General features: G+C 42.5%; 45 protein-coding genes. 31 read left to right on the top strand and 14 right to left on the bottom strand.

The features are described from left to right. Positions 1-324: 324 nt before the first annotated feature. From V7K73_RS25910 to V7K73_RS25870, 9 genes are all read left to right on the top strand, one after another. Positions 325-780 carry a helix-turn-helix domain-containing protein gene (locus V7K73_RS25910; protein ID WP_334884346.1) on the top strand — a complete coding sequence of 152 codons (456 nt, stop codon included), beginning with the start codon at positions 325-327 and terminating at the stop codon, positions 778-780. A 92-nt stretch (positions 781-872) separates the two neighbouring features. Beyond that, entirely contained in the window at positions 873-1,154 is a 282-nt protein-coding gene (locus tag V7K73_RS25905) for a hypothetical protein (protein WP_334884344.1), read from the top strand. Beyond that, complete coding sequence (locus tag V7K73_RS25900; protein ID WP_334884342.1) at positions 1,151-1,375, top strand: hypothetical protein; 225 nt, start codon at positions 1,151-1,153, stop codon at positions 1,373-1,375. The genes V7K73_RS25905 and V7K73_RS25900 overlap by 4 nt, the downstream gene beginning before the upstream one ends. Before the next feature lie 132 nt (positions 1,376-1,507). Next, positions 1,508-2,554 carry a zinc-dependent dehydrogenase gene (locus V7K73_RS25895; protein WP_334884340.1) on the top strand — a complete coding sequence of 349 codons (1,047 nt, stop codon included), beginning with the start codon at positions 1,508-1,510 and terminating at the stop codon, positions 2,552-2,554. Positions 2,555-2,623: 69 nt separating this feature from the next. Beyond that, a complete protein-coding gene (locus V7K73_RS25890; RefSeq protein ID WP_334884338.1) occupies positions 2,624-3,910 on the top strand; it encodes an inorganic phosphate transporter in 1,287 nt (428 codons plus the stop codon). 1,275 nt (positions 3,911-5,185) lie between these two features. Continuing rightward, positions 5,186-7,651: an EamA family transporter gene (locus V7K73_RS25885; protein ID WP_334884336.1), complete on the top strand. Its 2,466-nt coding sequence runs from the start codon at positions 5,186-5,188 to the stop codon at positions 7,649-7,651. Next, positions 7,652-7,837: a hypothetical protein gene (locus tag V7K73_RS25880; protein ID WP_334884334.1), complete on the top strand. Its 186-nt coding sequence runs from the start codon at positions 7,652-7,654 to the stop codon at positions 7,835-7,837. Positions 7,838-9,456: 1,619 nt separating this feature from the next. Then, the gene (gene hetR / locus V7K73_RS25875) at positions 9,457-10,356 is read left to right on the top strand and encodes a heterocyst differentiation master regulator HetR (protein ID WP_334884332.1); all 900 of its coding nucleotides are present in this window, start codon (positions 9,457-9,459) and stop codon (positions 10,354-10,356) included. Between the two features lie 29 nt (positions 10,357-10,385). After that, positions 10,386-10,598: a hypothetical protein gene (locus V7K73_RS25870; RefSeq protein WP_334884330.1), complete on the top strand. Its 213-nt coding sequence runs from the start codon at positions 10,386-10,388 to the stop codon at positions 10,596-10,598. 487 nt (positions 10,599-11,085) lie between these two features. Here the strand turns inward: V7K73_RS25870 and V7K73_RS25865 are convergent, their stop codons facing one another. Next, positions 11,086-11,775 (bottom strand): hypothetical protein, encoded by a 690-nt coding sequence (locus V7K73_RS25865; RefSeq protein WP_334884328.1) that lies wholly within the window; start codon positions 11,773-11,775, stop codon positions 11,086-11,088. A gap of 465 nt (positions 11,776-12,240) precedes the next feature. Between V7K73_RS25865 and rpsD the strand changes: the two genes are divergently transcribed. Then, positions 12,241-12,849, top strand: a complete 609-nt coding sequence (rpsD, locus tag V7K73_RS25860) for a 30S ribosomal protein S4 (RefSeq protein WP_334858756.1) — start codon at positions 12,241-12,243, stop codon at positions 12,847-12,849. Positions 12,850-12,929: 80 nt separating this feature from the next. Here the strand turns inward: rpsD and moaA are convergent, their stop codons facing one another. After that, positions 12,930-13,916, bottom strand: a complete 987-nt coding sequence (gene moaA, locus V7K73_RS25855) for a GTP 3',8-cyclase MoaA (protein WP_334884326.1) — start codon at positions 13,914-13,916, stop codon at positions 12,930-12,932. 162 nt (positions 13,917-14,078) lie between these two features. Between moaA and V7K73_RS25850 the strand changes: the two genes are divergently transcribed. Then, positions 14,079-15,110, top strand: coding sequence for a hypothetical protein (locus V7K73_RS25850; protein ID WP_334884324.1), 1,032 nt, complete (start codon positions 14,079-14,081; stop codon positions 15,108-15,110). A 454-nt stretch (positions 15,111-15,564) separates the two neighbouring features. On the opposite strand, the gene V7K73_RS25845 is transcribed toward V7K73_RS25850, so the two are convergent. The 3 genes from V7K73_RS25845 to V7K73_RS25835 all read right to left on the bottom strand — a co-directional run bounded on the left by V7K73_RS25845 (position 15,565) and on the right by V7K73_RS25835 (position 17,291). Next, positions 15,565-15,900 (bottom strand): XisI protein, encoded by a 336-nt coding sequence (locus tag V7K73_RS25845; protein WP_334884322.1) that lies wholly within the window; start codon positions 15,898-15,900, stop codon positions 15,565-15,567. Next, complete coding sequence (locus V7K73_RS25840; RefSeq protein ID WP_334884320.1) at positions 15,888-16,301, bottom strand: element excision factor XisH family protein; 414 nt, start codon at positions 16,299-16,301, stop codon at positions 15,888-15,890. Before V7K73_RS25840 ends, V7K73_RS25845 begins: the two co-directional genes overlap by 13 nt. A gap of 162 nt (positions 16,302-16,463) precedes the next feature. Continuing rightward, positions 16,464-17,291: a carbohydrate ABC transporter permease gene (locus tag V7K73_RS25835; protein ID WP_334884319.1), complete on the bottom strand. Its 828-nt coding sequence runs from the start codon at positions 17,289-17,291 to the stop codon at positions 16,464-16,466. Between the two features lie 177 nt (positions 17,292-17,468). Between V7K73_RS25835 and V7K73_RS25830 the strand changes: the two genes are divergently transcribed. The 5 genes from V7K73_RS25830 (at position 17,469) to folE (ending at position 22,448) form a co-directional block, all read left to right on the top strand. Beyond that, complete coding sequence (locus tag V7K73_RS25830) at positions 17,469-18,167, top strand: aldehyde oxygenase (deformylating) (RefSeq protein ID WP_334884317.1); 699 nt, start codon at positions 17,469-17,471, stop codon at positions 18,165-18,167. A 124-nt stretch (positions 18,168-18,291) separates the two neighbouring features. After that, positions 18,292-19,311, top strand: coding sequence for a long-chain acyl-[acyl-carrier-protein] reductase (locus tag V7K73_RS25825; RefSeq protein WP_334884315.1), 1,020 nt, complete (start codon positions 18,292-18,294; stop codon positions 19,309-19,311). Between the two features lie 262 nt (positions 19,312-19,573). Further along, entirely contained in the window at positions 19,574-20,554 is a 981-nt protein-coding gene (locus V7K73_RS25820) for an acetyl-CoA carboxylase carboxyltransferase subunit alpha (RefSeq protein WP_334884312.1), read from the top strand. A 355-nt stretch (positions 20,555-20,909) separates the two neighbouring features. Then, a complete protein-coding gene (locus tag V7K73_RS25815; protein ID WP_334884311.1) occupies positions 20,910-21,635 on the top strand; it encodes an SDR family oxidoreductase in 726 nt (241 codons plus the stop codon). A gap of 108 nt (positions 21,636-21,743) precedes the next feature. Further along, entirely contained in the window at positions 21,744-22,448 is a 705-nt protein-coding gene (folE, locus tag V7K73_RS25810; RefSeq protein WP_334884309.1) for a GTP cyclohydrolase I FolE, read from the top strand. Between the two features lie 126 nt (positions 22,449-22,574). On the opposite strand, the gene V7K73_RS25805 is transcribed toward folE, so the two are convergent. After that, complete coding sequence (locus V7K73_RS25805) at positions 22,575-23,207, bottom strand: phosphoribosylanthranilate isomerase (RefSeq protein ID WP_334884307.1); 633 nt, start codon at positions 23,205-23,207, stop codon at positions 22,575-22,577. A 111-nt stretch (positions 23,208-23,318) separates the two neighbouring features. Here V7K73_RS25805 and psaK point away from each other — a divergent pair, with 111 nt between their 5' ends. Next, complete coding sequence (psaK, locus tag V7K73_RS25800) at positions 23,319-23,573, top strand: photosystem I reaction center subunit PsaK (protein WP_334884305.1); 255 nt, start codon at positions 23,319-23,321, stop codon at positions 23,571-23,573. Positions 23,574-24,046: 473 nt separating this feature from the next. Here psaK and V7K73_RS25795 read toward each other — a convergent pair whose 3' ends face one another. Then, the gene (locus V7K73_RS25795) at positions 24,047-24,211 is read right to left on the bottom strand and encodes a hypothetical protein (RefSeq protein ID WP_334884303.1); all 165 of its coding nucleotides are present in this window, start codon (positions 24,209-24,211) and stop codon (positions 24,047-24,049) included. 136 nt (positions 24,212-24,347) lie between these two features. Between V7K73_RS25795 and V7K73_RS25790 the strand changes: the two genes are divergently transcribed. Next, positions 24,348-25,544, top strand: a complete 1,197-nt coding sequence (locus tag V7K73_RS25790; RefSeq protein WP_334884301.1) for a site-2 protease family protein — start codon at positions 24,348-24,350, stop codon at positions 25,542-25,544. Between the two features lie 339 nt (positions 25,545-25,883). Here V7K73_RS25790 and V7K73_RS25785 read toward each other — a convergent pair whose 3' ends face one another. Continuing rightward, positions 25,884-26,123, bottom strand: coding sequence for a hypothetical protein (locus tag V7K73_RS25785; RefSeq protein ID WP_334884299.1), 240 nt, complete (start codon positions 26,121-26,123; stop codon positions 25,884-25,886). Between the two features lie 219 nt (positions 26,124-26,342). On the opposite strand from V7K73_RS25785, the gene V7K73_RS25780 reads away from it, so the two are divergent. Further along, positions 26,343-26,867, top strand: coding sequence for an IMS domain-containing protein (locus V7K73_RS25780; RefSeq protein ID WP_334884297.1), 525 nt, complete (start codon positions 26,343-26,345; stop codon positions 26,865-26,867). Here the strand turns inward: V7K73_RS25780 and V7K73_RS25775 are convergent. Further along, the gene (locus V7K73_RS25775; protein WP_334884295.1) at positions 26,791-27,081 is read right to left on the bottom strand and encodes a hypothetical protein; all 291 of its coding nucleotides are present in this window, start codon (positions 27,079-27,081) and stop codon (positions 26,791-26,793) included. The two genes, V7K73_RS25780 and V7K73_RS25775, sit on opposite strands and share 77 nt — an antisense overlap. A 298-nt stretch (positions 27,082-27,379) precedes the next feature. Between V7K73_RS25775 and der the strand changes: the two genes are divergently transcribed. The 8 genes from der (at position 27,380) to V7K73_RS25735 (ending at position 38,015) form a co-directional block, all read left to right on the top strand. Then, a complete protein-coding gene (der, locus tag V7K73_RS25770; protein ID WP_334884293.1) occupies positions 27,380-28,750 on the top strand; it encodes a ribosome biogenesis GTPase Der in 1,371 nt (456 codons plus the stop codon). A gap of 580 nt (positions 28,751-29,330) precedes the next feature. After that, the gene (locus V7K73_RS25765; protein WP_334884291.1) at positions 29,331-30,248 is read left to right on the top strand and encodes an energy-coupling factor transporter transmembrane component T family protein; all 918 of its coding nucleotides are present in this window, start codon (positions 29,331-29,333) and stop codon (positions 30,246-30,248) included. Positions 30,249-30,372: 124 nt separating this feature from the next. Then, positions 30,373-31,875 (top strand): anthranilate synthase component I, encoded by a 1,503-nt coding sequence (locus V7K73_RS25760; RefSeq protein ID WP_334884289.1) that lies wholly within the window; start codon positions 30,373-30,375, stop codon positions 31,873-31,875. 486 nt (positions 31,876-32,361) lie between these two features. Further along, positions 32,362-32,640: a transcriptional coactivator PipX gene (gene pipX / locus V7K73_RS25755; RefSeq protein WP_334884287.1), complete on the top strand. Its 279-nt coding sequence runs from the start codon at positions 32,362-32,364 to the stop codon at positions 32,638-32,640. Then, on the top strand, positions 32,637-33,305 hold the full coding sequence (locus V7K73_RS25750; protein WP_334884286.1) for a YggS family pyridoxal phosphate-dependent enzyme: 669 nt from the start codon (positions 32,637-32,639) through the stop codon (positions 33,303-33,305). Before pipX ends, V7K73_RS25750 begins: the two co-directional genes overlap by 4 nt. A gap of 383 nt (positions 33,306-33,688) precedes the next feature. Further along, positions 33,689-34,291 carry a cell division protein SepF gene (locus tag V7K73_RS25745; RefSeq protein WP_334884284.1) on the top strand — a complete coding sequence of 201 codons (603 nt, stop codon included), beginning with the start codon at positions 33,689-33,691 and terminating at the stop codon, positions 34,289-34,291. A gap of 106 nt (positions 34,292-34,397) precedes the next feature. After that, a complete protein-coding gene (proC, locus tag V7K73_RS25740; RefSeq protein WP_334884350.1) occupies positions 34,398-35,216 on the top strand; it encodes a pyrroline-5-carboxylate reductase in 819 nt (272 codons plus the stop codon). Between the two features lie 120 nt (positions 35,217-35,336). Further along, complete coding sequence (locus V7K73_RS25735; protein ID WP_334884282.1) at positions 35,337-38,015, top strand: DEAD/DEAH box helicase; 2,679 nt, start codon at positions 35,337-35,339, stop codon at positions 38,013-38,015. Between the two features lie 205 nt (positions 38,016-38,220). On the opposite strand, the gene V7K73_RS25730 is transcribed toward V7K73_RS25735, so the two are convergent. After that, positions 38,221-38,601: a hypothetical protein gene (locus V7K73_RS25730; protein ID WP_334884280.1), complete on the bottom strand. Its 381-nt coding sequence runs from the start codon at positions 38,599-38,601 to the stop codon at positions 38,221-38,223. 538 nt (positions 38,602-39,139) lie between these two features. Between V7K73_RS25730 and V7K73_RS25725 the strand changes: the two genes are divergently transcribed. Continuing rightward, positions 39,140-41,122 (top strand): heavy metal translocating P-type ATPase, encoded by a 1,983-nt coding sequence (locus tag V7K73_RS25725; RefSeq protein ID WP_334884278.1) that lies wholly within the window; start codon positions 39,140-39,142, stop codon positions 41,120-41,122. 992 nt (positions 41,123-42,114) lie between these two features. Here V7K73_RS25725 and V7K73_RS25720 read toward each other — a convergent pair. Beyond that, entirely contained in the window at positions 42,115-43,224 is a 1,110-nt protein-coding gene (locus V7K73_RS25720; protein ID WP_334884277.1) for an aromatic ring-hydroxylating dioxygenase subunit alpha, read from the bottom strand. Between the two features lie 441 nt (positions 43,225-43,665). Here V7K73_RS25720 and V7K73_RS25715 point away from each other — a divergent pair, with 441 nt between their 5' ends. Next, on the top strand, positions 43,666-44,100 hold the full coding sequence (locus V7K73_RS25715) for a heavy metal-responsive transcriptional regulator (RefSeq protein ID WP_334884276.1): 435 nt from the start codon (positions 43,666-43,668) through the stop codon (positions 44,098-44,100). Positions 44,101-44,301: 201 nt separating this feature from the next. On the opposite strand, the gene V7K73_RS25710 is transcribed toward V7K73_RS25715, so the two are convergent. The 3 genes from V7K73_RS25710 to V7K73_RS25700 all read right to left on the bottom strand — a co-directional run bounded on the left by V7K73_RS25710 (position 44,302) and on the right by V7K73_RS25700 (position 47,195). After that, entirely contained in the window at positions 44,302-44,529 is a 228-nt protein-coding gene (locus tag V7K73_RS25710) for a hypothetical protein (protein WP_334884274.1), read from the bottom strand. 19 nt (positions 44,530-44,548) lie between these two features. After that, a complete protein-coding gene (locus tag V7K73_RS25705) occupies positions 44,549-46,852 on the bottom strand; it encodes a heavy metal translocating P-type ATPase (RefSeq protein ID WP_334884272.1) in 2,304 nt (767 codons plus the stop codon). 145 nt (positions 46,853-46,997) lie between these two features. Then, entirely contained in the window at positions 46,998-47,195 is a 198-nt protein-coding gene (locus V7K73_RS25700) for a heavy-metal-associated domain-containing protein (protein WP_229484947.1), read from the bottom strand. 389 nt (positions 47,196-47,584) lie between these two features. Here V7K73_RS25700 and V7K73_RS25695 point away from each other — a divergent pair, with 389 nt between their 5' ends. Both V7K73_RS25695 and V7K73_RS25690 read left to right on the top strand, forming a co-directional pair. Continuing rightward, positions 47,585-48,520 carry an RtcB family protein gene (locus tag V7K73_RS25695; protein ID WP_334884269.1) on the top strand — a complete coding sequence of 312 codons (936 nt, stop codon included), beginning with the start codon at positions 47,585-47,587 and terminating at the stop codon, positions 48,518-48,520. A gap of 11 nt (positions 48,521-48,531) precedes the next feature. Then, positions 48,532-49,047, top strand: coding sequence for an RtcB family protein (locus V7K73_RS25690; RefSeq protein ID WP_334884348.1), 516 nt, complete (start codon positions 48,532-48,534; stop codon positions 49,045-49,047). The last annotated feature ends 297 nt before the right edge of the window (positions 49,048-49,344 follow it).

Genomic DNA, 49,344 nt, shown 5'->3' with positions numbered 1-49,344 from the left:
GAGAACCGTAGTTTTTGCCCTCACCCTAAATCCCTCTCCCAAGTCTGGGAGAGGGACTTTGAAAACGTCACATTTTAGAATGAAATAGCCCTGATCCAACTTGAGTCTTGCTAAGTACACTAAAAACCAAAACTTGATCTGTTAATATTTCATTCAGCTTGGCTTTTCAAAAATAAAATATATAGACAAAAGTGGGTATATTACCCCACCACAAGATTAGATAAATTATTTTTTACCCCTGCAATACAAACAGGTACTTGATTTTTATTTCGTTTATTGCGTTTGTGTAATATAATTAAAATAAAATAGCAAGCTAATCCTCCTATGAATACCTTCTTGTATAACCAAAATCTGCCTACTGATTCGAGTGTGATTACAGAAGGCGAAGCTGAGGCTATAAAGCAACTTGAAAGCATACTTAATCAGGAAAATAGTCAACTGAAATTAGTCGCCGCAAACGACGAAAAAATGACTATTCCTGATTCTGTCCGTCGTGTATTACGTCAAGTAGTGCAAGCAATGGCATTAGGTAAAAATGTATCTATAGTTACATATAACCCAGAACTGACAACACAACAAGCGGCTGATTTGTTGAATGTATCACGTCCTTATCTGATTAAATTATTAGAGCAGGGTGAGCTTCCTTACATTCTGGTAGGAACTCATAGACGGATGAAATTTGAGGATTTAATCAAATATAAACAGGAAAGGGATACGAAACGTAGACAATTGCTAGATGAATTAATAGCTGAAAGCCAAGAGTTAGGATTTTATGAGTAGCGTGTTCTCATTATTTACTGAGTATTATGTATCGTGCTGTGCTAGATTCTTGTGTACTGTTCCCTATGTACTTGCGAGATACGCTATTGTGTATGTCTGAGGCTAGGTTATATGTACCACATTGGTCGCAAGAAATACTTGATGGCGCAACTCGTAATCTAGTAAATACAAGTAGACTCACAACTACCCAAGCTATGAGGCTGGAAGCGAGAATTAAAGATGCCTTTCCCACAGCACTAATCGTAGTTTCTGATAGTATTGTTCAATTAATGACAAATCACCCTAACGATCGCCATGTTTTGGCTGCTGCTGTGGTAGCTAAGGCTAATATAATTGTCACCTCAAATCTGAAGATTTTCCAGATCAGGATTTGACACCTTGGCAAATCAAAGCCAAATCTCCTGATGAGTTTTTAACTGAATTATATAATCTCTATCCGCAACAAGTGATTGGCGTATTACAACGACAGTCTCAAAGTCTCAAAAAGTCACCCATGAGTTTTTTTGAACTTTTAGAATTACTCATAGGACTTACGCAAAATTATGGAAAAACGAACCGCAAAGGACGCAAAGGACACGAAGTAATAAGAGTTTGAGGAGTTTTTGCGTAAGTCCTAACTCAGTAGAGAAGCACCAAGATTTACAAGCAATATTAAATCCCAAACTTGATAACCTAATCTGAACCACTAAATGTTACATCTAGTATCATTGAATGGGGAAAAACCAAGGTGAAAGCACAGGTATTTAGAGGCGTTAATCAACTCTCTTACGAAGATATCCCAGTTCCAACCCTAGAACCAGATGAAGTGCTGGTACAGGTGCGGGTTGTGGGGTTGTGTCAGTCAGATATTAAAAAAATTCGTTATCCACTTTATGAACCGCCGCGCATTTTTGGACATGAAACTGCCGGCACGATCGCAGCACTAGGCAATAATGTCAAAGGTTGGCAAGTTGGACAACGGGTAGCAGTGATGCACCACATCCCCTGTATGCGTTGCGCCTACTGCCTAAATGATAATTTTTCCATGTGCGATGTCTACAAAAACATCTCCACAACCGCAGGCTTTAACGCCAGTGGCGGCGGTTTTGCCGATTATGTCAAGGTTCCCGGACATATTGTCCAAAATGGCGGGCTAATTCCGATCCCGGATAATATCAGTTTTGAAGAAGCGAGTTTTGTAGAACCAACTAACTGCTGCTTGAAAGCTGTGAAAAAAGCCCAAATTGCCCCAGGACAAACTGTGTTAGTTACTGGTGCTGGGCCTATTGGGTTAATGTTTATCATGTTGGTGAAGTATTTTGGAGCAAAAGCGATCGCTACCGATTTACTACCCTCTAGAATTGAAAAAGCCTTGAGTGTCGGTGCAGAGGCGGCTTTTGATGCTCGCGATCCCGATTTACCAGCAAAAATTTCTGCGCTAACTGGTGGACTGGGTGTTGATATTACCCTGCTGGCTGTTCCTAGCGAGAAAGCTTTCTTTCAAGCACTTGATAGTACCCGCAAAGGTGGCAAAATATTATTTTTCGCGGAATTCCCCGATGAGGTGGAAATTCCGATTAATCCCAATATCCTCTACCGTCGAGAAATTGACTTGATAGGGAGTTATAGCTCATCTTATCGGCTTCAGAGTCTATCAGCGGATATTGTATTTAATCAGCGAATTGACGTACAAGCGTTGATTAGCGATCGCTATCCATTAAAAGATTTATCAGCAGCTGTGGAAGTTGCGATCGCACCCACACCGGATACTTATAAAATCTTAATTTATCCATAAAAGGGGGATGAGGGGGAATTATTCAAGTCTCCCCCTGCTCCCTCATCTCCCCCTGCTAACCCAAACAAAATGCTTATTACCCTAGTTGCAGTCGCCCTACTAGCCTTCTACGTCGCCTGGAATCTCGGAGCAAATGATGTTGCTAACGCGATGGGAACTTCTGTAGGTTCCAAAGCCGTTACCCTCAAACAAGCATTAATAATTGCTGGGATATTAGAGTTTACGGGTGCTGTGTTGTTTGGACATGAGGTAACGGAAACTCTCGCAACGAAAATTGCCAATCCCGCTTTATTCGCTGCTACACCCCAAATATTCGTTGTTGGGATGGTAACGGTGCTAATTTCTTGTGGTGTGTGGTTGCAAATTGCCACATCACGCGGTTTACCTGTATCCTCAAGTCATGCGGTTGTTGGTGCGATCGCTGGATTTAGTTGGGTAGCTTTAGGAGTAGGTGCAATTGATTGGTCATCAATAGGCTTGATTACTATTGGCTGGGTTTTAACGCCATTAATTAGTGGTGCGATCGCTGCTTTATTCTACAGTCAAATCAAGCACTGGATTTTAGATCAACCCAATCAGCTAGTGCAGTTACAAGAATGGATTCCCTGGTTGACTACTCTACTGCTAGGTGTATTTGGCGTAATTGTATTACCATCACTAACTCAACCGCTAACCAATTTTGTAATTGAGCTTGGTTTCAACATCCCCGCTCACGACATCCCACTGTTAACCGGTGCAGTAGCAGCAGTTGGACTCACAATCATTAGTTGGCGACAATTGGCAGATTTAGGGGAAATCGAGGAAAAATTTCCACCCCAGACTCAGGAATTACCATCAATCCAAAATCCTGTAGAAAGATTATTCGCCCGCTTCCAACTACTAAGTGCTTGCTTTGTCGCCTTTGCTCATGGTTCTAATGATGTGGGAAATGCGATCGCTCCTTTAGCTGCGATCGTCTACATCAATCGCACTGGTAGCGTACCTACAGATAGTATCACCATCCCCATTTGGATTTTAATCCTTGGTGGTGCTGGTATTGTTGGTGGTTTAGCTGTCTGGGGTAAAAAAGTCATCGCCACTATTGGCGAAAACATTATTGCCTTGCAACCTAGTAGTGGATTTTGTGCCGAACTTGCTACTGCTACCACCATCCTCATCGCCTCCCGATTAGGTTTACCAGTCTCCACCTCTCACGCTCTCGTCGGCGGTGTAGTTGGTATTGGACTAGTGCAAAATATCAAGTCGATTAAGTTTCAAACACTAAAAGGCATTGCCGCCGCATGGCTAATTACAATCCCCCTGAGTGCTGTCCTTAGCGCTGCCATCTTTAGCATCGCCCGGATTTTATTTCTCTAAGAATTATTAAGTAGATAAGTAGGTAGGCAAGATAAAACCAAACTATGTAATGAAAAGTAAAATCTCTGTATTTGGCTCGTAGTTGCGCTTTAGCGCTAAAGCGCAACTACGAGCAAGTGATGATTATTTGCGCCCATTTACTTAGTCGTAATTAAATAATTCGTAATTCGTAATAGAGCCTCCGGCACGCTGCGCGAACGTAATTCGTAATTCGTAAATTTTGTTTTGTAATGAAGAGTGCTGTTGTGGGGACGGTTTCCGACTCGCATTACAACGTGCGATTTAACCCCAATCGCATTACTTGCTTTTTTATTTAACCGGGGGACTTCAACCCACGGACATCTGTTAAGTATAAGAGCAAACCTCACCCTGCCTGCGCCTTCCCTCTCTTTAATAAGGAGAGGGATTGAGGGTGAGGTTTTATATTTAATTTGACCCACTTACTTAATATTTTCCTAACTTTTTGCTCTATTGCATCTACTCAAAGCAGAACCTCGACTGCAACAACGCCAAAAAAGGGGAGCATCCCGTCAGGTGCAAAAACCTTGATAGTCCTCATCTTCTAACCCCGAATCCCAAATGATGGGATTCGGGAAACTAGAATTATGTCTCCCCTCTCCCATATACGGGAGAGGGGCTGGGGGTGAGGGAAAATATTTAAGCCAAAATTGGGATGCTGCCCAAAAAAGCCTATTTTTGCAGAACTGCTGCTCATTCATTAGAATGTTGTGCAGGGGATAGCGTAACTTTGAATTTCCACAAAAAGATAATTCAATCTCAATTTAGAGATATAAACTGTCACACAAGTTACATTCCACACGAATTTACAGTTAATTTCGCAAGTCAGACAATTTTGTGGCAATAACGCACCCATCTGCAAGTCTTTGACAATTACTATTGGTAGCAAAACAACAAATATTTATTTGCAGCGAGATTTATTTAAAAGTAAAAATCTCATTAGCAAATAGTTGATCTAAATTAAACTGACCAAAACAAAAAAGGTTCGAGTTCAAGCGGCTTACAGCCATACGGACAATTCAAAATCTAAAATCGAATCACAAAATACTTGTCAATGCTCAAGAAAATACTGTGTATCAAGCAGTAGGACAAATTTAATGTTTTGCCAAGTTGTGTTCAGTATGACAGAATTACGTTGAAATGCGGAAGTGCTGTTAAAATTTTTAATTTATCTGACAAAATACAAGAATTAGTATGAGCGCCAATAAAGTGTACCAGAAGCAGCTTTATCGTCAAGGTGTTAGAGGTTAGAAGCTAATGGGGCGATTCGAGAAGCAACCAGAAAACCCGAGAGTCAGAGGCGAGCTATCCAGAGCAGCAGAAAATGCTCTTTGGGCTGTAGTTGAAGACTTAGAAAATCTTCAGCAGAGTGTCCTCAGAGGATTGCAGGAAGACGTAAAGCGGCTTCAGTCAGAAAAAAATCGGTTATCTGATGACATTCAAAGCTTGCTACAAGAAAAAGAGCATTTACAACAAGTGCGCCAAATTACTGAGCAGCAAGTGTTAATTCGGCAACTGGCAGAAGTTCTGGCAAAGCATATATCTTCACAACTGCAATCCTCTTTAGCAACTTTAGCTAACCAAACCGTAGAGGGCAAGTCTTACGATCAAGCTGCGCTTAAGTCGGCTGAAGTAAGCAGCAATGTAGTAGGTGAAATTAATGAAAAAGTCGAACACATGTTTGACAGCTTGGATGATACCGTTACTGTTACCTTTAACTCGCTGCAACAGGAACTGAAGAACTATCAAAGTAATCTTTCCCAACAGTTGTCACGGATGTACAGCCAGCAGCAGCAAGGGGAAACGATTTTGGCGGAGTTTGTTAATCGCCTGCATGGAGAACTAGAAAAAACTATAGAAGTTGCTTCACGCAAACCAGCAACAGCAGGTACACCTACTGTTTTACAATTTACCGAGCCAGAAAAAAATAGTTCTTTTGAGACATCCCCGCCACAGGTTGGCGAAGCAGTAAAAAATTCCCCTGAGCCAATTTCCCCCATTGCTAATAAATTTTCACCAAAGGACACGACATCAGAGCCGACTGTTGTTAAAGAAAACGGCGCAAACCCAATTTCTGCCCCTAGCAAAGACTTGTCCCAAAGGGAAACAACATCACAGCAGCCGGTTCTTAGAGAAAACGTCGCTAACATAATTTCTATCACCACTAAAGACTCGTCCCAAAAGGAAACGACATCAGAGCCGACTGTTGTTAGAGAAAACGGCGTAAACCCAATTTCTGTCCCCAACAAAGACTCTTCCCAAAAGGAAACGACATCAGAGCCGACTGTTGTTAGAGAAAACGGCGCAAACCCAATTTCTGTCCCCAACAAAGACTCCTCGCAAACGGAAACTAAATCAGAGCCAACCGTTGTTAAAGAAAACGCCGCCAACCTAATTTCTGTTCCCAGCCAAGACTTGTCCCTAACGGAAACTAAATCAGAGCCGAATCCTGCTGAACCAATTTCTGTCCTCAATAAAGACTTATCGGAAAACGAAACGACATCAGAACCCCCGACTGTATCTGTACCACAGCCGGAAGCAATACAACCTTCACGAAGGAGAAACGCTGCTGAATCCATTTCTCTCCTTCGCAGGAATGTGTCACAGAGCAAAGTTAAATCCCCGCCTTCTACTGCGGTAGAGCCGCAGCCAGAAGCAAAACCTCCACAACCCCGATCGCGCAATTCCTCTGGTGTATCGTCGCTCCAAATCGGTTTATTGTTGATTGTCTTATCCGCAGTGCTATCGTCGCTTTACAACGTAGCCATCAAGATAATTTTCCATGAAGGTTCCCAGATTTTTGGAGTATTAGAGGTAGAACGCTTGCTGCCGCCGACTTTGGGTAATACTTTCTTAATTTTGACCCTACGGTTTATGGTAGTAGTACCACTGCTGGTATTGTTATCTCCGATACTACACCCAACTTTATGGCAAGACTTAGAAAACTTGGCCGCTTCGGTTAGAGGAAATCCCACACCTGCTAATGCAGCTACCAAGCAGATTTTGCTGTTGTCAGTTGTGAGCGGCTGCTTTTTGTTTTTGTCTCAGGTTCTCATATACATTGCGATCGCTCAAGTCACAACTGGAATGGCGATCGCACTGTTCTTTATCTATCCGATGGTTAGTGGTTTATTGTCGTGGTTTCTGTTCCGCGATCGCCCTACCACATTTCGCATCAGTGCGATCGCCGCGATTTGCTGCGGTGAATTGTTGGTTTTGGGAGGTTCTCCCAGCCCAGGTATAGGTAATATTTCAATGGGAAGTAGCGCCGCCATTCTTTCCGGGGTTGCTTTTGCAGCCTATATAATTTTGACGCGGGTTTGTGCTAGCAAACTGCATCCCGTGACTTTTACTTTGATTAACTTCGCCACCATGTTGCTGTTGAGCTTTATCTGCTTGATGCTACCTTTACCAAGCGATTGGAACTTGGTAGTTGATCCCTCTAAGATGCTGGAACTGGTTTTAAGTGCATTTATTTTGGGTGTGTTGACTCTTGCGGGCTATTTGCTAAATAATGTTGGTATTAGTAAACTAGGTGGCTCGCGATCGGCACTCATCGGTGGTACCATCCCAGTTTTAACCGTGATTTTCGCTGGATTAATCATTCAAGAAAATTTGGATATTGTGCAAATTCTGGGAGTGTTGTTAGTAACCTTTGGCGCGGCTGCTTTCAGCTTTGAAACAATGCGAAATCAGGTTAAACCCTCTAGCCCCACCAATTAAATGACGATTTCAATCAGTTTAAGTGTGGTGGGAGGTAAAGTAGCTCCCATCACTCTGGGCATCAATCCTGACGCAAATACGCCTACATCTGTGACAAAACTTGATCCTCGGCTTCGTAAAAGTTGCCGGGGATCTCTGTTTTTACGAATAATTGACGACTGCTGTATAGGTGGAGATAACACTTAATACATGAGTCAGCAGTAATCAGAATAACTTGACTAGTAATATATTTTTAGAGATTTAGCCTGATACAGGTAGAGAAAACACGTATATATAAGCAGTATGAGTAGTACTGACTCAAGCAATTAAGCACGAGTGCCTTGCTCAAGCACGAGATTAGCAAGGAGTTAAGACCATTGCAGCCCGTTTTGGAACTAAGAGATCAAGAACTAGCAGAAGTATTTAGAGTAACCCGGTTTTTAAGCATGGTACACTCACTAAGTGGGCAAGAATAAATTAAACTATGTTAAGTAATGTAAAATTACTTAAATTAACTTTTAGTAGACCTTCAGACCTTAAAATAGGGCTAGAGGCGCTTACTAGAAACCTTTAATTATTCAGACCCACTTCCTTATTGTGTTTGGTGAGATGAAAGATTTATTTCTGTCAGTCTGTACTAGTGAATTTGGTCTGCGATCGCTCAGATACCTATAAAAAGAAGCTTATATCGTCGCTTGCTGCGGATTCTCTTCTTTTTATTTACATAATTCAACATCCGTCAAATATATAAAACAGGGAGTAAAAAATATACTTAAAAGTAGCCAATGAATTAGTTAAATCATAAAAAATTAAAATTATTTCATGAAAAAAATATCTAAATAATCATGAAATAAAATCCACTATGTTTTATTATATATTGGGCTAATAACTAATCATTCGGCTATTAGCATGATAAGCAAAGCCTAATAGCTATGCGATTAATTCAGACTCAATCAAGGGTTTCTGTGTAAAATTATCAACATAAAAAGATAATTATGAATTGAATTTAGGAGGAAAATAAAATATTATAGAACCTTGATTTAACAAAGATATAAAAGATTTAAATAAGCATTATTTATAAATTTTAAAACACATAAATTTATGACAAAATTAAAAAATAATGATATAATAAGGAGCGATATGTGAAAAAACAACAGGTATTTTGTAAATTGGAATTAATTGTACTTGATGTCTACTATCTTCCCTCAAGCCAACGGCTTAGACGGGTGAGACATCACATGAGGTTGTAAACAAGATGATAGTTTGCAACGAGCCGTGTGGCTCAACCTCTGAATGTTTCTACACCTGGTCAGCGATTTCTTTTTAGATCAGTCCCAATTATTTCTAGTCATTTGTGTGGTAAAAATAATTCGCTAAAGCTGAATAAAAACCATCTTTTTGGAGTAACAGATATCCCAGATGAACCGCGCCAACTAGTTTTTACTCCGAGTCGGCATAGTGCCATAATTAAGGTGTAAATAGCTTGACGTTGTTACTCTTGCAAGATGAGAAAGACCCCAGAGAACTTAAAAGCTTTGTAAATTACTTGCAACACAGTTGACTTTTGGGATTTAAACCGTCGTCAAGCTCGACTTGGTGATATCTCTAATTTTTTGGTTAGATAGTCCAGACAGTTATAGCAACCATAACTAAATCTGCCTGAATACCAGAAAATATGTGAAAATGGTAGTTTGGACTACCACGGATTTCATAGTTATCGCATACTAATATAGTCTGAAGTGAAAACATCGCCTTCAGCCAGGTGTATACTACCTATTTTCAATCCATTAAAAATTGTGTAAACGTGCTATTGAATTGTCTGTAATATGAGTAACGACATAGATCTGATCAAACGTCTTGACCCCAGTGCGATGGATCAGATCATGCTTTATCTGGCTTTTAGTGCCATGCGGACGAGTGGGCACAGGCATGGGGCATTTTTAGACGCAGCTGCAACAGCAGCAAAGTGTGCAATTTACATGACCTATCTAGAGCAGGGGCAAAACCTGCGGATGACAGGGCATTTGCACCACCTAGAGCCGAAACGGGTAAAAATTATTGTAGAAGAAGTCAGACAGGCGCTAACAGAAGGCAAACTGTTAAAGATGCTGGGTTCTCAAGAACCGCGCTATTTAATTCAATTGCCTTATGTCTGGCTAGAAAAGTATCCTTGGCAACCGGGGCGATCGCGCGTTCCTGGTACGAATCTGACAAGTGAAGAAAAAAGACAAATTGAGCAAAAACTGCCAAGTAATTTACCTGATGCCCAGTTAGTTAGCTCCTTTGAGTTTCTGGATTTGATTGAGTTTTTGCACAAGCGATCGCAAGAAGACTTGCCACCCGAACACCAAATGCCTTTGAGTGAAGCCTTGGGTGAGCATATCAAGCGCCGTCTGCTCTACTCAGGAACGGTAACACGCATTGATTCTCCTTGGGGAATGCCCTTCTATGCTCTTACCCGTCCTTTTTATGCCCCCGCAGACGATCAAGAACGCACTTACATCATGGTAGAAGATACCGCTCGGTATTTCCGCATGATGAAAAATTGGGCAGAACGGCGGCGCAATGCCATGCGCCTGCTAGAAGAACTTGATATCCTCCCAGAAAAAATGGAGCAAGCTATGGAAGAATTGGATGAAGTTATCCGTGCCTGGGCAGATAAATATCACCAAGATGGAGGTATTCCAGTAATTTTACAAACAGTTTTTGGTCAAAGAGAAGACTAGTACAATACGGCAAAAATCAAAAGTCAATCTTGAGCCAGTACGCCCTTGCAGTGCCGACTTCTTTGCTCTTAGCCTTAAGTCAGGGTAGCAACTGGCTCTCAACAGTCACCTATGCTTTAATTTTGGGCTTTCTGGCTGTAATAAAATCGTGGTTTATTTGGGTGTCTACTCTACTAGTAGCACTACGCCAAATTCAAAAAGCTTACTTTCTAAGCTTTTCACTGATTTTATCCGTTGCTTAAAAGTAGCGAGATACTTGGTATATTTACAGTGTAACACTGTACTAGTAATTTTAGTACGAAAGTCACCAAATCGCTTGTGACTTTTGTCTTGTAAGTGTTTACTTTGCTTGACATACCTTCTTATCTTAAAAGACCGAGGATTCCTTGACGCTTCATCGAAACTCGCTACTAAGTAGTCTTACATTCTCTCCACGTCCGAAAAGAAGTCTCCCAATGCTTTATGGCGAGTTAGCTTATTGTAGCAAAATCTCGGAAAAAGCCGTCCTTTATGACAGGGTTTTAGACCGATCTCTCTGATAATTTCCAAGCAGAGGGCAATTATGGTTTTATATAGATATTTTTGCTTCTGCAAGTTTATTTGTGGAACAGCTTATCCATCAATTTAAAATTGACAAATCAGTAGGGTGGATATTATAATATTCACCCTACTAATTAACCTGTATTTTCAGTCAATTACAAAGGATTGTAATTAATTCGCCCTACCGAGTTACCTTGGAAGAATCGGTTGCGTTGGAATAATCGGTTGTGTTGGAAGAAACGGTTGCGTTGGAACAACCTGTTGCGTTGGAACACTTGGTTGTGTTGGAAATGGGGTAGTCTCTAAACTTGGACTTGAACCGGCAGGTATTATAGTTGACGGTGTAGACGAAGATGAAGCACCGATAACACTATCATCAGCACTGATACAAGTATCTAACGCCTGTGTAGCGGGAAAGTCGATTTGACTACGCAAGCCAACCACACACTGCCCAAAGCGCACGGGTAACAAACTGCGTCCACAGTAATCTAGAACTGCCGGATTAACTGCTTCTTTGGTACTTAAGCTGACGCCAACTACACAGGTAGCTAACTCCTCAGGACGACGGGCCCTCGCACAAGAATAAAGCGCATCTGTCGCGGCAATTTGGGTTCCCTTCTCAATTTTTACCACGCAAGCAGCCAAATCCCTTGGACGCAGTGCTGCTGCACAACCAAGTGATGCCGCTCCTGCCGTTACACCCACTTTTAGGAGGCGACCCGCACAGACACTATAATCATTGTTGTAGGAAGCAGCGATCGCTGTATTGGGTAAGATCGTTGCCAAGCATCCAGTTATAGCCAAAACTGATACTGTTAAAATCCTGGAGGTGGAACTGGCTTGTTTGTTCTTACCTCTATTAACCGCTTTGTTGCTCATTAACGTTGCCATTCTCCAAACACCCAAAGTTATGCTAACTCAAATATCTTAAAAATCCTCTGTAATTAAAGAATTTCGACAGTAGCAAGGTATAGACATAATTAATTATGCCGGAAATTGTGTTAATATAACTGTTTGAAAGATAAGTAGGCAACGTAAAAAGTATTTCAGAGTAAGAATACTGCGTAAACCAATCTGATGATTGAGTAGCCTATGAAACTAAATAAACACAAAAAACTTATTGGCAGGAGTACGGCGTGACAGGCCGGAATTCAGGCTTGGCAGCTAGTGTGTCGGTATCGACTTAAAGCAACTGGCGAAAAAGTTGATGACTCTACATTGGTATGATACGTCATACCAAAGCAAGCAGCATCAAAGAACCAAGAATCCTCTGATTATTAATCATGGGAATGTCAAAATGGAATGTTTGGGTAAAGTTTAAACAGGATTAGATTAAGGAAACTCATGTCCCGATATAGAGGGCCACGCCTCAGAATTGTCCGCCGCTTGGGCGACTTACCAGGATTAACTCGTAAAAGCGCCAGACGCGCTTACCCACCTGGTATGCATGGTCAGAACCGCAAGAAGCGCTCTGAGTATGCTATCCGTTTAGAAGAAAAGCAAAAGCTCCGCTTCAACTACGGTTTGACTGAAAAGCAATTGCTGCGCTATGTGCGGAAAGCCAGACGTGTTACTGGTTCTACCGGACAAGTACTGCTGCAATTGCTAGAAATGCGCTTGGATAATACCGTTTTCCGCTTGGGTATAGCCCCGACTATCCCAGGAGCTCGTCAACTGGTAAATCACGGTCACGTAACTGTTAACGGTCGTGTGGTGAATATTGCTAGCTATCAATGCCGTCCTGGTGAAGTAATTGCAGTCAGGGATAGGGCCCAATCACGGAAGTTGGTGGAAGCTAACTTACAATATCCCGGTTTGGCAAACCTCCCCAGTCATTTGGAGTTTGACAAAAATAAGTTGGTTGGTAGAGTCAACAGCGTTATTGAGCGAGAATGGGTGGCACTACAAGTTAATGAACTACTTGTGGTGGAATACTACTCACGACAAGCTTAAACAGTTAGGAGTTAGGAGTTATGAGTTATGAGTTGAAAGACGATAATTCCTAACTCCTCACTTTTAACTCATAACTATTTTCATCCACCAATTTGCGACATGGTGCGGGTATATGTACCTGAAATGCCAGAATCGCGCCCTTTATAGTTAATTTCTGGTTTTATACCGAGTAAATGCCTTACCTGCTCTTGTAATTGAGCAGTGCTGACACCAGAACGCAAAGCAGTTTTTAAATCTATTTGACCAGTTTCGTTTAATAAACAGGGACGCAGCCAGCCATCAGCACTAAGGCGCATCCGGTTACAACGATCGCAAAAACATTCCGACATCTGACTAATAAATCCCAGTGTCCCCTTCGCACCAGGAATTTGAAAGACATCAGCAGGTCCTGCACCACAAACTTGTGATTCTGTCAAGCCCCAGCGATCGCGGATTTGTTGCCGTAACTCAACTGAAGATACCCAACCGCGATCGCCAAACAAATGCACATTACCAATCGGCATAAATTCAATAAATCGAACGTGCCACTGTTTGTCAATTGTCAGGGCAGCTAAATCTAGAACTTCGTGGTCATTAACGCCAGGAATCACCACTACATTCAGCTTCAGTGGGTCAAATCCGACCTGATGGGCAGCTTGAATCCCCTGCCAAACTTGTTGCCAACGAGAACGCCCCTGATTACCGATAATTTGATCAAAAATGTCGGGATCAAGAGAGTCCAGACTAATATTAATTCGTCGCAAACCTGCATTGTAGAGGTTTTGTGCCATCGGAGCCAGCAAAAAACCGTTGGTGGTCATTGAGAGGTCTTGAGTTTGGGGAAGAGTTGCGATCGCACTTATCAAATCCACCACACGCGGACGCAATAAGGGTTCACCTCCAGTCAAACGAAACCGATTAAAGCCGACTGGAATAAATACCTCTTTAATTAAAGTGAGTAGTTCCTCATCAGTCAATAGCTGTTGCTTGAGAATATAATCCAGTTCTACTCCCTCTGGCATACAGTATTGACAACGAAAATTGCAGCGATCAATTAAGCTTATGCGGAGGTAGTCTACCTGATTCATCGTTTTATTTTTATTGTCTCTGATAAATTAAAGACTTTACAAAGGTGGTTTACGCCTTCGTACTATATTTGTTGTAACTCAAGATACCGTACTCTCCCTTAAATGAGAGTCCACAGATTGTGGCATAATAAGCCGATCGCATCCACTCGTTAGTCATCAATCGTGCAAGACACCGACTCCATCAACGACCTTGCTGCTGCTTTACTACAGCCAGCAGATATCAGCTTTGAACTGCCCGATCCAGAAGATGAACAGATTCTAGAGTCAGATTTTCAACAGCAGCTAGAAGTAGCTTGGCAAGTATGCGATCGCTTTGATTTGCAAACTGAAATCTGGCGGGGGCGAATTTTACGGGCTATCCGCGACAGAGAAAAAGTCGGTGGTGACGGACGCGGTACTGGCTTTCTGCGATGGCTAAAAGAACGGGAAATCAGCAAAAGTCAAGCATACTCCTGGATTCAACTGGCGAATAGTGCCGATACACTGATCGAAGACGGTAAGCTTGATCCCGCAACTGTGAACAACTTTAGCAAACGAGCATTTGTTGAAACCTCCAAAGCAGTCCCCGAAGTGCAACAGATGGTGAGTGAAGCCGCCCAAAAAGGCGATCGCATCACCAGGCGCGAAGTCCGTCAACTCAGCGATGAATGGACAGCCATGTCCTCAGATTTATTACCCGAAGCAGTCAAAGAAAAAGCCGCAGATAACACCCTTCCTCCACGCTACATTGCCCCACTGGTGAAGGAAATGGAAAAACTGCCAGAATCGCACCAAAAGTTTATCCAGAAGGAAATAGCTGCTAACCCTGATGTCGATACCCTCAAACAGGTAACTACCGAAGCGCGTAATTTAGCCAAATATCTCAAAGGGGCGGCTCAAGTTCAGGCGCTGACGAAAGAAGATGTTGATATTGAAACAGCCTTAGAAGAAGCGCAAAGAGTCGGCTGTTTGAGCATTGCGGCTGATTTGGTAAATCAAGCGTCGCAGATTGAACAAACGATTGCTAAATTGTACATGACTTGGAAACGAATCAGTAATTTAGCAGATCGATTATATGTAGATACAGGTGCAAGTACACCCAACTTGCGATCGCTCCTCACTTGCTTGGAACCTCTGGGTGGTGAAATCATGGAATTGCAACTTAGTGGTACGACTGAACACACTATACGTCTGCAAATTCAGGAGACGAGTTAAGGAGTGGGGAGTTAGGAGTCAAGAATTATTCTCCCCCTGCTCCTTAACTCTTTTCCCTCACTGGGGATAAAGTTTGGGTTTGTGGATCGTTAACAGCTTCTGATGTTTTGAATATCTCAGCGACATTTGTAGGGATCATAACGATCGCAGCAGTAACAACAATTGCCTAGCCGTAGGCATCATGTATGACCGCGAAGTTACGAAAATTAAATCATTTATAATGTATGATTTTTATGAACAGAGCATTTCGAGTTTAATACAAATACAAAAATAGCAATTATTTATTTTGTTACCTAATATCCTAATAATTAGGTAGACCTAATTAAACATATAATAAACCTCACCCTCAATCCCTCTCCTTAGTAAGGAGAGGGAAGCCGGAGGTAGGGTGAGGTTTTATATTTAATTTGACCCACTTACTTAAAATATATTTTTTTTAGTATTATTCCATCCTTTAGTCGAGAGCAAATCCTGATAATTGACGCATTTTTGGAGTATGAAAACCAATCACAATATCTTGTTTATCTATACCCATTTCCATGAGTTCTAAAGCAATATCCGCCTCCGTTGTATTTTGTTGAATCCAAATTTTATTATTTTTGATATCTATGTGCATTATAGGCCCATAAATCCGCTTTTGATTGTTCCATCCAACGCTAATAATTTGATAATGGTCATGTTCTGTATCAAAAATTTGTTCCACTTCTACATCTCCGTAACTAGGCTTAAACTGGAGATATTTAGTTAACAATTGCCTAACTTTTGTCCGATATTCATTTAATTTATCCATTGTTCTATTCCCTCCGTTTCTACATTGTAAATAATCAGTTTTAATTTGTTTTCATTGACTACAGTTTGAATGAAAGACAAGTTAAAGAAATCATTATAAGTTACCAAGGGTACAGCTAAATACAAGGTTCTATTTGGTTCTTCAGCCCGCAACGCTGTGCGATAATTAATAAATTGTCCTAGCGCCATGTGAAATTCGGAAATTTTTGAGGCACTAACAAAATTTTTGATTTCAACTGCTATTTTTTCTCCTGCTTTTTCCGCAGCTATAAGTCGTTCTGCACCTAAATCAATCTGAATATCAACCCCACCACACCGAATATTGAGCGGATCATTTGTAACTACCCAACCCTCTTTCGATAGTCCAGACCTCACAATATTGTGGAATAAATCACGAGCCATAGTTTTACAGCGCAGTCACACTAACCGACTCTTGTGTTGCTTTTAATACTGCTCAACATTTCAATCTAAAGTTTGCTTAAATTATCCGTTTAACTACAAAGGAATACAATACTACAATATAAAATAGCGATCGCTTGTATAAAAGTGATTGCATTAGCGATACTAATTCTTAATTCCCGTCGTAGCTATACCTTGAATAAACTGACGCTGACCAATGAGAAATAATACCATGACTGGAACAGTCGCTATTGTCACTGCCGCCATCATCAACGGCCAATTATTCGTAAATTGCTCTTGAAACTCAGCTAACGCCAGTTGTACCGTCCTTAATTCTGGTCGTGTCGTAAACACCAAAGGTTTAAACAAATCATTCCATTCACCGATGAAGGTGAACAAAAACAGCGTCACCAACGCCGGACGGGCTAAAGGTAACATCACCCGCCACAAAATTTGCAGTCGGTTCGCCCCATCTATGGCTGCGGCTTCCTCTAACTCCACCGGAATTGTCTGGAAATACTGACGTAACAAGAAAATTCCAAACCCGTTGACAGCAGTGGGTAAAATCAGCGCCCAGTATGTATTTATCAGGTGTCCCCACTTCAAAACCAAAAAGATGGGAATCACCAATAACTGAAAGGGAATTACTAAAGTTGCTAAAACTACCAATAGCAGTGCTTGGCGGCCGCGAAACTTCAGCCGTGCTAAGGCGTAACCAGCCAAAGCAGAAGTGACAATCTGAAACGCCGTCACAGCGATCGCTACCAAGGTAGAATTAGCAAACGCCAGTAAAAATTTTCCCTGTTGCCATGCAACGCGGTAATTAGCTAAAGACCAGCTATTTTTAGACAAATTTTCCAGGCTGGTGGCCGTCGGTGCAAAGGAGGTGAGAAAGACCACAAACAGAGGTAGTAGAACGATAAATGCCCCTAGCAGTAAGAGTACTAGGCTGAAAAAATCGCCAGATTTCAGATTCGGGTTTGGTTTAGACATAACTTAAGCTACAAAGCATTTGTTTTGCTAATACTACATCTCCCTCAGCAACAGTTAATCTATAAACATAGTCTACTTGTTAAGTTAAATTAAACCACAGTGATTATTACCCTCAGTTCATGCGGTAAATTGAATCCTGGTGTCAAATAATCTTTCCTTTAGAGGAGTAAACATACCATGCAGCAAGTTACAGACGAATTTAAAGAATTAGATTTCAAGAGCGAAACATACAAAGATGCTTATAGCCGGATTAATGCGATCGTGATTGAAGGGGAACAAGAAGCCCATGAGAATTACATCACATTAGCGCAACTGCTGCCAGAATCTCATGATGAATTGATTCGCCTATCTAAGATGGAAAGTCGCCATAAGAAAGGATTTGAAGCTTGTGGGCGGAATTTGCAAGTAACCCCAGATTTGCAATTTGCTAAGGAATTTTTCTCTGGACTACACCAAAATTTCCAAACAGCCGCAGCAGATGGAAAAGTTGTTACTTGCTTATTGATTCAGTCTTTGATTATTGAATGTTTTGCGATCGCAGCATATAACATTTACATCCCCGTTGCCGACGATTTCGCCCGTAAAATTACTGAAGGAGTCGTCAAAGAAGAATATAGTCACCTCAACTTTGGAGAAGTTTGGTTGAAAGAACACTTTACAGAATCCAAAGCTGAACTTGAACTTGCAAATCGCCATAACCTACCCATAGTCTGGAAAATGCTCAACCAAGTAGAGGGTGATGCCCACACAATGGCAATGGAAAAAGATGCTTTAGTAGAAGACTTTATGATTCAGTACGGTGAAGCATTAAGTAACATCGGTTTTACAACACGCGATATTATGCGCTTGTCAGCCTACGGACTCATAGCCGCTTAAAAAAAGTTAGGAGTCAGGAATGATCAGTGAGAAATTATGAGTTGTACTCCTAACTCCTAACTCCCAACTCCTAACTCTACTAAATTCCACCCTTTCAAGACAGCATAAGCCTAATAATCACTACATGTTTGGTCTAATTGGACATCTGACTAGTTTAGAACACGCTCAATCGGTAGCTCAAGAATTGGGATACCCAGAATATGCCGATCAAGGGCTAGACTTTTGGTGTAGCGCCCCACCCCAAATTGTTGATAGCATTATTGTTACCAGCGTAACTGGGCAACAAATTGAAGGACGGTATGTAGAATCTTGCTTTTTGCCAGAGATGCTAGCTAGTCGCCGCATCAAAGCCGCAACACGCAAAATCCTCAACGCTATGGCCCATGCACAAAAGCACGGCATTAACATCACAGCTTTAGGCGGATTTTCTTCAATTATTTTTGAAAACTTTAAGTTAGAGCAGTTTAGCCAAGTCCGCAACATTAAACTAGAGTTTGAACGCTTCACCACCGGAAACACTCATACTGCCTACATTATTTGTAAGCAGGTGGAAGAAGCGTCTAAACAACTAGGAATTGATTTATCAAAAGCAACTGTTGCTATATGTGGAGCAACTGGGGATATTGGTAGTGCAGTTACACGCTGGCTAGATGCGAAAACAGATGTTCAAGAACTTCTGTTAATAGCCCGCGATCAAGAACGTCTTAAAGAGTTGCAAGGCGAACTGGGGCGGGGGAAAATCATGGGTTTGACAGAAGCACTACCCCTAGCTGATGTTGTAGTTTGGGTTGCTAGTATGCCCAGAGGCGTAGAAATTGAACCCGCCACTTTGAAACAACCCTGTTTGTTGATTGATGGTGGTTATCCAAAAAACTTAGCGACGAAAATTCAGCATCCTGGTGTACACGTCTTAAATGGTGGAATTGTAGAGCATTCCCTGGATATTGACTGGAAAATTATGAAAATCGTCAATATGGACGTTCCAGCCCGCCAGTTGTTTGCTTGTTTTGCCGAATCAATGCTGCTGGAATTTGAGAAGTTATACACGAACTTTTCATGGGGACGGAATCAGATTACCGTAGACAAAATGGAGCAGATTGGTCGGGTATCAGTAAAACATGGATTTAGACCACTGCTGGTTTAACTGTAAGAGTTAGGAGTTAGGAGTTAGTTAGGAGTTAGGAGTTAGGAGTTAGGAGTTAGTTAGGAGTTAGGAGTTAAAAGTTAAAAGTTAGAAGTTAAGAGTTAATAACTTTTATAAGTCCACAACTCATCACTCCTAACTCATCACTCCTAACTCCTCACTCCTAACTCCTCACTCCTAACTCCTCACTCCTAACTCCTAACTCCTCATCCCTCACCCCTCACTCTGAAAAACTTATAACTCGTAATTGATAACCCCTACGATGGCAACTACCGAGCGTAAACCGCTACTGTTAGATTTTGAAAAGCCCTTAGCAGAACTTGCAACCCGAATCGATCAAATTCGGCAACTTGCAGAAGAAAATGGCGTAGATGTTTCTGGTCAAATACGTCAACTAGAAGCACGCGCCATGCAACTGCGTGAGGAAATTTTCAGTAGTCTATCCCCGTCCCAGCGATTGCAAGTCGCTCGTCATCCGCGTCGCCCCAGTACTCTCGATTACATTCAAGCTATTAGTGATGAATGGATGGAATTGCATGGCGATCGCTGTGGTGGTGACGATCCGGCTTTAGTTGGTGGTGTCGGTCGTCTGAGTGGGCAACCTGTGGTGATGTTGGGTCATCAAAAAGGTCGTGATACCAAAGACAATATTGCCCGTAACTTTGGAATGCCTTACCCTGGCGGCTACCGCAAAGCAATGCGGTTGATGGAACACGCCAACAAGTTTAGTATGCCAATACTAACTTTTATCGACACACCAGGAGCTTGGTCTGGGGTAGAAGCAGAACACCAAGGTCAAGGAGAAGCGATCGCCTACAACTTGCGGGAAATGTTCTGCCTAGATGTACCAATTATCTGCACAGTTATTGGTGAAGGCGGTTCCGGTGGCGCACTCGGTATTGGTGTAGGCGATCGCCTACTCATGTTTGAACACTCAGTTTATACCGTCGCCACTCCCGAAGCCTGCGCCGCCATTCTCTGGAAAGATGCTGGTAAGGCTCCCCAAGCAGCCGTTGCTCTAAAAATTATTTCCCACGACCTGAAAAAGTTGGGAATTATCGACCAAATACTGCCTGAACCCACTGGTGGCGCTCATTCCGATCCTTTAAAAGCCGCTACCATTCTCAAGCAAGTGCTATTAGAAAATTTGGACGAACTCAATCGTCTAACCGCTCCAGAACGCCGTCAACTGCGCTATGAAAAATTCCGCAAAATTGGCGTTTTTACAGAAGTTGACCACTAACAGCGCTGCACAATCATTGATTAGCAGAGCCGCAATGCTATAATTGCCTATGTGCTTAAAGATTTTTAACAATCTAGCCATAGGCATTTGCATGTTTGGTAAATCTACTCAATTTGATTGAGTAGCTTTTGTGTTATTAAGTAATTTAATTTTGAGTGTACGGCGTGGCTTTCCTGGCGGTGATTTTTTGTCTTCACTAGTAAAACCCAAAATACGCGCACTATTGCACTGCATTATAGCAGTTACTTAATGAAACTCATCAGATTTTTAGATTCCTTTAATCTATCCAAACCGAGAAGTGTGGATAATTGGGTGGTAATAGGCTTTAAGAACTGGCAAAAAATTGGGAGACACCATGAGTGTTGAGCAAAAACGACGCGCCCTGATTACAGGGGCAAGTAGTGGAATTGGGAAAGCAACTGCTTTAGCCTTTGCCAAAGCAGGAATAGATGTCGCTTTAGTCAGCCGTTCTTTGGATAAATTGGAGGCGGTAAGAGAAGTAGTCGAGCAAACTGGAGTGGAAGCGAAAGCTTACGCTGTAGATTTAGCGCGGATCTTTGAAGTAAAAGAAAAGATCCAAGCGATCGCCCTTGACTTTGGTGATATAGACATTCTGGTAAACAATGCGGGACTTGCTTATACAAGCACCTTAACCGAAACCCCCCTAGAGGACTGGCAGCAGGTAATTGACTTAAATCTTACCAGCGTGTTTAGGTGCATTGTGGGGATTTTGCCTTCAATGCGCGATCGGGGTACAGGCACAATTATCAACGTCGCCTCAATTGCCGCCAAGCAGCCGTTTCCCGGTTGGGGAGCATACAGCGTCAGCAAAGCTGGTTTAATTGCCCTCTCTCAAACCCTGGCACAAGAAGAACGCATCCACGGCATTCGGGTCACAGCTATTTGTCCTGGCGCAGTCAATACCGAACTTTGGGACACAGAAAAAGTCCATGCTAACTTAGACCGTTCCAAAATGTTAACCCCGGAAATTGTCGCTCAGTCAATTCTCTACACAGTTCTCTTACCACAAGAGGCAGTTATTGATGAATTGACCCTGATGCCCAGCGCCGGCTCACTTTAATTGCGAAGTTAGGAGTTAGGAGTTAGGAATTAGAATTTTTAACTCATAAACTCATAACTCATAACTCATAATTCCTAACTAAATTCAAACCATAACCAAGACTTAATCATGACTATTGCTTCCAACGGTTCCAATTCCTCTCAATCGCCTTTGATTCCCGATTTGGCAGAAGCCATAACTCCTAGACCCGATCGCAACACCCACAACGGACGACAAGCCGATGTGTCCGCGCCAAAGGAGGAACATCTGGAGGAAATGAAGAACGCCGTGCGGACACTAATATTGGGAGTTGGCGAAGACCCCGAACGCGAAGGACTCCTCAAAACACCCAAGCGAGTGGCCGAGGCAATGCGATTTCTTACCAGTGGCTACACCCAATCCCTTGAAGAACTCGTTAACGATGCCATCTTTGATGAAGGGCATAGCGAGATGGTACTAGTTAGAGATATTAATTTCTTTAGTCTGTGCGAACACCACATGCTGCCATTTATGGGTAGAGCGCACGTTGCTTATATCCCCAACCAAAAAGTTGTGGGACTGAGTAAACTAGCCCGCATTGTTGAGATGTATTCCCGTCGCTTACAAGTACAAGAGAGACTAACCCGCCAAATTGCCGAAGCAATCCAGACTATTCTGGAACCTCAAGGGGTAGCCGTTGTGATGGAAGCTAGCCACATGTGTATGGTGATGCGGGGTGTCCAGAAACCAGGTTCTTGGACTGTCACTAGCGCAATGGTTGGTGCATTCCAAGAGGATCACAAAACCCGCGAAGAATTTTTTAGCTTAATTCGCCATCAAGCAGCATTCTTTTAAGGAATGGAGGAGATGAGGGAGATGAGGGAGATGACGGAGATGAGGGGAATAATAACTCTTTGTTTGCTTTCCCTTTCGTGATTTTCCGCTACTCCCTACTCCCGTTCGGCTAGGCTCAGGGCAAGCCTACTCCCTGCTCCCCAATTTCCCAAACAACTGGGCTACTTTATCTAAATTTTTGTCTCCAGGTGCGCGTTCTACACCACTAGATAAATCAACGCCACTGGGATTAACCTGACTTAAAGCTTCGATAATATTATCTGCTGTTAGTCCCCCAGCTAAAAACCAAGGGCAATTGGGGCTAAATTCCTCTAGCATTGTCCAATCTAAGGTTTTGCCTGTACCACCAAGTTGTTCGGGATGGTAAGCATCAAGTAGTAAAGTATCTACGTAGTTTATGTAATTAGCTGCTGTGTCAAGATGCTCAAGACTGCGAACTCTCAGTGCTTTAATAATTTCGATATTGGGTAAGACTTGACGTAATTGGTAGCAAAAATCTGGTAATTCATCTCCGTGTAACTGGACACCAGTCAAACCAGAATCAACAACTATCTGACTGATTTCGGGGATACTAGCGTTGGCAAAAACACCAATTGTGTCAATATGAGCCGGAAGTTCTGCTACTGCTGCCCGAATTTGGGATGTAGTCACGTAGCGAGGTGAGGTTGGCACACAAATAAATCCTAGTGCCGTTGCGCCCAGAGAGGCGATCGCTATAGACTGCTGTGGTTGAGTGATGCCGCAAATTTTAACGCGCATGAAAATCCAACAAATTTTAAACAATTATCAAGAAAGTCTAAACTATCCGAAAAACTTTTGTGCCTTGGTAATTTTATAATTTTGTAGGTCTACATTTTAGGAGACAAAAGCTTGATTTCATCTATTTTACTAGCAGCATCCGCAACTGTTCCCGCAACACCTGCGTGGAATCCTACAGTAGGCATCATCATCAGCATCAGCAGCTTAGTAATGGTTTTACTAAGTACTAGGATCGAAAAACCCCTAGTTGGCCCCAAGTTTCCCATCCTGCCGATTAGTATTCCAACATTCGTTGCAGCGATGGCTTTTGGTCATATTGTTGGCGTTGGTATCGTTTTAGGGCTGACTAACATCGGTCGTCTATAGTTTTGCGATGAGAGAGGCGTTACTTATAGCGGTTCAAATTTACATGCGGTACAACATTACATCACTAGGTCTAGGGGTACGGCAGTGCCGTACCCCTACGGGTGTACCTCCGGTAAACGAGAACCGTTATATAACGCCGCAATCAATATCAAAACTCCTAAAAACGATTTTGGTTCTTTCTCCAGCAAAATAACTCATCAGCATTAGCCAGTCAGCCTCCGTGTAGTCACTCTAACTGAGGGGGGAGGTACTAACCTTCCTCTTGAGAGACGATTCCAACTACTTCATCAGCGGAGGAATATGGCTTTAGAAACGGGATTAATCCCCTCTGTAAGGCTTATGTAAGTTAATTTATGCAGGAGAAAGAACCATGATGTCATCAAGGTCAAACCAATTCTCAATTCGCAATTCGCAATTCGCAATTAATGCCCCAGGATTTATCCGGTAGCTCTGAACCAAGCAAAGTTTAAAATTTATCTATCCATAAATGAATTTAGTTGCTCTGTACCATCAAGGAATAATTGGTCAATTTTTCCATCAAACACACTCAAGATGATGGGCAGGAGAGTAAGGAAGAAATAACCTATGCCCGATGCCCAATGCCCAATTCCCCACTTCAGAGCTTTGCTCACAGGCATTAATTGTCTATTCTAGAAATAAGAGCATTTCGTAACTCGGCACTATTGAATTGATGCTCGGAAATATATGTATAAATATATACCCAAATATTGCAGTATAAAAATTACTGGCGATATCTAGTTTTAGGACAATGTAATGCAAACAAATTGGAAAATTGGGTCTTTATTTGGAATTCCCCTGTTTTTAGACCCGTTATGGTTTGTAATTTTAGGGTTGGCAACTCTTAACTTTGGGGTAGCTTATCAGGAATGGGGGACTATTATAGCTTGGAGTGCTGGAATAGTTATGGCACTGTTGCTATTTGGTTCAGTGTTGCTACATGAGTTGGGTCACAGCTTGGTAGCCCGATCGCAAGGTATTAAAGTTAATTCAATCACCCTATTTCTGTTTGGCGGGATTGCTGCTATTGAAGAAGAATCTAAAACTCCTCTCAAAGCTTTTCAAGTAGCCATCGCTGGCCCTAGTGTGAGTATCATACTATTTTTCCTGCTCCGACTGGGAGCTATTGTGATACCCGATACTAGTCCCCTCAGTGTCATGGTTGGAGATTTAGCGAGAATTAACTTGGTAGTGGCTTTATTTAACCTGATTCCAGGCTTACCTCTAGATGGAGGGCAAGTGTTAAAAGCAGCACTATGGCAAATAACAGGTAATCGTTTTCAAGCCGTACACTGGGCTGCAAGGGCTGGGCAAATATTGGGTTATGGTGCGATCGCTTTAGGCTTTGTTGTAGATTTTATAACTAGAGAATTAGTACTTGGTTTGTGGATTGCGCTATTAGGTTGGTTTGCTGTCCGCAACGCCAGCAGTTATGACAACGTGACTACATTGCAAGAAAGCCTACTCAAAGTCGTGGCGGCTGATGCGATGACTCGTGACTTTCGGGTAATTGATGCCGATCAGACATTGCGATCGTTTGCCGATTTATACCTATTAGAAACCACTCCCTCACAGATTTATTTTGCTGCATCTGATGGACGTTACCGGGGTCTAGTTTCCATTGACGATTTTCGTTTAACCCAAAGGAGTGAATGGGAAACCCAAACCTTACATAGCATTGTGCATCCCCTGACAGAAATACCCACTGTTGCTGAAACAACAACGATAGCTGAGGTAATTAACAAGCTGGAAAATGAGCAGTTACCCCGAATTACCGTACTTTCTCCGGCTGGTGCTGTCGCTGGTGTAATTGACCGGGGAGATATTGTCAGGGCGTTGGGACAAAAGTTAAATTTGCGGGTAGCAGATGCTGAAATTAAACGGATCAAGGAAGAAGGAAGTTATTCGCCTGGGTTGCAACTAGCAGCACTAGCAAAGTCAATTACAAATTAAACGTCATATCCTTGTCATAGTTTTGCAATAGATTTGTCAAAACCGTATGTGATAGTTAATTTGGTATTTGGTTACAAAATGCTTTTTTTGGGTAAAAGGTAGGAAATCGTTCCTACCTTTTTTATTTTTTAAACTTGAGTTTGACTTAAGAAAATGTCCCAAAGCATCAGCAGGGAAAGTTTTGGAAGTGCGATCGTTTTCCCTAGCTCCCCGACTTCTCTAAGAAGTTGGGGATCTAAGTGATATGTAATGTATTGAAAAATGCGAGATTACATTCAGTATGACCTGACCACTGTTATTCAGGGTAGAATCCAATTCTTGCACCATTATTAAAAGGGGCTAAGTAGTAGTTTTTATTTGCGGGAATAGAGTAACTAGCGCCTTGATATCCATCAGATAGATTGTCGTCAAAAGATACAACAGGATTGCATAGAATGTACCTCCAAAATCGCCTCCAGATGTAAGTTGAGTTGTAAACAAAACATCCTTAAAGTTAGCGTTTGCCGAAGGCGGACAGGGTACGCCTTCGCTTCCATCGGGCGGGACGCCAACGCACCACGGCATGAGGCAAATAGTCATTGCTACATCTTGTATTCTGTAAAACTATTTATGTAATATTACGGCTATCAAGTCGCTTTTTAACCTTTCCCTACTTAAAGTTTCATCTTCATCTTCTGTTATATTTTGTACTTTTTATTTGCCTTTTAGGGGTTTGTTCGGTTAGGTAGGTGCAAGATGTGAGTTGGGTTAGTATGACCGTGGGGTGTCAAATCGAGAACATTAGAGGATCAGTGCAGAATGTCTAAACTTAAACGAAATCTTCTTGCGATCAGCCTGGTTTTGCTAAACGGAGGGGCAACCGCAGAAAAGGTGCAGTCTCAGACAGCCGTGGACGCTGTAACATCAAAGGAATTGACCGCGATCGCTGAGGCTGCCGTTACTTCCGAGACTGAGGTTAAGGTGACCGGAGATGTCGATGCTGCTCTTAAAAAGACGCCGTTAGCCCCACAGTATGAAGCAGCAGTTCAAAATAAACTCACAAAGAATAAAGACGTTCGCGCGTTTTTAGTCAATCGCGGCGAGGGCTACACGGGCGTAAACACAAAGTTGCAAGTGCAGAATGTCCAGGTCAACGGAAATACCGCGACCGTAGACGCCACTGAGCGCACTGAATACGGACTCCGAGATCCTGAGATGATCAAAGAGAACAAGAAGTACGAATACAATCTTCCACACCGCTTCACCTTTACGTTACAAAACGGTCAATGGATGTTGGCTTCAGACAAGGTGCTTCAAGGCCCGGATGCCGAACCTGACCCCTAACTACTACTAACATCAATGGCGGTTCTTCACCCATAAAGTTAATCTCACCCATACCAGTAGAAGGAATTTCAGCAGCTTTGATTGGACGGGCAAAGATTGTTTCAGGTGTGCCACTTAGTATATTAAATTGGGAAGAGTGAGCAAGGGTATAGTTAACAGCAGCTTGCTTAATCTCCTTTTCCGAAGCTGACGTTAGCGGACGTTTTTGAAACATAGTCAACCGATTGATTTCTTCAGGAGACAACTAATGAAGGCTAACTGATATATATGTTTTAATGCCACTAGTGAATTTCCTGAAAATAGTTACTGTCTTGCTCCATTTTTAAGAAAATAACAATCATCTCCAGCACTGTGCGCCTAAAACCCTTATGGCTATGTTTCAAAACTAGGCGTCACGGAACGGGGCATCGTAGACATCGCCTCCGATGATTGTGAAATTATTAAAACTTCCAGTTGAAAGCGAGTAAAATGTAAGTACGTGATATACTACGTCTCTCACTTACCCTGGTTTTATGGCACTGCCAATTGTTGCAATTATCGGACGCCCAAATGTGGGCAAATCCACCCTGGTTAATCGACTCGCCGGGGAACAAACGGCGATTGTCCATGATGAACCGGGAGTGACACGCGATCGCACTTATCTACCAGCTTTCTGGAATGGTCGTGAATTTTTAGTCGTAGACACTGGTGGTTTAGTTTTTAATGATGATACCGAATTTTTACCACTAATTCGCCAACAGGCAATGACAGCCCTTGCAGAAGCATGTGGCGCTATTTTTGTTGTAGATGGTCAAACAGGCCCCACATCGGCAGATTTAGAAATTGCCGAATGGATGCGCCAACAACCCGTACCTGTGCTACTAGCTGTAAATAAATGTGAATCCCCAGAACAAGGCTTAATCCAAGCTGCCGAATTTTGGGAATTAGGATTGGGCGAACCTTACCCCATCTCCGCGATTCATGGAAGTGGCACAGGAGAGTTACTCGACGAGTTAGTTAATCACATACCTGCTATTGAAGACATCCCAGATACTAATGAAATCAAGGTAGCAATTGTGGGACGCCCGAATGTGGGCAAATCGAGCTTACTCAATTCTTTTGTTGGGGAAGAGAGGGCAATTGTCAGCCCAATTTCTGGTACCACCCGCGATGCTATTGATACCGTCATTGAACGAGAGGGACAAACCTACCGTTTGATTGACACCGCCGGTATTCGCAAAAAGAAACACATAGAATACGGCACAGAATTCTTTAGTATTAATCGTGCTTTCAAAGCCATTCGCCGCGCTGATGTGGTTTTATTAGTAATAGATGCCGTAGATGGAGTCACTGAGCAAGATCAAAAATTAGCTGGACGGATTATCGAAGAAGGTCGAGCTTGCATCATCGTCGTTAATAAGTGGGATGCTGTCGAAAAAGACTCTTACACAATCTACGACTACGAAAAAACTCTGCAATCACGGTTACATTTTACCGAATGGGCAGAAACAATTTTTGTAAGTGCCTTGTCAGGACAACGGGTAGAAAAGATTCTCGAATTGGTGAAAACGGCGGCCGAATCACACAAACGCCGTGTCAGCACATCAGTTATTAACGAAGTCTTAACAGATGCTGTGAGTTGGCATTCACCGCCAGCATCTCGTGGTGGGCGTCAGGGCAAGATTTATTATGGTACACAAGTAAGTAGCCAACCACCAACGATCGCACTATTTGTCAACGATTCCAAGCGCTTCAACGACAACTACCGCCGCTACATTGAACGCCAATTCCGGCAACAGCTAGGATTTAAAGGCACGCCAATTATTTTATTATGGCGCAGCAAAAAAGTCCGTGATGCCGAAAGTGGTAATGTTAATAGAGCAACTCGCGTCAAAATAAGTTAGGAGTTAAAAGTTAAAAGTTAGGAGTTAGGAGTTAGGAGTTAGGAGTTAGGAGTTAAAAGTTAGGAGTTAAAAGTTAGGAGTTAGGAGTTAAAAGTTAAAAGTTAAAAGTTAGGAGTTATGAGTGAGGAGTGAGGAGTGAAAAGTTAAAAGTTAGGAGTTATGAGTTAAAGTCAAACTATATAAAATCAGACTGGGTGAGACAAGAAGCTTAAACCCCTTGTTCTATGCAACCTACCAGGTAATCCGTATAACTCCTAACTCCTCACTCATAACTCCTCACTCATAACTCCAAACTCCAAACTCCAAACTCCTAACTCCAAACTCCAAACTCCAAACTCCAAACTCCTAACTCCAAACTCCTAACTCCTAACTCCAAACTCCTAACTCCAAACTCCTAACTCCAAACTCCAAACTCCAAACTCCTAACTCCAAACTCCTAACTCCAAACTCCTAACTCCAAACTCCAAACTCCAAACTCCAAACTCCAAACTCCAAACTCCAAACTCCAAACTCCTAACTCCTAACTCCTAACTCCTAACTCCTAACTCCTAACTTTTAACTCCTCACTCCTAATTTTAAAATGGATTTATTGCGATCGCTGCCACTTGGACTTTATTTAGAACAACCCCAAACTTGGTTGCATAAAATCGATCCGCGAGTCAAGTTCGCCTGGTTGATGAGCTTTTTAACAAGCTATATTTTAGCTAACAACTTTTGGCGGGTGCTGCTGGTGGTACTATTAATTCTTGCGACCTTAATTGCCAGAATTCCCCGGCGAGTATGGCAGCAGCAAATGGGTTGGCTATTAATACTATCGTTTTTTGTCTTAGCGATCGGAGCCATCAGTCCTGATGGAATGGGTGTAAATTATCAGTCCCGCCTCCCAGCTAATGAACAAATATTAACCCAGCAAGCAAACTCCAATAATATTGTTCAAGAGCCAGCAAGTAATCACAAATACAGCTATGTGCTATTTCACAAAGGGCCAGTCAAAGTAACTCGCTATTCCTTGGATTTGGCTGTACGTCTGAGTACAATTATATTTACCGTAATTTACAGCACCAACCTGTATCTGCTGACAACCGCACCAGAAGAAATCACATCTGGCATAGAAAGCCTAATGCAACCCCTGCGACGCTTCAAGTGGCCTGTCACCGAAATTGCTTTAACTTTAACCTTATCGTTGCGTTTTATTCCCCTGGTTTTAGAAGAAGTGCAAAACTTATTTCGCTCAGTGATGACAAGGGCAATTAATTGGAAAAAGCTAGGATTGAAAGGAGGATTCAAAGTTTGGATGACAGTCGCAGAGAGACTGTTAGAAAATCTGCTCTTACGAGCCGATCAAATGGCGAATGCAATGATGGTGCGGGGTTTTACCAGTCCCAACGAGCATCGAGTGCAGTGGCACGATTTACGATTTAAGGGGCGTGACTGGCTTGCTATTGCGACTTTAATCTTATTCTGGGGAATACGGCTAGCTATAGGAACTGAGGTCTGATTTTGCACCGAGAAAGTGGTAATAGGTAATAGGTAATTGCATTTTGTCAGTGGTCAGTAGTCATAGTTATTTCTACTCACTGCTAAAAACTGTTAACTAATTATTGACAACGCTTTTAAACAGTATGATCAAGGCTTGGTATTGGCGATCGCTACCCTTAGAAAAGCGCACAGGTTCGGAAGTTTTTGCTACTCTGTTTCACCCCACCGCCGCACCGGGAATTGCTACCCTACTAGAAAGTCCCTACCCAACGCCAATCGATCATCCCCAACTCAGCCAATATTCTATCTGTGCAGGCGCTCCTCGCCTAGTCGATGGCATCCCCCAGATGTGGACACCAAAAGTAGGAGAAGTTTTTCCCTTCCTCGAAAAGCTGTTACAGCAAGGGGTAGAGAGAGATGAGAAAAATGAGGTAGTATTTTCTTCCCCTGCTTCCCATCTCCCCTTCACGGGCGGTTGGTTGGGTTGGCTAGGTTACGATGTAGCATGGGAAATTGAACAGTTACCAGCTCATAAAATTGATCCCCTACCATTTCCTATAGCTTTTTGGTATGAACAAGATTGTTTTGCTGTTTTGGATCACGCGCAACAAATTCTTTGGCTAGCCGCTAGTGATGCAAGTAAGCTCGATGAGTTCCAGCACAAATTAGAGAACAAAAAAGGGGAGTTAGGGGACAAAGTAGAATTTTCCCCCTCATCTCCCTCATCTCCCTCATCTCCTCAGTTTTTGACATCGCAAGCAGATTATGAAACAGCTGTAAACCAGGCGAAAAAATATATTCAAGCTGGAGACATCTTTCAGGCAAATCTTTCATTGCGATTTCAAGCGTCTACATCGGCTTCTGGTTGGGAAATTTATCAAGCCTTACAAAAAATCAATCCTTCTCCTTTTGCTAGCTATTGGCAAACGCCTTGGGGGGAAGTGATTAGTTGTTCGCCGGAACGGTTGGTAATGTTGCAAAATCGGCAAGCAGAAACCAGACCGATCGCTGGGACGCGATCGCGTGGTGTGACTCCAGAACAAGATATGCAACTGGCACAAGATTTACTTAGCAACACCAAAGAACGTGCAGAACACATCATGTTGGTGGATTTGGAACGCAATGATTTAGGGCGAGTTTGTGAATGGGGAACGGTTACAGTTGACGAATTGCTGACAATTGAGCGATATAGCCATGTCATGCATCTTGTCAGCAACATCAAAGGTACTTTAAAAGGCGAATACACTGCCATTGATTTGATTCGCGCCACGTTTCCAGGTGGCACAATCACAGGTTGTCCCAAAGTCCGTTGCATGGAAATTATCGAAGAACTAGAACCCGTGCGGCGCAGCTTGTTCTACGGTTCCTGTGGCTATCTAGATTGGCGTGGTCATTTAGATTTAAATATCCTAATCCGCACCCTGCTACTAGCCCCCGTGTCTCAAGAGGCAGGGGGGGCAGGGGGAGTAAATTCTTCTTCATTTCCTGACTCAAAACTCATCCCCCAGCACTCAACACTCAACATTGTCTGGGGACAAGTTGGCGCGGGAATTGTCGCAGACAGCGATCCTGAGAAAGAATGGTATGAATCTCTGCACAAAGCCCAGGCACAACTGGCAGCCCTGAAAATGCTAGATTATCAATAGAGAATTGCGAATTGCGAATTGCGAATTGCGAATTGCGAATTGGTTTAATTCTTCTCCCTCATCCCCCCATCCCCCACTTCCAAATTTTGTGCCATTCAGCCATACTTGTGGCAGTATGGAAAGAAGTTGAAAAGTTAGCTGTTGCCGTTGGGAATTTCAAAGGGTGTTTTCCCTTGCTACGCTAAACTTTTAATAAGAGGGTTAGGACTGTATTTATGCCTTGTGCCGCCCGGTTGGTGTATTTGAGTCACCAAAGCATACGGCGAAATCTATTGACAAGCCTCTACGCTTCGCGTTTCATGTTGTACCATTGCGCTTCACTACCACTAACTTCATCTGCCCACTAGAAACTAGATCAAGGTCTTCGCAACCGCAGTTTTGCATTTTAAGCAAATATTCTGACGAATGTTGGTATTATCGTCTGAATGTTTTGAATTCACTGCGAAAAGATATATACTCCCACCTTGACTACACCTTGACTTTTAAATGAATCCAGAATACGCAGAAACTTACATAAACCATCCAACTTGGGGTTTACTCTATAAAATCTGTATGGTTGATGACAACCAGGATTTGTTCACCACACTTTATGCCCAGCGCTTGTTTTTTTTGGTCGCAAATGACGTTAAAGGTGTTAAATTCCAGTCTCTAGGACGGACTGAGGCGAGAATGATGTTGGAAAATCGCTTACGGACTCTGCGGCGCAGTGGACAATCTCAGGAGTACGATCAGCTTCAGAGTGTTTTCCAACGCACCTTCCAATGAATAGTTCGATTTCCGAACGTATTGTTTCCATTCGTTCCTCTCTGCCAACTTCAGTCAAATTGATTGCTGTTAGCAAGCAAGTTTCTGTCCAGGCCATTCGGTCTGCCTATACCGCAGGAATTCGTGATTTTGCGGAGAGTCGTATCCAAGAAGCCGCCAGCAAACAAGCCGAGTTGCAAGACTTACCGGATATTACCTGGCACTTTATTGGACATTTGCAAAGCAATAAAGCCAAAAAAGCCATTGAACAATTCCCTTGGATTCACTCCGTCGATAATTTGAAGCTGGCACAGCGCTTAGATCAATTGGCACAACAGCTAGGAGTGAGTCCCCAGGTTTGCCTGCAAGTGAAAATTCTCCCCGATCCCAACAAGTCTGGTTGGAGTGGGCCAGAACTTTTGGCTGATTTACCCACACTCGATCAATACAAAAGTTTACAAATTCAAGGTTTGATGACAATTCCGCCTTCAGGATTAAATGATCCGGAAATTTTGAATGTATTTAATCTCAATCGTGAGCTAGCAAAGAAAATAAGAGAGCAAAACTGGTCACACATTAAAATGCAGCACTTGTCTATGGGTATGTCAGGCGACTACGAACTGGCAGTGCAAGCAGGGGCAACGATGGTACGATTAGGAACAATATTGTTTGGCGATCGCTCTTAGCCTTTGATTATCAGCCAAGGGAGTTGAGTATTAATAGAGATCAGGATTTGATGACAAGAATTTTGTAGCAGACTGGTGCAATTAGAAACAAAGGATATAGTATTGACAAAAGCAATCGCTAAGGGAAAATGGGGTAAAAAGAGCTTTCCTTCGGACAAACCTTAGGATACAATCTTGACTCATTATTATGTTTAGGCGATGCACAGAGCTTTGCAAGAAGTGTCAGTTCATCGCCAAAACCAGTAGTATGGGTTACAAATAGCAATATACTTGCTGTAGTATCCACCGATGTAGCGTAGTTTCCCGCCTTCGGCATTGCTCCTACTCAATCAATCCTAAGCCAAGTCAATACAGGCTATTCGCACCAGGAGAGTACACAGACCATGAACAATATATTTTCCAAACTCAGAGACTTTGTGGGTCTAAATGAGCAAGTGGAATATGAGTATTACGAAGAAGAACCAGATAGAGATAATAATTACCAAAATCTGTATCAACAAGAAAATCCCCAACCACCGGCACCACAGGAAAGCCCAGCCGCTCAAAATCGTCGCTGGCGCGAACCAGTGCCTACAATGGGAGATGATATAGCAGAAGGTTCAAAGCCAATGGGGAATGTGATTGGTATGCCAGGAGCAATTAACGGAATTTCGGAAGTTTTAGTCCTCGAACCACGCACCTTTGAAGAAATGCCGCAGGCAATTCAAGCGTTGCGAGAACGCAAGTCAGTGGTATTAAATCTGACAATCATGGACCCAGATCAAGCTCAACGAGCAGTAGATTTTGTTGCAGGTGGTACTTACGCACTAGATGGACATCAAGAGCGCATCGGTGAGAGCATCTTCTTGTTTACACCAAGCTGTGTCCAAGTTAGCACCCAAGGTGGCGTTCTTCATGAAGTCCCACAACCTCCAACCCGTTCCTCTCGTCCTACAGGTTCTTCAAATCAAACCTGGGGCAACGAAACTAACCGGATGGCACAATAAAGTTAAATTAGTTGTTAGTCCTTTGTCTTTTGTGATTAGTCCTGGGTTTTGAGAATAGTGACAAATGACAAAGGACAACCGACTAATGACAGATGACAAACTATCAATGACTATAAAATTTGGCTTAATTGGTGGTGGGGTAATGGGAGAAGCGCTCTTATCCCGCCTTATTGCGCGTGGAATTTATCAATCATCAGAAATCATAGTTAGCGAACCGCTATCTTCACGCCTAGATTTTTTAAAACAGCAATACGATGTTGCTGTGACGACAGATAATAGCCAAGTTTTCGCCCAAGTCAAAGAAGTTGTCTTATTGGCAGTAAAACCACAGGTGTTCAGCGCGATCGCTCAAGAATTAACAGATATTGATATTCTTAATAAAGAACACTCACCCCTAATAATTTCTATATTAGCGGGTGTGGCTTTGAGTCAGCTAGAAGCTGCATTTGTGCAATTGCCAGTTATTAGAGCAATGCCCAACACCCCAGCAACAGTGGGAGCAGGAATTACAGCCATTTGTTCAGGTGCATACACCAATGCCAAGCACCACCAAATAGCACAGCAAGTTTTTTCTGCTGTGGGGGAAGTAGTGGAAGTCTCAGAAGGGCTGATGGATGCAGTCACAGGGCTATCTGGTAGCGGGCCTGCTTACGTGGCGGTGTTGGTAGAAGCACTTGCTGATGGCGGAGTATCCGCAGGTTTACCTAGAGCAATTGCCAATCAACTAGCCTTGCAAACCGTACTAGGAACAGCGAAACTGTTAGATGAAACCAAAATGCACCCAGCAGAACTCAAAGATCGCGTTACCAGTCCCGGTGGTACAACCATTGCGGGAATTGCCAAGCTAGAACAGGCAGGATTTCGTTCAGCTTTAATAGAAGCAGTCAAAGCTGCCACAGAGCGATCGCAAGAACTGGGAAAATAATAAAGAGTCATTAGTCATTAGTCATTGGTCATTTGTGAAAAACTAATGACTAATAACTAATAACGAAGTTGACAAAAGACTCGTTAATATAGTAAACAATCTGGTTGCAAATGTGATTGAGTGAATTATCCTGCACCGTCTCCAGAACTTGACTTAGGGTCTATATTTCCCTTTGATCTGGATCAGTTTCAAAAAGAAGCGATCGCGTCCCTAAACGCCGGACGCTCCGTAGTCGTATGCGCCCCCACAGGTTCGGGCAAAACATTAGTTGGGGAATACGCCATTTATCGCGCCCTGGCGCGAGGAAAACGTGTATTTTATACAACTCCTTTAAAAGCGCTGTCGAATCAAAAATTGCGTGACTTTCGAGAAAGATTCGGCTTTGATCAAGTCGGACTATTAACTGGAGATGCTTCCATTAACAGAGATGCACCGATTTTGGTGATGACTACAGAAATTTTCCGAAATATGCTCTATGGCACACCCATTGGGCAAATCGGCATCTCATTAGTAGACGTTGATGCGGTGATACTTGATGAGTGCCACTACATGAACGATCGCCAGCGTGGTACTGTTTGGGAAGAATCAATCATCTATTGTCCCCGGGAAGTGCAACTGGCAGCCCTCTCAGCAACGGTTGCCAACAGCGATCAACTCACCGATTGGCTAAATCGCGTTCACGGGCCAACAGACCTGATTTACTCCGATTTTCGCCCAGTTCCCTTGGAATTTCACTTTTGCAATCCCAAAGGGTTATTTCCCCTGCTGAATGATAGCCAAACCAAAATTAACCCCCGCCTGATTCAGAAAAAGAAGGCGAGAGGGGGAGAAAGGGAGAGGGGGAGAAGTGGTAGACCAGAGGCTCCTGGAATAGTTTTTACCTTGAGCCAATTAGAGCAACGGGATATGCTACCAGCGATTTACTTTATCTTCAGCCGCCGGGGATGTGATAAAGCCGTGGCAGAAGTAGGGGATTTATGGCTGGTAAATAATGAAGAATCCCAGATTTTGCGCCAACAAATTGATGACTTTTTAGCCCGCAATCCCGAAGCAGGGCGTTCTGGACAAATTGCCCCCCTATACCGGGGAATTGCTGCCCACCACGCCGGAATTTTACCTGCTTGGAAAGCACTCGTAGAAGAACTATTTCAGCAAGGGCTGATTAAAGTAGTATTCGCTACTGAAACATTAGCTGCGGGAATTAATATGCCCGCCCGGACAACGGTAATTTCTACCCTTTCCAAGCGTACCGATACTGGACACCGCTTGTTGAACGCTTCCGAATTCTTGCAAATGGCAGGACGAGCAGGCCGCCGGGGGATGGATAAACAAGGTCATGTAGTGACAGTTCAAACTCCCTTTGAAGGAGCTAAAGAAGCGGCGTATTTAGGAACATCCAAGCCAGACCCCCTTGTAAGCCAGTTTACGCCCAGTTATGGCATGGTACTCAACTTGCTGCAAACACACACCCTAGAGCAAACCAGGGAACTGATAGAACGCAGTTTTGGGCAGTACATGGCCACCTTGCATTTAAGACCAGAATACGATGAGGTTGCCGAACTGCAAAAACAATTAGCTCAACTTCATGAGCAAATCGCCGCAGTTGATGAAAATGAACTGGCTATTTATGAGAAATTGCGGCAACGGCTGAAAGTGGAACGCCAGATATTGAAAACCTTGCAAGAGCAAGCGCAGGAAGACAGACAAGAAGAATTGGGGATGATGTTGGGCTTTGCAGTATCAGGAACTCTGCTGAGTCTCAAAGGGAAAAATATCACAGTGTCTACACCCGTAACCGCAGTGTTAGTGGGAAAATCGCCCGGTTCTGGTCAAGCTCCTTACTTGGTATGCTTGGGACATGATAATCGCTGGTATGTGGCAACCACAGGGGATGTAGTCGATTTGTATGCCGAACTGCCGCGAATTGAGGTGTCACCTGATTTACTACCACCGCCAGAGATGCCTTTGAAGCCAGGACAGTCGCGCCGGGGTAATCAAGAAACATTTGCGATCGCCACGCGTATTCCCGATCCCATAGAATCTTTGCATCTGGCACCAGAAGTAGCAGAACAACTCAGTCGCACTGCTGCTGTTCAAGAGCAATTAGAAGCTCATCCCCTACATCAATCAGGCAATGCTGCCACACTTTTCAAGCGCCGCGCCCGCTATGTTGAACTAGAAGCCGAACTTGAACAGTTGCAAGGGCAAGTAGAGCAACAGTCACAACGTCATTGGGAAGAATTTCTCAATTTAATCGCAATTCTGCAACACTTTGGCGCTTTAGATAACTTAGTGCCTACAGTATTAGGGCGAATCGCTGCCGCCATTCGAGGCGAGAATGAATTGTGGCTAGGTTTAGTATTCGCTAGCGGTGAATTGGACAACTTAGATCCGCACCATTTAGCCGCCGCCGCCGCCGGTTTGGTGATGGAAACCCCCCGTCCAGATAGCAAAGTTAACTTTGAGCTTAGTAATGAAGTAGCAGAAGCCTTAGCAAAATTGCGGGGAATTCGTCGCCAAATGTTCCAACTACAACGGCGGTATAACGTAGCACTGCCTATATGGTTGGAGTTTGAGTTAATTGCGATCGTGGAACAATGGGCGCTAGGAATGGAGTGGATAGAACTGTGCGAAAACACTACCTTGGATGAAGGCGATGTGGTGAGAATTCTACGGCGGACGTTGGATTTATTATCGCAAATACCCCACGTTCCCCATTTGCCAGACTCTTTCTGCCGTAATGCTCATCGGGCGATGCAGTTGATTGATAGGTTCCCTGTGAATGAGGTGGTTGAATAAACAAGACGTTACGCAAAACCAGATGCGCTGTAGGGGCAATTCATGAATTACCCCTACAAACCGCCCCAAGAATGATATTTAGATTTGACCAAATAGTAGTAGTGGTATTTAGTTAAAAATGCTTTTTTGGTTTTGTATATGTTCTATACGTGATTAATCACGCCTATCTAACAGAAGTTACATTCGCTATCAGCACTTTTCAAGCCTAGTACACCAAGTTTCCACTACCCTGCAACTGCCGCAAAGAATTTATACATAATGGACAGTCGCAGCCAAATAATTGAATTGCGCGATCGCTTTCCGCGTCAGTAAAATTCAACATGGCAATATTCCGATCTGATACTGATGTAACAATGGTTGCGGAACGTGCAGAGGTATATGGTTGCTTTCTCTCTGAATCCCGAATGCACACAAAATCTTTTCCACCATGTGGATTAGTGATACAAGTACGACCGTCTTCTGTGTGCAGTAATCGCTGTGTAATAGTAGTACTAGCATGGGCAGGATGAAATGCCACCAACGTAGACATCATCGACACAAAGATTGAGGAAGTGGAAAGCAAATTCAGAAGAATTTTTTTGTTCATGGATTTACTTGAGAAAATTGTCTACTAGTTTAGGGTATTCGATTCACTTTCAAACATCAAGTGGATTTTCCCTAAGAATAGCTAGGCTGACACTTGTTACCCAAGAATGTTCCCTATCTACCCAGTTTTGATCGCAAATTAGCTGCTACAGCAGAATTCAGAACTCAAACAGGCTTGATATCTGGCTTGAAAACCTAAGTTGTGTATTTCAGTAAATTTAAATCCCCTCTATATCCCCAAGATAGTGATTGTTGGCTTGATGTCAGCAGATATTTACTTTTTAAATCTTATGCAGAGCGATAAATCGCTCACTACGAACAAAAATTACTTCGGACATTATTCTATACAACCAAGAAGCAGTATAACTATCTTTACAAGCTTAAAAAGCTTAATTTTAACTAAAAATAGGATAAACATTTCGCAATAAATTTGATATAGATTCTCGTTCTTAAATTATTAACTTGTAAAAAGTTCTTTTTTTTATTACATTTTAAAAAAGGCTCATATATCAAGTAATTTAGTAGCCTCAACAGAAAAAATGAAGCGGAAAGTACATTCAGAATCTTCAGATTGTTGCAACTGTGAACATGACGATCACGAGAATCATAATCACAATCATGATGAGAATCATAACCATGACCACAATCACGACCACGGTGGAGAATTCAATCTTAAAAATGAGGTATTACCTTTAGTAGCGATTTTAAGTTTATATGCGCCTGGTGTAATTTTTGAAAATCAATTACACAATACATTTTATTCAATAGGTGAATATCTGCTTTTTATCCCTGCCTATTTATTAAGTGGATGGAGTGTTTTAAAAACTGCTGGGCGCAATATCCTTAAAGGGAGAATATTCGATGAAACGTTTTTAATGGCAGTAGCGACACTAGGAGCGATCGCAATTCATAAATTACCCGAAGCTGTCGGAGTTATGTTATTTTATAAAATTGGAGAATTGTTTCAGGATATTGCCGTTAGTCGTTCCCGTAATTCCATCAAAGCTTTATTAGAAGTACGTCCAGATTACGCCAATATTCAAACAGAGGGAGAATTAAAGAAAGTCTCCCCAAATACAGTAAAGATTGGAGATATTATCGTCGTAAAACCTGGGGAAAAGATTCCCTTAGATGGTGAGATTCTAGATGGAAATTCGCAAGTCGATACATCTGCATTAACTGGAGAGTCTGTACCGCGAAGGGTGAGACTGGGAGAGACAGTTTTGGCTGGAATGATCAATAAAATGGGTGTTCTCAGCATTAGAGTAACAAAACTATTTGACGACTCTTCCATTGCGAAGATTTTGGACTTGGTGCAAAATGCCAAAAGTAAAAAAGCAGAAACAGAAAAATTTATTACTAAATTTGCCCGATATTACACGCCAATACTAGTTTTTGCATCTGTAGCAGTTGCATTATTACCTCCTTTATTCATTGCTGGCGCTACTTCTTCAGAATGGGTTTATCGCGCCCTAATTTTACTAGTTATCTCCTGTCCCTGCGGACTCGTTATCAGTATTCCCTTAGGTTACTTTGGAGGCGTGGGAGGTGCGGACAAACGCGGTATTTTGGTTAAAGGGTCTACTTTTTTAGATACGTTAAATGCAGTTAATACAGTTGTGTTTGATAAAACTGGAACATTAACTAAAGGGGCATTTAAAGTAGTACAAATAATTCCCTCACATGGGTTCAAAAAAGAAGAGATTCTGCAACTAGCTGCCCAATTAGAATCGCATTCAAATCATCCCATTGCTCAATCTATTCGCAATGCTTATGAGGGCAAAATCGATGATTTTGAAATGAGAGATTATGAAGAGATAGCAGGTTATGGAATTAGAGCAAAAGTTGAAAATAGGGTAGTGATTGCGGGAAGCGATCGCCTACTCCAGAGAGAGAATATTGTTCATGATAAATGCCCTGTAGCGGGAACAATTGTTTATCTAGCAGTAGATAATATTTACGCTGGATATATAATCATTATGGATGAGATGAAAGAAGATGCTAAAGAGGCTATTCAAGCACTCAAGCGAATGGGTGTAGAGAAAATAGTAATGTTGACAGGAGATAATCAAGCGATCGCTTCCGGGATTGCTCAACACCTTGGCATAGATAGCTATGAAGCAGAGTTATTACCCGAAGAAAAAGTTAATGCCCTTGAGAAATTAATCAGCAGCGGCGGCAAGCATGGTAAAGTCGCCTTTGTTGGCGATGGCATTAATGATGCACCAGTGATTGCTAGAGCAGATGTTGGTATAGCAATGGGTGGGTTAGGCTCAGATGCAGCCATAGAAACTGCCGATATTGTGATTATGACAGATGCACCATCAAAAGTAGCAGAAGCAATCCAAATCGCCAGAAAAACCCGCACAATTGTATGGCAAAATATCGGTTTTGCTTTATTCATTAAAGGTGTATTTATTGGATTGGGTATTTTAGGCGTAGCGACAATGTGGGAAGCTGTCTTTGCTGATGTCGGAGTAGCAATGCTGGCAATTTTCAACGCAACTAGAGCGATGAAATAAAGTTATTGGAAAATCGGGAATCTGTAATTGGGATGCTCCCGTACCTGTTGAGGCTGTTACGCCAGTATTAATTAAAACAGTAGCTTTGTTTTAGAATTTACGCAAAAAAGCACTGAAAGCGTTGATTTATCGTAGGGGCAATTCATGAATTGCCCCCATATTTCATACTTGATGCGTAAGTCCTATTCTTAATGAATAGGCAAAACTGGCACATCTTAACGATGAACTAAACCACGTCTAAGTAAGTGGGCGCAAATAATCATCATTGGCTCGTAGTTGCGCTTTAGCGCTAAAGCGCAACTAAGAGCAAAATACAGAGATTTTATTTTTCGTTACATAGTTTGGTTTTATCTTGCCTACCTACTTATCTTGAAACCTATAGTTCTTCCATGATGAAAAGGATTTGCCCTCATCCCCCAACCCCTTCTCCCAAATCTGGGATTCGGGGAGCCAGAATTTCAAACTCCCTCTCCCAGATTTGGGAGAGGGATTTAGGGAGAGGGTAAAAACTACGGTTCTCAACTTACATAAGGTTTAGATAAAATTAAGTCTGCATTGCAATTATGAAACTATGTAAATATACAGTTATTTGGCTGATGTAAATCAAAATTTCCTAACTCAGAAAACAAGGAAAACATAGATATTAAGTTAATTGGTGTTTGTTTATACTATTTCAAATTTTTGCAATGGTTATACTCATAACTTAGGTTCTACCTGGGAATTAGGAAGTGGCTTTGCCACTTCTTTTTATTTATCTGGTAGCCCAGTCAAAAATAAATTAAAAGTTAAAAGTAATTTTGTTAAACTTTTAACCTTTATTAATTGTTATACCATTTTACCAAATATCTGCTATACCAACATTGTTAGGAGCGTACAAGTATACGCCCCTAGAGCCGATTCATTTGTTGCAAAATTTGTTGACAATGGTATGATTTCGTGTATGTTTAAATGACCAAGCAGCTTGACCCAATTCTGGGCAGATAAACATAATATTAATCATTACTCATTGTATCTTGCCATCTCTCGCGCTTGGGCTTGCTCTCCACATCGCGCGATCGCGTTTCTTGCCAAGTTCCCCACATTAGAGATTGCTGTTTTTCAACATGGTTAATAAACTGCATGATTGAGTGATCTACTTTGATGGGAGTTTTCAAATTAAACTGAATTGTTTGGAGAATCTTGATGTCATCCATGAGAAAGTACTTAGTTGCAATCTTAGTCAGCCCTAGCACAATTCTATTAGATAACCAACCAAAAATTCCTTGACGTTTTTTAGTCATGAACAGAATTTGACCTTCAGTTTTTCCGCCTTCGTGGAGCCGAACTGCAACCATCATGTGGACATGAAAGAAATCCGGTCCAAGTGTCACAATGCCAATGCTACCGTACCAATAGCAAATACTGTAAGTCCAATAGCAACTACTGTAAGTTATGGCATTTTTGTAGAAAAGACAGATGAGCTTAATGAAAAATAAATTGTCTTTGACAGGTGTAGTATTACTGAAGATAATCGCATTCTCGTTCAGTTCCTCTCTTTCAAAATTAATTTCTATTGGCAGTTTGTGAACTGTATTGAGGTGTTGAGCATCAATCGCATTAATCATCACCACGCTGGGGTGACAGTTCATCACAAAATGAGAATGGATGGTGACATCACACTCTTTTTGTTCCAATTCTGGAACAAAAGGTAAGGGTTGTTGTGGTATTTCTCCAGTCCAAACCCAAATCATCCCATACTTTTCAGCAGTAGGCCAAGTTTGTAACTTTAGGGAAAGTGGTGTATCTAAACATGGAATATCAATACACATTCCTTCAGCATCAAACTTCCAGTGGTGGAAAAAACAACGTAGTGCATTACCCTCAACTTTGCCTTCAGCAAGGTGAGCGCCCATGTGTGGACAGTAGGCATCCAAGGTAACTACTCTTTTGTCTTTACCCCGGTAAATCACTAGTTCTCTGCCCAAAATAGTGACAGGTTTTACTTCACCCACCCGCAGATTTCGAGAGGGTATTACCCAATACCATCCCTCAATAAAATGCTCTGGATTATTGAAGTTTTTAGGTTTACGGGTTGAACTAAAAGTCTGCGAGTTGAGATTCATTTTTATGGTTTCACTTGAGGTGAAGCTGTTGATCTAGAAGTAACATGAGAACTAGATAAAAACAGTTACTTTCAGTACCATGAGCAACAGCTACCCAAGAAGTGGATAAAATTAAGAAGGTAGAATTATGAAAAAATTATATTAAAATTATCAAAAATATGCCGATTAAGCTTAACTAAGCCAATATCCATTTAAATTAGATATTGTAATAATTAAAACTTAGTGAAATTCCTAATTAGATAAAAATTTTCCTTACTGATGACAATATTTTATTAGCTTCTAAAACGACTGAATAAACTAGCAAAATATAGCAATCATAAATCATTCGTGAATAACGAGATCCCCGACTTATTAGAAAATTCGGGGATCTGAATCTTATGATTTTCATTAAAATAGGATGACGATATGTAATAATAATTACAATAGTTGGGAAAATCTGCCGTGTTAACTCAAGATAAAAAACTTCTTTTAATTGGTCAGGTAACAGATATAAGTAAAATCCCCATTAGGACAATTCGCTATTACGAGAGCTTAGGGTTAATCAAATCATCAAGACGAACAGAGGGAGGCTTCCGCCAGTTTTCATTGGATGTGCTGACTCGTCTAGCCTTCATTAAAAGGTCACAAAATCTTGGTCTTAGCTTAGAGGAAATTGGAAATATTCTTCAGGTTTATGACCAAGGACAAGCTCCCTGTGGTGAAATTCAAGAAAAGCTCGAAGAGAAGCTCTTGCAAATTGATCGCCAAATTGATCAGTTGTTAACTTTACGGTCTGAAATAAAGGGATTACTTTCCGGCTGGAAGAATATCGGCGAACAGCATGAGGATACAATTTGTCCGATCATTCAAAACACTAGTACCGCAGGGGGGAATTAAATAATTCGTAATTCGTAATAGAGCCTCCGGCACGCTGCGCGGTTTTCATGCCCAAAGGGCTGTACGTAATTCGTAATTTGTAATTCGTAATAGTTTTTAGTGCTTACTACGAAATTGTTTAGCCATCACTTTAAACTTGAGAAATTACTAGGCAAGACGGAATTTATTATTAAAAAATAAAGCAATTTTTTTGTTCCTTATCTAGGACTCAGGACTTTTATAGAGAAGGAACCACCATAATTCTAGTCCAATCAAGGCTAAACCTGCGATCGCAACACCAACTTTTAAGCCCAAAGGTTGCTCAATATGATGAAATTGGCTGTTTTGCTCTGACAAGTGATTTGGCATTTCTGCTAATACTACGCCTGATGTTCCAGCCAGAAGCACTAAAGCTATCAGGCTTCCCCAAAGGATTTTTTTGCTTAACATTTCCGAAATTATCCTAAAATTATGAGATAGTTTTTGGTTTAAAGTTACGCAATCTGAGGGCATTGCTAACAACAGACAGCGAAGAAAGAGCCATCGCAGCACCGGCGATAATTGGATTGAGTAACCAACCAAAGATGGGAAACAGAATTCCAGCCGCAATGGGAATACCAATAACGTTGTAAATAAAGGCAAAGAAGAGATTTTGCCTGATATTGTTGATGGTAGCGCGACTAAGTTGAATAGCTGTAACAATTCCTTGTAAATCGCCAGAAATTAGGGTAATATCGCTAGCTGCGATCGCTACATCTGTTCCCGTCCCAATCGCAATTCCCACGTCAGCTTGTGCTAGGGCTGGGGCGTCATTTATGCCGTCGCCTACCATTGCGACAATTTTGGATTTTGGATTTTGGATTTTGGATTTTGAATTGGGAAATCTCTCTATCTTCCCTTGCAAAGATTGGATAATCGCCGCTTTCTGATCTGGACGGACTTCGGCAAAGATTCGCTGGATGCCAACTTCAAGAGCGATCGCATCAGCAGTTTTACGATTATCTCCGGTAAGCATTACTACTTCTAAACCTAACTTCTGTAAGGCTTTCACCACTGCTGCTGAGGAAGGTTTGAGGGCATCGGCAATACCCATTACTCCTTGTAGTTCGCCATCTACAGCAATCAAAATTACTGTTTTACCAGCCGCTTCCCAGGCATCTTTATACTGCTGGAGAGCTATAGTATTAATTCCAAGTTCTGTTAACCAGCGTTGTGTACCAATTTGCACAAGCTGATTTGAAACAACTCCTTGCACACCACTACCTGCATTAGCCTGAAAGTTCTTTACCTCTGTTAAACTCACTTCTTGAGACTGGGCATATTTCACCACTGCTGACGCTAAAGGATGCTCAGAATTATGTTCTACCGTTGCTGCTAACTGTAAAAGCTTGATTTCATTACCATTAGCTGTGCCGTTGACAGTTACAAAGTCTGTAACAGTGGGTTTACCCTGAGTCAAAGTGCCGGTTTTATCTAAAACGATGGTTTGAATTTTGTGTGCTAGTTCTAAGCTATCCGCACCTTTAATCAAAATGCCATTTTCTGCACCTTTGCCCGTCCCCACCATTACAGAAGTAGGGGTAGCTAAACCCAAAGCACAAGGACAGGCGATAATTAGTACACCCACCGTTGTCATTGTTGCTAGGGTGAGGTTACCCGTGAAATTAAACCAAATCACGAAAGTGGCGATCGCTATTGCAATCACAGCTGGTACAAACCATCCTGTAACTTGATCTGCCAAGCGTTGAATAGGTGCTTTAGAACCTTGGGCTTGTTGCACCAGTTTGACGATTTGAGCCAAAAACGTATCATTTCCAACTCGTGTCACCCGAAACTGAAATGCACCCGCACCGTTAATCGTCGCCCCAATCACCTCATCTCCCGGCTGCTTTTTGACTGGCAAACTTTCACCCGTCACCATCGCTTCATCTACTGTCGAAGCGCCTGTAATCACTTCACCATCTACGGGAATCTTTTCACCGGGACGTACCAAAATCACATCGTTAATTTTGACTTCGGCGATGGGAACATCAATTTCTCTACCATCACGAATGACTCTGGCATCTCTGGCTTGCAATCCGATGAGTTTGCGGATGGCTTCAGAAGTTTGTCCCCTAGCACGATTTTCTAACAACCGCCCCAACAAAATTAAGGTAATGACAATGGCGGCTACTTCGTAATAAATATGAGGTATCAAGCCTTGAGCAATAAAAAATTTCGGGAAAATAGTGACAAACAAAGAATATAGATATGCTGCACTTGTACCCAAAGCAATTAGCGTGTCCATCGTCGCCGTATGGCGCTTCAGAGATTTCCAGCCATTGCGGTAAAAAGATCCACCACACCAGAACACGACGGGGGTTGTCAGCACTAACTGTATCCAAGGATTTTGCAAGAAGCTTGGAATTAAGGGCAAGTTTAACCCAGTCATCATAGGCAACGACCCCAAAAATAGGAAAATGCTGATTACACCTCCCACCACTACCTTGAGAGATAGTTGGCGTTGTAATGCTTGCCTACTCGCAATTTCTGCATCATCTTCTTCGGTGAGCAATTCTTCCTGGAGTGAGTCAGAAGAGTATCCCGCAGATGCGATCGCACTTTGAATTTTCTCTAAATTAGCTACAGAGCGATCGTACTTGATAGCAGCTTGTTCTGCTCCAAAGTTAACATTGCAGTCCCTTACCCCAGGAACAGAGCGAATTGCCTTTTCGATGTTGTTGGCGCAAGCGGCGCAACTCATGCCTCGAAGTTTGAGTGTGAGAGTATCCATAACTAGATGAACCCCTGTGATTCATGTAAGAGGATCTTAAATAATTCGTATTAAATTATTTGTGGATTTAGACCCCAACTAATTCAATACCGCCAAGAAATCCGGGTTACGCGCAAGTGCTTCGCCAACAATTACGAATTACGAATTAGTTAGCAACTGGATAGCCAGCAGCAGCCAACGCTTCCTTAATTGCTGTTTCTGATGCTTGAGTTTCTACACTGACAAGCTTGGTTGTTGGATCAGCCTGAACGCTAGCATTGGCATCGACTGCCTGAAGTGCTTTGGTGATGGTGCTTGCACAAGCAGAACAAGCCATGTTGGGAACTGTGAGTTGGAGAGTCATAGATTTACGGGATAGAGTGGAAAAGCTAGCCAAACCAAAATGGATGACTGGGGGAAATCTTTCAACAGTCAGAAATAACTGGAAAGAGAGTCGCCTTGAATTTATCCTAGACTCTCTAGCCGGCTGGAGAGTCTAGAGATTTTTAAAAGTTTTTCGCTAAACTTCAAATTTCTTTACAGAAGTAATACATAACCTGCTAAAAATACAAGATACTACAAAAGACTTGTTTTCCGATGCAAGTGTGTGTTATTAAGGCTATATAACCTGTTGTTTTCCCCACAATTCTGGGAAAATAGCCCTCCGCACCACTTGAGACGCGGCTGCTGAACCCAAGTCTCCTAATCTCTTCACAACAAAGAGTCTTTTTTAAGGCTTTATTTGGAGTTTTCATGCAGCCAAAAAATTTGAAACGTCTCCTGCGTGCTTTAGAGCGGCAGGGTTTGGATGTAACTTATAACAATCGCACTTATTCAGTTCGTTTAGTTAATTCTCCTGATGCCCCTGTAGCAGAAGTGCTACTACCGGAAGGCTTCCCCGTAGAAGCTAAGGCACTAAAGCAGTTAGCGAATTTGGCAAGCGTGCGCCACCCATTAGGTGGATGCGTTTGTCGTGCCTGTGCTACGCCTGACTTTCACCCAGGTGATGCGGGTGTTGCCATTGGTTCAGTCGTAGAAACTGTAGGTCAAATTATCCCTGGTGCTGTCGGTTCTGACATCAATTGTGGTATGCGCTTGCATGTTGCTGATTTGACAATCGAGGAATTTTTGGCAAAGCGCGATCAATTCGTAGAACGGATGAAGGGGGATTACTTCTTCGGTACGCGTGATGTGACGATGACTGCTGACGCAATGCGATCGCTATTTCAATACGGAGTTCCCGGTTGGCTGGATGCCATGCTAGATCAGCCTACAGGGAGTGTAATCAAATCTGATTTGCCACAACTTGCTAAAGAGAGCGATGGCTCCGCCAACGCCAGGGGCGAACGCATCTTCTTAGGTGGTTCAATGGATGGTAACTGGCAACTTGCGCCTGAAGAATTAGTTCCCGATGCTGGACTGGTACGCGATGGCGGACTGGCAACCATTGGCGGGGGTAATCATTTTGTAGAAGTGCAGCGAGTTGATAAAGTCGAAAATCGCCCACTTGCCCACGCCTGGGGAGTGCGCGAGGGACAGCTAGCTTTTATGATTCACTCTGGTTCCCGAAACGTGGGTAAGTATATTGGCGGAATGTGGCGAGATAAAGCTAAGGCGACTTGGCAAAAAGGTTTAAAGTACCCTGATTCTCAGATTTTCCTCTCTCTACTTATTCTCACCCGGAACTAGTCGCCAGTTACCTGCAAGCTGAAGCCACTGCTGCTAACTATGGGTTTGTTAATCGCCTGCTATTAGCAGAACTGCTACGTCTGCGTTTGCGAGAAGTATACAAAGATGTGGGAGCACCTCTAGTTTATGACTTGCCGCATAACATCACCTTGCCATTCGGTCAGGGATGGGTGACACGTAAGGGCGCAAGTCCAGCCCATGTAGGGCAACCAGTGATTATCCCTGGTTCAATGGGTGCTTATTCTTATCTGATGGTGGGTAGAGGCAATCCAGCATTTTGTAATTCTGCCTCACATGGGGCGGGAAGAATTTATTCTCGCTTCGACCTCAACCGCAGAGGTGCATCTCAAACTGAGGCGGAACTGGGATTAATCGGCGTAGACTGCATCACCCTGCGTCAAGAACGCCGAATTGAAGAAGCACCCTTTGCCTACAAACCGATTCAGTCTGTGATTGATGTGCAGGTTGAGGCAGAAATGGTGGACGTTGTGGCGCGGTTGAGTCTCGTGTTGACGTTTAAGGCGTAGCCCCTAAATAAAAAGCCCCTGGTCAACACCAGGGGCGCATACACGTTTTTCAGGCATTAACAGGCTGAATAATAACTTTTTGACATACTCCCTGAACTTTCAGGTCAGGGATTCTGGATTCAAACAGCAACAGCAGGCATAGCCCGTCTTATATCACCTAGCCCAACAGACTCTTTGGCCTGCCTGTTGCCATATTGTACCAAAAAGTAAACTCAACGAGGTTGTCACCAACCCCGTTGGTCTTCAAAACCGTGCGTGAGACTTTCACCTCACACGGCTCCTCAATGACTCGGCACG

It is taken from the genome of Nostoc sp., assembly GCF_036916975.1.
In the GTDB taxonomy this organism is placed as follows: Bacteria; Cyanobacteriota; Cyanobacteriia; order Cyanobacteriales; family Nostocaceae; genus Nostoc.
This window is presented reverse-complemented; position numbering and strand designations above follow the sequence as displayed.

Bases quoted from the DNA above. Each gene is read 5' to 3' on its own strand.
- V7K73_RS25910 (WP_334884346.1), top strand. From the start codon at position 325: ATGAATACCTTCTTGTATAACCAAAATCTGCCTACTGATTCGAGTGTG.
- V7K73_RS25905 (WP_334884344.1), top strand. From the start codon at position 873: ATGTCTGAGGCTAGGTTATATGTACCACATTGGTCGCAAGAAATACTT.
- V7K73_RS25890 (WP_334884338.1), top strand. From the start codon at position 2,624: ATGCTTATTACCCTAGTTGCAGTCGCCCTACTAGCCTTCTACGTCGCC.
- V7K73_RS25885 (WP_334884336.1), top strand. From the start codon at position 5,186: ATGGGGCGATTCGAGAAGCAACCAGAAAACCCGAGAGTCAGAGGCGAG.
- V7K73_RS25880 (WP_334884334.1), top strand. From the start codon at position 7,652: ATGACGATTTCAATCAGTTTAAGTGTGGTGGGAGGTAAAGTAGCTCCC.
- hetR (WP_334884332.1), top strand. From the start codon at position 9,457: ATGAGTAACGACATAGATCTGATCAAACGTCTTGACCCCAGTGCGATG.
- V7K73_RS25865 (WP_334884328.1), bottom strand. From the start codon at position 11,775: ATGAGCAACAAAGCGGTTAATAGAGGTAAGAACAAACAAGCCAGTTCC.
- rpsD (WP_334858756.1), top strand. From the start codon at position 12,241: ATGTCCCGATATAGAGGGCCACGCCTCAGAATTGTCCGCCGCTTGGGC.
- moaA (WP_334884326.1), bottom strand. From the start codon at position 13,916: ATGAATCAGGTAGACTACCTCCGCATAAGCTTAATTGATCGCTGCAAT.
- V7K73_RS25845 (WP_334884322.1), bottom strand. From the start codon at position 15,900: ATGGATAAATTAAATGAATATCGGACAAAAGTTAGGCAATTGTTAACT.
- V7K73_RS25840 (WP_334884320.1), bottom strand. From the start codon at position 16,301: ATGGCTCGTGATTTATTCCACAATATTGTGAGGTCTGGACTATCGAAA.
- V7K73_RS25835 (WP_334884319.1), bottom strand. From the start codon at position 17,291: ATGTCTAAACCAAACCCGAATCTGAAATCTGGCGATTTTTTCAGCCTA.
- V7K73_RS25830 (WP_334884317.1), top strand. From the start codon at position 17,469: ATGCAGCAAGTTACAGACGAATTTAAAGAATTAGATTTCAAGAGCGAA.
- V7K73_RS25825 (WP_334884315.1), top strand. From the start codon at position 18,292: ATGTTTGGTCTAATTGGACATCTGACTAGTTTAGAACACGCTCAATCG.
- V7K73_RS25820 (WP_334884312.1), top strand. From the start codon at position 19,574: ATGGCAACTACCGAGCGTAAACCGCTACTGTTAGATTTTGAAAAGCCC.
- V7K73_RS25815 (WP_334884311.1), top strand. From the start codon at position 20,910: ATGAGTGTTGAGCAAAAACGACGCGCCCTGATTACAGGGGCAAGTAGT.
- folE (WP_334884309.1), top strand. From the start codon at position 21,744: ATGACTATTGCTTCCAACGGTTCCAATTCCTCTCAATCGCCTTTGATT.
- V7K73_RS25805 (WP_334884307.1), bottom strand. From the start codon at position 23,207: ATGCGCGTTAAAATTTGCGGCATCACTCAACCACAGCAGTCTATAGCG.
- V7K73_RS25795 (WP_334884303.1), bottom strand. From the start codon at position 24,211: ATGCCTGTGAGCAAAGCTCTGAAGTGGGGAATTGGGCATTGGGCATCG.
- V7K73_RS25790 (WP_334884301.1), top strand. From the start codon at position 24,348: ATGCAAACAAATTGGAAAATTGGGTCTTTATTTGGAATTCCCCTGTTT.
- V7K73_RS25785 (WP_334884299.1), bottom strand. From the start codon at position 26,123: ATGACTATTTGCCTCATGCCGTGGTGCGTTGGCGTCCCGCCCGATGGA.
- V7K73_RS25780 (WP_334884297.1), top strand. From the start codon at position 26,343: ATGTCTAAACTTAAACGAAATCTTCTTGCGATCAGCCTGGTTTTGCTA.
- V7K73_RS25775 (WP_334884295.1), bottom strand. From the start codon at position 27,081: ATGTTTCAAAAACGTCCGCTAACGTCAGCTTCGGAAAAGGAGATTAAG.
- der (WP_334884293.1), top strand. From the start codon at position 27,380: ATGGCACTGCCAATTGTTGCAATTATCGGACGCCCAAATGTGGGCAAA.
- V7K73_RS25765 (WP_334884291.1), top strand. From the start codon at position 29,331: ATGGATTTATTGCGATCGCTGCCACTTGGACTTTATTTAGAACAACCC.
- V7K73_RS25760 (WP_334884289.1), top strand. From the start codon at position 30,373: ATGATCAAGGCTTGGTATTGGCGATCGCTACCCTTAGAAAAGCGCACA.
- pipX (WP_334884287.1), top strand. From the start codon at position 32,362: ATGAATCCAGAATACGCAGAAACTTACATAAACCATCCAACTTGGGGT.
- V7K73_RS25750 (WP_334884286.1), top strand. From the start codon at position 32,637: ATGAATAGTTCGATTTCCGAACGTATTGTTTCCATTCGTTCCTCTCTG.
- V7K73_RS25745 (WP_334884284.1), top strand. From the start codon at position 33,689: ATGAACAATATATTTTCCAAACTCAGAGACTTTGTGGGTCTAAATGAG.
- proC (WP_334884350.1), top strand. From the start codon at position 34,398: ATGACTATAAAATTTGGCTTAATTGGTGGTGGGGTAATGGGAGAAGCG.
- V7K73_RS25730 (WP_334884280.1), bottom strand. From the start codon at position 38,601: ATGAACAAAAAAATTCTTCTGAATTTGCTTTCCACTTCCTCAATCTTT.
- V7K73_RS25725 (WP_334884278.1), top strand. From the start codon at position 39,140: ATGAAGCGGAAAGTACATTCAGAATCTTCAGATTGTTGCAACTGTGAA.
- V7K73_RS25720 (WP_334884277.1), bottom strand. From the start codon at position 43,224: ATGAATCTCAACTCGCAGACTTTTAGTTCAACCCGTAAACCTAAAAAC.
- V7K73_RS25710 (WP_334884274.1), bottom strand. From the start codon at position 44,529: ATGTTAAGCAAAAAAATCCTTTGGGGAAGCCTGATAGCTTTAGTGCTT.
- V7K73_RS25705 (WP_334884272.1), bottom strand. From the start codon at position 46,852: ATGGATACTCTCACACTCAAACTTCGAGGCATGAGTTGCGCCGCTTGC.
- V7K73_RS25700 (WP_229484947.1), bottom strand. From the start codon at position 47,195: ATGACTCTCCAACTCACAGTTCCCAACATGGCTTGTTCTGCTTGTGCA.
- V7K73_RS25695 (WP_334884269.1), top strand. From the start codon at position 47,585: ATGCAGCCAAAAAATTTGAAACGTCTCCTGCGTGCTTTAGAGCGGCAG.